This window comes from Paenibacillus sp. UASWS1643 (genome assembly GCF_008693195.1).
Classification (GTDB): Bacteria; Bacillota; Bacilli; order Paenibacillales; family Paenibacillaceae; genus Paenibacillus; species Paenibacillus amylolyticus_B.
This window is the reverse complement of the sequence record NZ_VXKZ01000101.1, coordinates 57672-115342: the sequence shown is the minus strand read 5'-3', so window position 1 is coordinate 115342 and position 57671 is coordinate 57672. Positions and strand designations below refer to the sequence as shown.

Sequence of the window (57671 nt, the reverse complement as noted above, 5' to 3'; positions counted from 1 at the left end):
GTAATGAATTGATCCACCTTCGCACGATCCGGCGACTGCCCACCATATGCAAGCCCAAGATAATGCGCACCAAGCGACCAATCCATCGGAGATACAATCAAAGGTGATTTTCCAGTAGCAGCGATCTTTTGGAACAGCTCATCAAGCTGTGCAGTGGTCTGTACAGACTTTGGATCGAATGTCCCACCTACCGCCTGATCCAAGACATTCTGGTTATAGATGAATCCATATCCTTCAATAGAGAACGGGAAGGCATAATTTTTGCCATCAAACGTTGTAGCCGCTGTGCTGTTCTCCACAGCGTCCTTCATCCAAGACTCGGATGTGAGATCCAGAACACGATCCTTGAATTTCTCGACATCCCCTGTATCCAGCATCATCATCGTTGTAGGGCCGCCGGAAGCATACAAAGCAGACGCTTTTTCAAACGGAGACTGTCCACTGCCTACAGGTACAATTTCAAGTGTGACATTTGGATTTTCGGCATGGAAGTCTTTAGCCGCTTGCTCCAGCTGACTGTTAATTTCCGACTTGGAATTGAGCAAGGTGATTTTGACACTCTCACTGCTGCTCTCCTCTGAGGAGGGTTTGGACTCCGTCGCTGCTTTACTTCCACATGCCGACAATACAAGCATCATAATCAAAGACAATACCGATAATTTCATCATCCATCTCTGTTCTCTTTTCATCTTGTTATGGCCCCCGATCAGTAGTTTAAAAGGAAACGCTTACAAATCGAATTATAATGTCAAAGGTTTGACATGTCAATCGTTTGACATATTATTTTAAAAAAATTTTGCGCCTTGTTTTTTTCGTGGCAAAAGGACAAACAGGAAAAAACGACCTGTATCAGGTCGTCTCTCTCTCCACTAAGGTAACTGGCAAAATATGCTCCATTCCGATCTTCTCTTCCGCGAGCTGGCGCCGAATCAGATCAATCGCCAGCTTAGCCATGGCCTCCACCGGCTGCCTGATCGTTGTTATGCCAGGTACCGTATACGCTGCCGCACGACTGTCATCATAACCTACAATAGCGATATCGTCAGGTACCCTGCGCCCCCCTAACATGATCTGCTTCAGCGCATGCACCGCCATCAGATCACTCGTTACAAAGAGCCCATCCACCTCCGGGTGTTGTGCAAGCAGCTTATCCACCAATTCCGTATACTGATGCTGATCAAACACATTCAGATCGGTTTCATGAATCATGACCGGCTTGACTCCATGAGCCTGCAATGTATCAACGAAACCTGTCGTCCGGCGATTGGACAGCATTTGCAATTCCAAATTACCGCAGATATGTGCCAGATTCCGTCTGTTCTTCGAGAGCAGCAATTCAGCAGCCATAACCCCTCCCTGATAGTTATCAGATGAGATAAACGGGATGTCTTCACCGATCTTACGATCAAAGGTCACGATTGGGGAATGCAGGTTCATATACTCATCGACTTCAAGTGTATGACTTCCCATAATAATGCCATCTACGCGATTACCCTTGAGCATTTCCACATATTCACGCTCTTTGGAAGGGTCCATGTGGGAATTGCATAACATAATTTTAAATCCATTCTGGTATGCATGGTACTCAACATAGTTAGCCAGTTCTCCAAAAAACGGATGGGATACATCGGGAATAATCAAGCCTATAACATTGGATTGTTTACGCAGAAGAGAACGGGCAATTTCGTTGGGTCGATAGTTCAGTTCGTCCATGGTTTGATACACTTTGTCCCGAGTCTTCTGACTGATATATCCCCGGTTGTTTAATACACGCGAGACGGTAGTTACAGAAACTCCTGCCCTGAGTGCAACATCATGAATTGTTGCCATAACAGCCTCTTTTCCTACAACATTCTTCATACAGATATTATTATAAACCTATTGCTAACCCTGAACCAATCCGCGGTATCTGCCCGCTCTTTCATTCCGCTACAATTCTCGATCTCGGCATGCTATGCATTGCTCCGTGCGTAACATGGACCTGTACCACATACGTACCTGGTTCTTCAAAGGTATGCTGGATTTCATACAGCCCTTCCTCTGTCTCATTGGCAGTAATAGCCCCCTGATTCTCCAGTTCTTCAGCTGTCATCATACCTTGCTCCGGAGATACAGAAGGCGGATCATCAAGCTCATTCCAGATCTGGAATTGCACATTGTCGGCATGACTTAACGGTGCATCTCCCTGTGTAAGCTTCACCTGCAACCGTGTTGGTTTATGAAGAGTAGCCTTCTCCGGAACGTCAAGTTTCACCCGGACCATCTCTGGCATCTCCCCGGAAGCAGACTGCTCCTCATAGGAGCAGCCAGCGACCAAAAACATGAGCACCAAAAAGGGCATGAACCAACGAGCTTGTCCGCTCATCACCATCTATCCTTTCTTATCAAGAAGATTTGGGTGTTTTGCCGATACCCCACAGCATCACAATGATGATAATAAAGGCGATCAGTGCCAGTAGTGGAATGGTGATGAAACCAAACCAGTTCAAATAGTCGGTATAACACGGAACCTTGCCACACGCTACGGCATTACCTGTAGCCGAAAAAATACGCTGGATCGTTACATGATATAGCGAAATGCTACCCCCGACAAAACTAAGTGGGAGTACGTATTTGGTGATGCCCACGTCATCCTTAAAGTAGGCAATGCCCAGCAAAATGGTTAGTGGATACATGAATATACGCTGGTACCAGCACAGATCACATGGTAGATATCCCTTGATCTCACTGAAATAGAGACTCCCCCCTGTTGCGATAACCGAAACGGCCCAAGCAACAAATAACCGGGTATCCACATTTCTCGCTGGGCGCTCCGATTTTGATGATGTACTCATTCCTCTGTCCCCCCTCTTCATTTTGCTTATACCAAATGATCATACATCATTATAGACTCCATCGGCTATTCAAGCTGTTATGTAGGTCATTACCCAATGATTATACCAAATATTTGAACTTATGGGTTCATTCATGGTCACATTGAATGTACTCATCCTTTTCCATTCCTTTTTTCCTTGCATACGTATTTCCCCAGTCGCACATCGTGTTCAATACCGGAACAAAAGATCGTCCAAGATCAGTTAAACTATATTCTACTTTTGGCGGGACCTCCTTGAATATTTCCCTGTGAACAAGTCCATCGCTCTCCAACTGTTTCAATTGGTCGGTTAAGACCTTTTGTGTGATTCCAGGTATCAATTCATAGAATTCCTTGGTTCGTACCGATTGTTGACTCAGAAAAAAAAGGATAAGACACTTCCACTTCCCTCCAGCGATATCCATGAAAATATTTATTCCAGTATTATATTTAACCAATGTCCCGTCACTCCCCAATAGATACTTTAAAGTGGTTATACCACCTTTTTGTGCGTTATTTTCGTATTTGTTATTGCCTACTATAATTCAAGGGAGCTCAAAATAACAACGATGGAGATGATTTTGTGAGTGTACAAACCATTTTGGAAAAACGACGTTCCGTTCGTCATTTTGATTCAAATTATACGATAAGCCCAGTGATTCTGACATCGCTCATTGAATCTGCAAGCAAGTCACCGAATGGGAATAATATTCAAGCCACCCGGTACCTAATTATTGATGATCCCGACTTGCGGAGCACATTGCTGCCTATAGCTTTTAATCAACAACAGGTGATGGATGCTTCAGCATTGATCGTCATGTTGGGGGATTATCAGGCATTTGAGCAAGATAACATCATCAACATTCACGAAGAAGGTTTTCAGTCGGGCTATTTTGATGCATCACTCCGAGATTATCTGGCGAATGCGGCAATACAATACTATGCCAACAAATCCGATGAAGAGCTGAAGTTGGAGTTAACCCGAGATGTAAGCCTGGCATCGATGTCATTCATTCTGCTCGCCAATGAAGCCGGTTTCGAAACCATAACTATGTCAGGTTATGATTCCGCTCAATTAAAAGCCAGCCTGAATATTTCCGATAGATACTTGGATGTCATGCTGATCGCTGTTGGCAAAGGTATTAAAAATGGACATCGAACGGTACGTCATCCTGTTCATCAAATTATGTATCGCAATACAATAACTTCCTTAGGATAACAAAAAGAAGCTGCCGTATGGGGCAGCTTCTTTTTAATTCATTCGTATTAAACTCTTCTTATTACATGGATTTGGTCAACGTAATGGAACCATCTTTTTGTGCCCATTTCACGTCCCAGTTCAGAAGTTCAGCAATGAAACGCAGAGGTACTTGCGTACGTCCATCTTTATTTACAAATACCGTTGCACCCACGTTTTTCTTCACGCCGTTCACTTCCATAACGTTGTTGTTCACCCAGAATTCAAGGGTATCATCGCCAGCCATTACCGTTACTTGTTGTGCTTTTTTGTCCCATTTCACCGTTGCACCGATACCTTCACTCAAGAAACGCAGTGGAATATAGGTTGTGTTTTTCCAAAGCACTGGTGTGGTGTCCATGTTGGTCGTTTTGTCGTTAATTTTCAGCATTTTGCTGTTCAGTTGCATCCACACCGTTGTCATTTCTGGCGCTGGTGCAGGTGTTGCTGGCTCTTGGAATTTGTCGTTAAATTGAGTCACGATGGCGTTACCCAAGGCTTGACCTACACCAAACATCACTTTGAAGCCTTCACGATTGGTTGTGTAGGAAGCATCATAGTTGCCTGCTGCATATTGATCCAATACGTTTTGCACTTGATTTTCATGTGTTGTCAGCGCATGTTGTCCTGCTGCTTTGGGCAGATTGCCAGCTGTTGCGGAATCCAGGAATGTAGCGAACTCTGTTGTAAAACCATCAATACGTTTCTCTACTGCTGCACGAGCGGTAGCATCGTTGTTTTTAACGGCTTTTACATAGTCGCTTTGCGCATTAACGTGATTCGTTACCCAAATTTTCTCGAAAGCATTTGCACCATCGTTACCGTAAACGGAAGCAATCGCTGCTTTGAAGTCAGCTGTGTTTCCAGCTTCAGCTGTAATCAGTGCGTTGGAAGCGGATGTACGACCATCATATTCCTCTTGCATTTGCAGAGCCGAAAGCGCAAAGTGCTCAGAAGCCAAATGGTTGAGTGCAGATCTCAGATCAGCTGCTTTTGTATCCGCTTTGGTATTTTCAAATTTCTCAGGCATTTGTGTAGTAATTGCTGTGGAAAGTGCCTTACTTACGTCGAACATTTCTTTGAACCCTTCACGGTAAGCCTTGTATGCATCAGCGTAATCTCCAGCTACATACTCATCAAATACTTTTTGTACGAGATCTTCATGTACTTGCAGCGCCTGTTTGGCTGCTGCTTTTGGCAATTTGCCTTCGGTAGCTGTGCTCAGGAACGTGGAGAACTCATCCACAAAACCGTTGATGTTGGCCTGTGCTTGTTTGATCCCAGCCTGGTTGCCCATTTTGGTTGCTTTCACCAGATCATCTGTGTATTTGTTATGAGCGCGGAAGATACGTTCGAATTCTTTGGCACCTGCCTCACCATATAGGGAAGCAATCGCTGGTTGCATATCCAGTGCATTCTGGTCGAGTGCTTTGTAGGCTGCATCTGCATCTTTTGCTCCGTCATATGCTTTTGCCATTGCCGTTACTGCGAGTGCAAAGTGCTCGGACAGCAGGTGGTCCAGGTTTGCTCTCAAGTCAGCCGCAGGTGTATTTACGGATGCTTTCATCATTGTCATTGGTGTCTGTGGGGCGGAAGCTGCTCCAGCGATTCCCGGCATCAACAGTGTCAAGCTAAGTACAGGTGCGATAAACTTCTTCATTTTCATTTTCATTACGTGTTCACTCCTCGATTATGTTTTGTGTATAATTTCTTTCCTTGTCGTCGTCTTCATAGGGTGTAACGCAGGGTTCTCTAATCTGGATCACTCTGTGGGCAAAAAAAATTACAGCCTTCAGTGAAGAAAGCTGCAAATGCCTGATGTATCAAGGTTTTTTTGAATTAAAAAAATTTAAAATTGTAGTGATCTTTCCGATCCAAGACTACCTACATACTGTAAGACAGATACTTCATTTACCTTATTTTCTCAACTAAAGCTTACATCAAAGGTTATCCTGAAGTACAATGAAGACATATCAACTTATTCGCGAAGGAGGTCCATTCATGACCTGGTTGCCTTATGTTTTAATTGTCGGTATCGCCTTGTTTGGAGGTATTGCTACCATGATTATCGGAAATTCCAAAGCCAATCAGACCAGCAACCCCGAATATGATCGCCGCACAAAGCAAAACCTCAGTAAACTTTCCTATGTATATGTTGGTGCGATTGTACTTGGCTTTGGCGGACTAGTCCTCTATCTCTTCAATTAAAGTTATTCAATTCGGCACGTTCGAACACGCCTAGCAGCTTCCGTTTTCATTCAACATTCTCCTGTATATACACACATGTTTACAAGTTGGAGATAATTCAGAATTATTCTGGATATGTTCGGGGTTTAATATAAAGCCATAAGGGACAGCGAGCCCATTAAACAAAACCAAACCCCAACTTGAAGGAGAGATATATGATGAAAAAAAACATGAAGAAATCCGTAGCAACGATGATGGTACTCGGCATGACATTAACAGGAGCAACGGGCGTATTTGCCGGAACGCAGCTGGAGAAAATCTCTGCATACCTTAACCATGGAATCAGCTTTAATGTTGATGGCGCGGCTTACTCACCAACCGATGGCAATGGCAAAAAACTGGCTCCAATTACCTATAACAACTCTACTTATCTGCCTGTACGTGCGCTTGCCGATGCCCTGCATGTACCTGTATCCTATGACAGCAAAAAAGGACAGGTCATTATTGGCCAAGCAACAACCAATCCATCAGCCCTGACGAATGTAACGTATAGCGCAGCACAAAAAGAGGCGATTCAAAAAGCTTTTGCACAATTCGATGGGTTTGAAACAGCTTATGCCCCTCAGCAGATGATCGCAGGTGACACGTTTAAAAGTGTAGGTGCAGGTGGCGACGGCGTCAGCTTTGTTTTCAACCATATGAAAGTGGATGTATCTCCAAGAGATTATTCGGACGGTTATACGAGCAAAGACGTTAAACTGTCCAATGGTGTTATCGCCAAGTGGTACACACCCGATCAAACGGGCATGCTCACCTTCCAACTGGATGATCGCTACGTTACCCTTAGCTCCCCGAATCATAAGCTGAGCCAAACTCAGTTGCAACAAGTCGCTGTCTCTGTTCAAAAGGCAACTGGCAGCAACGATCAAGGGACCACTGCATTCGCTGATGTGAACTATAGCAAACAACAATTGGATAACATGCGTAAGGCATTTGCGAAGTTTGACGGATTCACCACTGCTTATGCCCCACAACATATGGTTGCGGGAGATACGTTCAAAAGCGTAGGTGCAGGCGGCGATGGTGTAAACTTTGTTTTCAATCGTATGAATGTAACGGTATCCCCTAAAGACTACTCGTTCAGCTATGATGGCAAAACGGTAAAACTGCCTAATGGCGTATCAGCCAAATGGTACACACCAGACCAAACGGATATGCTCACGTTCAAGCTGGATGATCGTTATGTAACCCTCAGCTCACCGAATAACCAATTGACTCACACTCAACTGGAGCAAATGGCGGTATCCGTAAAAAAATTGAAATAAACAAAAATAAACACACATCATTTCGGTCCCGCTCTATGAGCTGGGGCTGATTTGGTGTGTGTTACGTATGCTCAAGCTCTGCTGCAAAGACCTCTTCCTGTTCGTCTGTCCCTAATCTGCAATTAACTCTCTGCCTTGTTCATGACCTGGCGAAGCCAGTAATACCGATGCAAGTCCATGATAAAATGGAACACCACAAAAGCCAGCATAATGTATACAGACATTAGCACAACAGCCACAGTCTGCTGTGTAACAAAGGCCAGTGAAATATTGGCCAGAAGATATGCTCCGCCCGTAATCATCGTTAATGTCGCAACAGGCACACCCGTGCTCTTATCCCCTTTTTTACGCTGAGGGGGGTGCTGCAGCTTACGCAAACGAAACTTCACGTACTGGAACAAGGCAAAACCATATACGGCAAATGATCCAATGGCGTACCAAGGTGTCGACAGACCAAGTGTCCCGTAGGCAAACTTCTGTATAATCACCATAAATCCCACAGAACAAACGATGCCAAATACGCCTCGGAACAATACATAATTCAGTTGGAGTCTGCGTGGGGCAGCAATCAGGGCAATCGCCCATATATTCATAAAGGCTAGCGGTGGCACGAGAATATACGCATACAACGATTGGAACGGGACACTGAACACGGGAATAAGCAGAAATACGTTAAGAAAAAACAGGACAAGTATGCCTGCACTCAGCCGAATACCATCTACCGCATAGATAACATAAGGTGAATCATCATACGGTTTTGAACGTTTATTGTTCGCCATTATAGATCTTCCTTGATAGATACGTTTCGTCATGACTACAATGCCAGTTCCGTTAAACGAACAACCCTGCGATAGACCATCGCATCCATCAAATCCTCCCAATCGAGTTCCCTGGCATTAACGTCTCGATAATAGACCGCAGCAGCAGGCAAGAAACCAACCAGCGGTCCTGTACCACCACATATCAGGCTACCGCCGTCCCCGCCTTTGGGCATCACATCCCCACCCGAATCGATCGTAAGCTCATACTTGTAGGGGTCTCCGGCAAATTTCGCTCCGAAGAAATTTGGAAGTTCCAGATCATAAGGACGATCATCCTTTTCTTCCACCCGTGAAGAGTCCGGTTCTGTCGATTCATCCATAAGCTCATCCACGCCTTCCAGACTGCCAAAGTGCTTCAATCTCATTGTATAGTCGAAGCTATCTCCCCAGGGAAATAATGTGCGACAACCGCCGCCATAGATGTACTCCCATTCGTCTTCGGTCAGCAAACCAAACCCCGCCGCAGCTTCCTCCCTCACAACGTCTTCCAACTCTATTCCTTCGTTGAACCACAGGATTCGGACTTCATTCTCACTGTGGCGAATCAGACGAAATTGTTGATGCAATTCATATTCACGTATTTCCGATTGCTTAAACTGCTCCAGTGCTGACGGGAAATCAGGATTTTCCTGTGCAAATGCTTCCTCCTCGGACACTTCAATCCAGCCAAGCGAGATCAGTTCGCATTCAACAAGCATCGGCGCAATAGTAACTTCTCTCACAGGTGACATTTGACTCGCCAGAAACGAATCCACGTCCTCCACACCATACTCACTGACCGTTTCATGCAGGTCGGATGAGGTCTCTTCGTTCATACCATGCTGCCAACGATCCCAGCCAAGCGTTACCTGATCCCCAGGCACAAACACAAATCTCAGCCCCTCCTCCGTAAATACACCTGTCTCCATCCGCTGACCGAATCGTTCAAATGTCTCGAGACCCTCATATACCATACCAACTGGTAACTGACGAACAAGCTTATGCATCCATGCCTCTTTGTCCTGAGTATTCAACTCCTGCCACATGTCTCTTCTCAATGTTTCCATAACTCCCCCCCCACCTTCCCTTATACACTTTCACTTCTCTAAAATGCTTTACTGGCTGGCACAGCACATTCTCACTTGTCTTGTTTACATTTTTATTTCCCTGCGGCCTGCAACAGTTCCAGCAATAATTCCTTCCGTCTTCCCTCCGCTTTGCGAGCGAGCGTTGAGAGCTTCTCCACCTTGCCAAAGATCGGATAGAGTACACGTTCCGCTTCATAATACTCAAGTTCTTGAATCTGTCTAACCAACAGTTCGAGTATTTCTTCATTCTCCAGCTCGGGCTGAATCTTCAGCTTCAGACTATCGGTCGAACGACGCAAGCTGGTGACTAACGCAGGTATGGATTGAGCCGTTACACCCTGTTTTTCCACAAATGCCGCAATAAACTTATCTTGAATTAACTGATGCTCATCATCCACTTCACCCATGTAATATTCAACCAGCGGGAAATACCGCTCATCCACGAGCCCCAGCCCAAAGGTTGCATAACTGCCTGGCATACAGCTTTTCTCTCCCTCGGTATCCTCATAAAACTCGAACTCCTGGATCGCCTCACGCGCATACTCTTCCAGAAGTGGATGCAACTCCGGGTACTCCAGTGCATTGGCAAAGAATCGGTGCGTATCCGACTTCGCGAGTCCCTTGATCGGCAAATACTGTTTTACGCTGGACTTGAGCTTGATCTTATAACTTTTCGGAAAGCCCTGTTTCAATAAATGAGTGATAAAGGTAAGTGCCTGCTGATAGGCGCCGGGCTCTTCCTTCCGAACGTGAATGGTCATTAGAGCAAATACATCATTTGCTTTGCATTCTACTTCTTCCGTCTTCACATAAATAACGTCCTTCGCATACGTACCGCTACCTTCTGTCATCATACGTACCGCACGTTTGCTACCAAGCTGCTTCGCGAGTTCCAGAAAGGTCACACCTTTGGGTTTGCTATAACTCGGCTCAAAACGTAGAATCATGACCGCCGCGTATAACAGCAGATCGATTGGTTGAGTCCCGGATGTTTGCTGCTCCCCATGCTCGTCCAAATGTTGACCTGTCTGTGTTTCAATATTCGATTGAAGCGTTACTCCGGGCTTAAGTGAATATTCATTGGTACGATAGGGCGAAGACTGTACATCATAATACTGTGGCAAAAACTGGTTCTCCGCCCATGACGTCACTGCACGAGTAATCTCACCACGATGTTCCGCAAGTGCATCCGGACGACCCTGATTCAACTCTTGAATCCGGTCATACTGCCTGATGGTCCATGCTACATCCAACTCCGGGAACAGCTTTGGATCGAGCAGATGACTCGTCAAAAAAAAGGATTCCAATGGCTTCGTTGGATATGTACTGTACTCCAGCTTCTTGTCTACATAGGTATGAATACACTCAAGGAGCAGCTGTCTTTTCTCTTCGTTTATCCATTCAAATAAAGTCAGTTGCAACTTGCCTTCGGTTGTTGGGAATTTCCCGCGGAAGGTAAAGCGGTAGTCAATCAAAGGGGAATTTGCCAGCTTGTCCACTCTTCCCTGCACTACCTCTGCAAGCTTAGGCCCGATCTCGTTCCGTACCTGTTCCTCGGTAAAGGCTCCTGCCCGCTTTGATTTCACATCATCATCCAAACCCAGATCCAGGCTGTCTATCGTGGTCCGTCCAGGTTTGTAATCCAGTACAATATCATTAAAAATACCCATTTGCAGTGTAGTTCGCTTCACAACACTTTCCAAGTCATCCCGTTTTTCCTGTTCATCAAACCATTCATGAATCGTCGTAATCATCTCTTCCATCGCCTGGTCATAAAGTGTGCTCATCTAATCTCCTGCCTTCCCATGCATCTTATGTGTTCATCAACCACACTTGAACCGACTTGAACCTCTATGAATCCCGGATCAATCCGGGACATCTATGTTATAAATACGTATTGATGTTCGTATATTACCTATTATTTTACTCTCTCAAGTACAATCGGAACAATAAGGCTTACGCACGGTTGTTCGATAGTAAGAGAGATCTACGGATTCCTTTTTTTTCACATCTATGTAGGCTCTCGGTATGCCCTCGCTATCATCATCCCCACGTTGTATAATCATTGTATTCCTTTTCAGGAGGTCAGACGAAATGAGCTACAGCAAATACTTCCCCTTGGAAAACTATTTGAATCAAGTTTCAATCACCCTTACATATGCAGAGCTTGAGGAGATTCTCGGATTTACATTACCCCCTACAGCGTATAATCGCGAACAATGGTGGGTGAATAATTCCATGAATCATACACAGGCACTATCCTGGTTAAATGCCGGATGGAAGGTGGAGAATGTGATTTTAGGTAAACAAGTAACTTTTGTGCGCTACGAGTCCTAATTGATTATGTATGATATAAATTGTTAGTTATAACTCCAAAGGCTCTATTGTTCCATAAATGTTATTCGAGACAAAAAAAGCAGGGTAGACTGATGATTTCATCAATTTACCCTGCTTTGATATTTTAATTAACTGTTTTATACCACTCGTTCACTTCGGCGGTAATATCATCCCCGCCCATGGATTTCCACTTCGTCACAAACGCATCAAATTCCTCAATGCCCACCTGACCATAGATGATCTTGCTGAACGTATCCTTCTCCAGCTTGTCGATTGCATCCTTCTTCATTTTCATCGTCTCGGTTGGTGCTCCCGTGAACTTGTTCTTGATCGCATTATCTTTATTCGCAACGACCACTTCAGCGGCTGCAAATACTTCGGGTTTGTTGGCAATTTTCGTATTTTTCTCAAAAGGCGTCTCCGGTTCTTTACCCTTCGCAAGTTCCGCCAACGTATCCATCATCAGATTCGGAATCCGTGCACCATCATACGTAATCGTATATTTGAGTGGTGATACGCCGTCCTTCACTTCAGCTTCACCAACAACTTTGCCATCCACGATGTCATAGTCATATCCTTGCGCAAATCCATGCTCGAACTCGCTGCCCACTTTCGGGTTGGCAAAATTGTCGAACAAATAATTCTGATATGTGAAGAAAATCTCCGGGTTCGCCATGTCTTTGTTAATCAGCACAACGCCGTTACTTGCACCAGATCCATGCTGGTGGCTCTCACCTGTTGGCCCTGTAAGGAGTGCAATGGCTTTGTACGTGGCACCATCCACATTTTTCTTCACATCATCAATCGGCCAGTTCGGCATCCAGTGTGGCCCCACGATAATGCCCGCTTTACCTGCGGTGAACAATTCTGCTGCTTTAATCTCGTCATAGACACCCGCTTCTTTGGGCAGGTAACCTTTGGACAACCAATCCTTCATTGTCGCGAGGCCTTCCTTCACGCCTGGCTGAATGGAGCCATATTGCAGTGTTCCGTCTCCAGCATCATTCCACTGTCCAGGCATCGTGTTGTACATGCCGAAGATCCAGCCGGATTCCGTCATCCAGGTATTGAGCGCATTTTTCATGCCCACGGTCAGACCATAGGTATCTTTCTTGCCGTTTCCATCCGGGTCCTGATTTGTAAAAGCATCCATGACCGTAACCAGCTCATCCATGGTTTTTGGTTCTTCCAGTCCCAGCTTCTTCAGCCAGTCTTCCCGAATGAACATGACCGAATCGCCGTTGTACGCATAATCGAAGATTGGAATGCCATAACGCTCGCCCTCATACATGTATGGATACCATTCTTCCGGTGCAGATTCGGATGCCTGTTTCCATGTGTCCGAAGCATACTTGTCAAATAGCTCGCCTGCATTCGCAAATTTGCCGGACTCAATTAATTCCCGGACCAGATTGTAGTCTCCCCGAATGGATACGATATCCGGCAGTTCTTCGTTAGCGGACAGCGACAAGCGCAATTTCGTGTAAAATGCATCATTCGTTACCGATACAGCCCACGGTGTGGTCAGATCGATGCCGAGTCGTTCCTTGGCCCATTTCGTATGCACATTGTTCTGTGCCGTTTCCCCATTCTTGAACTTCGTATCATCATTCCAGGCCCGCAGATAACTCATCTGTACCGCAGGTTCATACTTCCCGTCTTGCAGAGCAAGTGGTGCAGCGGCTTCCTTGGCCGGTTCTTCCTTGGCCCCCGAACTGCATGCTGTTACAGCAACCATCGTTATTGCAAGCAATGCCGTCATCATTTTTCTATACATGAACTAACCCCTCCTCAGGTAACTTGGATACCCTTATGTGCCAAATGCACCTTACATGAAAAGGATAGTGCAGCCGGGGAGGCAAACATATATCACAATTTCAATGTTCATATCGATTTGTTAACCGTTCCGAAAATCCTGCGGGGTCAGTCCATAATGTTTGCGGAACACTTGAATGAAATAAGGGGTGTTGTTGTACCCCACTTCCTGACCAACTTCATAGATCTTCATGGCTGTATGTTTGAGCAAATGAACCGCACGTTCCATTCTGGAACGGATAATGTAATCACTAATGCCTTCCCCTGTGGATTGTTTATACATTTTCGACAGATATACCGGGTGCAGATGCACCTCTCCGGCAATGACCTGCAACGATAAATCCTCCCCCAGATGATGGTCAATCCATTGCTGCACCTGCCTGATCAGCGTGGATCCGGCATCCTGTCCCGCATCGCTGGTGCTCTCGGCCCACTGCTGCATCACAGACCGAGTCCACGTTTCCAGACTACGCAGCGAGATGCCATAACCATCCTTGAGCAGCTGCTGGTACTGCTCGCCAAGCACTTCGGCTAACTGTCTTCCTTCCCGGTGAGCCATATAGGAGAATGCCGCCGCCAAATAATGAAAAGCCACATACACATGTTCGGGAAACACACTGTTCGAAAGTTCGGCAAAGATCTGATCAATCTTACGGTGTGCATCCTCCATGCGTCCGGCTTCCAGTAACGTCGTCAGACCCGGCGGTTCATACAGCGCTGCAAGAGACTTCAACGTGGCCCCATTGGTTCCTGCCGCCGCATTCAGATGTAATCCTTTGCCCGCATCGGCCTGCTTGCGAAGCGCACTGACGGCTTGATGATATAGCTGAGGCACCTGATCTGGGAAACGTCCCATACGACTAACGGACAGGGAAATGGTCGCGTTCAGATACTGCCTCACACTGTGAAGCAACCGTTCTCCAAGTCGGCCCATTAGCACTTCCGGTTCGGCTTGGGTTTGTTTGGGGCTGGCCATAAAGACCAGATCATCATAGGCGTCATCCGTATGGCAGAGATGATAGGTGCTGCCGTAGATCTCTTCCACCACATTGGAGATGGCGTACTTCATCAGTCGAAATGCTCTATGTGTGGGTTGATGGTCATCATAACGAATGAGCAGCAGTTGCATTTTATCCTGTGGGCGGAACCCGATCTCCAATTGCTCCAGCTTGCCTTCGAGTTCAGCATCCGCAAATTTATGTCCTAACAGTACATCCTTCATCAGCTCCGCACGCCTCTCGGGCAGATGTTCCCTTACCGAATACATGGCCCGCTGATGCAGCATTTGTTTCTCACCCTCCAGGCGAATCTGTACTGCGGCCTGCTGCACGGATTCGATCAGTTCCTCATCCCGGACCGGTTTGAGCAGATAACTGACTGTCCCATGTTTGAGCGCCTGCTTCGCATAATCGAAGGATGCATGCCCCGATAAAATAATACATTTGGTCTGTTCCCACTTTTGCCGAATGTGACTGACCAGATCCAGACCGGACAGACCCGGCATGCGGATATCCGTGATAATAATATGAATTGAATGTGTTGCCATATGTTCCAGTGCCTCTTTGACTGAATAAGCTTTGAATACCTGACCAATCCCGTGTTCTCTCCACGGTATCGAGACAGCGATCGACTCTACTGCCGAATGTTCATCATCCACGACCATCAGATTCATCATACATATGTTCCTCCTCAAACCATCGAATTTCTACACTAAGTCCACCATAGGGAATCGCTCCAAAATGAAGCCCGGACGACAGCCCATATCGCGTAACGAGACGCTGGTGCACATTCCACGTGCCTGTTCCAATTTCCTCACCCATCGGTTCATTGATCTCCCGTTCCAATTCGGCAATCTCTTCCGCTGTTAGCGTGACACCGTCATTGTCAACAAACAGGCTATATCTTGTATATTTGCGTCCCTCAATATGTTCGGGTACCGCCATCCCCGTTACGACGACATGCCCACTGCCTTCCATCGGTTCGATGCCGTGGATCACTGCATTCTCTACAATAGGCTGAATGAGCAGCCGCGGAATGTGGAGCTGCATCAGTTGCTGCGGTACGGCAATCTCGTAAGTCAGACGGTTGGTCCGCATCTGTTGAATGGACAGATAATGGTCCAGCAGCCGGATCTCTTCTTCAACTGTTGTCATGTCATTTTCGCCCCGCGTAATGTAGCGATAGTAGTCTCCCAGACTTAGCGACATGGCAATAACCGCTTCACGGTTGCCAAGCTGGGTCATATTTTTGATATAAAACAGGCAGTTGTACAGGAAATGCGGGTTGATCTGTGATTGCAGATGTTTCAATGTCGCTTCCCGTGAGCGAATACGTTCCTCGTATACCTTCTCGATCAATTCCTGAATCTGCTCCGCCATATGGTTGAAACTCTGGGTGAGATACGCGAATTCGTCACGGGAGTGATCGACTGGAATCCGTGTGGACAGCTGCCCTTTGCGAATCTGTTGCAACCCTCTCATCAAACGATGGATGGGCACCTGAACTTTTCGATACAAAAGCAGTGCGGCCCCGATACTGAGCACGAGCAGTAACAATATGGAGGTAATAAACATATTTCGGCTCTTGTCCATCGGGGTTAACAAATCATCCAATACCACCGGGTTCACGTATACTGCTTGCAGTTGTTTGGAGTGCACGTAACTGACCAGATACTGTTTACCGCCCACCTCCAGCTGATGATTGCCTTCCCTCTCCGGTCCGTTAAAGGGGATATCTCGCATGATCGCTTCGACCAGTTCGGGGTCCGCCGTACGGTTCAGCAACGGATCATTACCTGGTACGAGCAAGAAAGGATCTCCTCCCTGCGTTTCTTTGAAATCATCCAGCATGGCAACCACGTTCATCGGGTCAAAATTAATCTCCATCACCGTTCGCACGCCTGTGTTCACCGGCTTTTCATTCCACTCGTAGTTATCCGTGAAAAAGTAGGTGAAACTCCCCTGCTCCAGCTGCCATTGGCCAGGTTGCGGGAACGTCAACATCTTTTCATCATAGACCGTCCGGCTGGACATGGTGGATAACACAAGTTCCGCTTGTGGCAGCACAATGGTAATATCGTTCTTCCAGCGGCTGGTGGACTGGTACAATGATAATTTGTCGAGAATATCCAGATAGATGCTGTTTTTCTCATATTGGCTGGTTGAGTCCGTCATGTACCGGTAGTGCAGGATACTCGGATCTCGCAGCAATGTCAGGCCATACAGCGAGAGCTGCTCGATATTTTTATCCACCTGAGAACTGAAATAATTGAACTGGTTCAGACTCGACTGTTGTTTCTCTTCAACGACCATATCCACATTTGCCTGGTTCGCATACGTATAGAGCAGCAGAATGGGTACGAGCAGGCAGATTAAGAGAATGACCGTTTTCGCAAATACTGTGAATTTCATCGTTTCACCCTGTCCCTGAATTTGAAGTCGTTCTATACCGAAGTCCTATTTTATATTGAAAACCCTTACATTTCTAGTTGATTTTATATTCGCCCGCTTTCCTGCAACTTGTAATTCTATGTTTCCATCAACAAGTTAATATTTCAACATCCGCATTGAAATGTTGTTCTATAGTCCGCCCTTTTCCGTTGCTATAATTCAGTTGCTCCACTCTGTGCAGAGGCTTTCTCGCCTCATGTTGTCAGGGTTGGACGAGATAAAGGAGGGACCCTGATGGCTATCGAACAACCGTTAACAACCCATACGCCGGTGCGAAAAATGACACCCCATCCAAGCAAACGTACCCGCTGGAATTTCAAACGCACGTGGCCGCTGCATCTGATGCTGCTGCCTGCTGTACTGCTCACATTGCTGTTCGCCTATGTGCCCATGGGCGGCATTATTATTGCTTTTCAGGATTTCAAACCGTGGCTGGGGTTCACTGGCTCCAAATGGGTGGGCTGGGACAACTTCCGGTTCATGTTCGAATATCCCGACAGCGTTCAAGTCATCTGGAACACGGTACTGATCGCTTCAATGAAAATTGTGGCCGGACTTATCGCCCCTGTGGTGTTCGCCATTTTACTGAATGAGGTTCGGAACTCCACGTTCAAACGTTTCTCACAGACCTTGGTGTATCTGCCCCATTTCCTGTCCTGGGTTGTCCTGGGCGGCATTTTGCTCGATATGTTATCACCGGAAGGTGGGCTGGTAAACCAGGTGCTGGCGGCGGCTGGCGTTGAACCGATTTTCTTTCTGGGGGATGGCGACTGGTTCCGTGTAACGGTGGTTGTCAGTGATGTATGGAAGGAATTTGGATTCGGGACAATTGTATTTCTGGCAGCACTTGCGGGCATTAACCCGGCATTGTACGAGGCTTCGGAGGTAGATGGGGCAACACGACTTAGACAGACATTGCACATTACCCTGCCTGCCCTTGTGCCGATGATTATCGTGGTGGGTACGTTATCACTGGGCAATATCCTGAATGCAGGCTTTGACCAGATCTTTAACCTGTACAATCCGCTGGTATATGAGAAAGGCGATATTATCGATACCTTTGTCTACCGGATGGGGATTTTGAATGGCAAAATGAGCTTTGCGACCGCTGTTGGACTATTCAAATCATTTGTCGCGATGTTCCTGGTCATCTCTGCGTACCGGATGGCGTACAAAATCGCCAATTATCGTATTTTCTAAAAGGGTTAGCATAATGCATTAAGGAGGAATCAAGGTGTATCACAAAACAACCGGGTACCGTATATTCAATGGTTTCAACCTGATATTCATCGCGGCCGTCTCCATCCTGTGCATCCTGCCGCTGGTCCATATTCTGGCTGTTTCCTTCAGTGGTAAGGCGGCAACATCCGCCAATCTGGTGACACTTTGGCCGATTGATTTTACGGTGGACGCCTATACCAAAACATTTGGTAACAGTAACTTTCTCAGTGCACTCTGGATTTCAGTCCAGCGTACGGTTCTGGGCACACTGCTCAGTATGACACTTGTCTTCCTGACGGCTTATCCGTTATCCAAGGAAAGTCTGCACTTCAAGGGACGTTCATTATATGCGTGGTTTTTCATCTTCACGATGCTGTTTAGCGGGGGATTAATTCCGTCTTATATCTTGATCCAGAAGCTTGGACTGATTAATACAATGTGGGCTCTCATTTTGCCGGGGGCAGTGGCTGTCTGGAACCTGATTCTCATGATGAACTTTTTTCGCAACGTACCGAAAGAACTGGAAGAAGCTGCATTCATCGATGGAGCCAATCATATCACGACCCTGTTCAGAATTTATCTGCCTGTATCCATGCCCGCTATTGCGACGATTTCTTTATTCACGATGGTAGGTCAGTGGAATTCCTGGTTCGACGGGCTGATCTATATGAATGATGCTTCCAAATATCCACTCGCCACGTTAATGCAGACCATAATCGTACAGCAGGATTTCTCCAACATGAACGTGGACGCGACGCAGCTCCAGAACATGTCTCAACGTACGGTGAACGCGGCTCAGATCTTTATTGGCGCTCTGCCGATTCTGCTCGTGTATCCGTTCTTGCAACGTTTCTTCGTAAAGGGAATTGTGCTCGGGGCGGTAAAAGAGTAAGGCAAACACACGGAATCCCTTCTTGGAATTCTTTGTTCAGAAAGATCATGATTTCAGTTGTTTCGAGTTCGCTCTCCCGCGAGTTGCGTTGTTATATTCATTAATTAACTCATCCAGCACCATGGATTGGCGAATAACCTCTGGATGCCATAGTTCCGGGTATTGAGCTGCAATCTGGTAGAGCCTTTGCCGTGCATGTTCGATACATTCCTGAATGGTTTCCGGATTATGTACCATACTCCCGCCCCCTGTTGTCCTTGAATATCATCATCCAAAAATGACCATCTAATATAATATTCGGAACAAGAGGGGATTTGGATTACCCCAAAATTAAAATTTTGGTTATTTTTCTTGTAAAAGTTATTATTAGCGTGGATCACATGAGTTGATGTGCATATATGTTCAATACAAATAAACCGGATCGGCTGTAGCCTGTCCGGTTATATTTCTGCTGAGTTTTTCAATTTTCTCTATCATGCTCCATTCATCTTAATCCAACATCCTTAAAACGATTGCCTATCGTCTCTGGAAAGGCACGTTTAATGGCATTAATGGCACGTTGTTCCGTCGCCCCTGCCTTTCGGATAAGCTTAATCACGTTTTGCACACAGTCTGGTTCTCTCGAATCCCAAGAGATGGAGTCATCTATCACCTCAACGATCATTGCATACAGGTTTGCGAGCAGCTCATACTCGTTTATTACCTGATCCATTTGAATGGACAGATGCTTAAGTCCTGCAACATAAGAGGCAATATCCAATCTTGATTTGGCATAATAGCGAAGTACAGCTGCCGCTTGTTCTGTGTCATAGGTTTCTGTCTGCAAAACAAAAGCAATAGCGGCATACGCAGCCGCCCCACAGGCGTAATCTTGGGGTGGCAGCATATAGTCATGGGTTTCCCATTTGTACACGGCCTGGATTAACGATTCCTTGCAGACTTCCCATTGATCTATCGGTGCACAAGCTTCCAGCACCTGATAGTACCAGTAGGGTGTACTGTTTCTCCCCAACGAATCATAGGGCAGACGAATGACTTCATTCCCCTTACTTTCACAGATGAATAGCACCCGCTCCACATCATCATATCCAGTAACAATGACAAATTGATCGTGCCAGAGAATTGCACCTATGCCTCGGTCAATGGAAGCTTTAATATCCAGCAGAGCCTGCTTCTGATATAGGGGGAAGGTTGGTTCGAACGAAAAGCCAGCTGCCTGGCTCGCCGTCACACCAATGAAGTCAGCTGCGACAAAGTTCTCTGCCATCCAGTTGTAAGCCGAAATTGATTCTGACGTCAGACGCCGATTCACCACTAATCGGAAAGCACTTGCTGTCATACCTGCAATCATATATCGCGGGAAATCCGTCCACAGTTTATGTAATAAAATACGATACATCGCATCTGTATACGTGCTCACACCGCTCAATGACCTATATTCATCAGCAGAATTCACAGGCGGGGATTGAATCCAGTCCTGCAGTACTACTCTTGCGGCCATCCTCCTTCTCTCCCTTCCTCTCTCATTCTATCGCGCGGAATGTGCTCCCCACCGTGGTATCGTGGACCGTTTAAGGTCAGGATACTTTCTGGATATCATTCGAAAATAATCAATAGCCTGCTCTTCCAATGCTTTTGCCTTCACTAGTAACTGTACTAGATCTTCTGTAATGTCTGGTCGCAAGACACGTCTATTCTCCTGCTGAACCATGTATCCTTTCATTTGGTCAATTAACGTCCCAAGCTGTTCATAACAGGTACAAGCCTGGTCCAGTTCGTTCCATATCCCTCGAACATCCTGCAAATACATTCTAATTTCGGTTCGCGAATGGCAGAAGGATTCCAAAATATAACCCGCACCCGACTCATCAAAATCCCCACTCCGCAGGGCCAGTACCCAAACGTCATATGCCTTTCTACCTGAAGCAATATTCTGATCAGGTAACAGACGATAGGGAATATCCCAATCCTCAATCGCCAGTCGCAGGGATTCCAGCAGCATCTGTTGTTCCGGGATGCGGACCTGATCACCGAATACCTGACAATACCAAAATCCGGTAAAATTCAGGCCGAAATTGTCATACAACAAAATCTGCGGTTCCTTGCTCCATCCGTCCTGCACATAAAAGATACGGTCACTGTCATCATATCCATGAATAACACCGAACTCAGGAATCCAGTAAATCACACCAGCGCCTTCATCAATACTCCGTCTCACCCAATTCACTGCATCCTGCTGGTAATAACCAAACGTGGAATGACGTGTACGTCCCCCATCCCAGATCGTGAATATCCCCAAGTTATCAACTCCGGGACGATGCGCTTCCCCCCATTGTCCATACGCTGTAACCGACATGGGAAGTAGTCTGCGATGCACCGACAGCTTGAAAGCCATGCCCGTATATCCGGCAAGTACAACCTTGGAACCTTGAAACTGGCCTGTATGGGTTAGTATCGCATGCAGACTATCCACGTACGATTTGGACTCCCGCTTCATGATGAGGTTATCTAAAATATTCTCAGCCAAGGACGGATCTTCTCCTCTCTATGCTGCTTTATTCCACGTTTTGCTTACGTTGTATCGAGAGCCTGCCAATTAATCCTTCTGCGCTTTGCTGAAGCTTGCGTCTAAGCCACCCAGGAGATAAAAGTTCCTCCCATTCGCTAATAAACAAATGCTGCAAGAAAGCGTCCGTGTCATAAAATTCAATTGAATAAATCTGATCTCGCCTAGCCTGGATACGATACCCTTGCCAGAGGTCCATTTGCTGCAATTCCTTCAAGCGAATCTCAGCTACAAACGGTTTAGGCACAGGCAGTGGTTCTTCCCATCCACCTAGGAGGGCATCTGACCTGTACTCAAATCTCTCATCCAAAATCGATACATGAACAATGCCCTCCAAGCGAATCGCCACTTGCTGCACAGGATCTGCTTCATAACCCACCACGTAATCGGCATTGAACTGGGATATCATCTTTAATGGACACAAGGAAAACTGCCGTTCTCCATCATGATCCCTGTAATGAATATGTACTCTGCGCAAGTCAGTTATGGCATGGGACAATAGTTCAAAGGATTGCAGCTGCTTCGGTTGCGCCGAAAACACTGGAAGTTCATTACTTCCCATCTGTTGTTCCTCCAGCGTAAAACGCTCCAGTAAATGCGCTACACGTTTCACCGCGTCCGATTGATCATAATCGTAATGTCGATAGCGGTGTGCCAAATATTTCAGCACACGCTGCTCTTCTTCTGTCATATATAAATGGGGCAATCGAAAGGTCTGATCCTCGTAACAATAGCCCCGATATTTCGCCATATATACCAAGGGGGCGCGCAGGGAGTTTGCCATATATTCAATATCACGCTGAGCCTGACGACGAGAAATCTCAAATTCACGAGCAAGCCAGCTGCTGTTAGGAAAACGTCCACCCCGAATCTGTTCGTCAAACCAGTGAATCCGATGCATATTACTCATCTTCCCGCCCCCGATCTCTTCCGGTCCTAATTCACTTATTATATCAAAAGACATGGCCTGTTCCGAAGAACAGGCCTGATATGTCAGACGTGTGCCATATCCACTCTGGATTGCACAGCTTTGAAGCATTTCTTGCATACCTTCAAACTTGTACCGTCTGTTTTCGTTCGCGTATACAACAATTTAATTCGGGTACTGTTGCACACCGGGCATGTTCCCCGGCCCCTGGAAGGAAGACTCCACAAGATGCGTCCTCTTTTGGTTTTTGCCAATGGTAGTGAACCTCTTTTCGATATGGTTTGTGTGTTCACCGTTATTATATATGGCATGGTACGACACAGAATGTCGCATCAGTTTTAAAGATTGTTCAAAAAGTCCCCAATTGATCACGAAGTAGCCCAAGAAGCGAACTCGACATCGAACCTTGCGTTCACCTTCTCGATGCTGAATCGTTGATTTTTTGAACATGCCGTATTAGAAAATAAAAAATGTCCCCTCTTCGACCTGAAGAAAGGACAACATTTAGGAAAGATCTGTGCTCGACTGAGCTGCGGCCTGCAATAACGGTTGCAGGAGTCCTGGAAAGCGCGTTTCCAAATCATCGGATCGCAGGGTGAGAAAATGCTGTGTACCCTGCACTCTGACCCGAATAACTCCGGCTTCCCGCAGGGTTCGAATGTGGTGTGACATCGTTGACTTCACAACAGGTGCATGAAAATGACTGCACGGTTGCTCTCCGCTTCTGGCTGCTTCCGCAACAATCCCAAGGCGAGTCGGGTCACTCAGCGCATACAGTACGGAGGAAAGTTCAATATCTGACACCTGTGGATGATGTAAAATTTTCATACGGTAGTCTCCTTTTTTCAGACTATGCATTGTATTCTAACACAGATCCATGATATATTTCTAATGTTCGACACCAATCGAACTTTAATGATTTCGTTATGAAACCCCTGCTGTCAGGCACGGGATTGACATCATACTACATTTTGCAAATGTTACACACCGTTTCTGAAATGTTGCGAAATACACATCACTTTAGGAGGTTTTTATGAACAACACCGCAACCGCATCATCAGGGGAACGGACCGGAATACAGGAAGGATTAATTGTAAGCTTGCTTGGCTTCACGGTTGTACTCGTTGTTATGAATACAATGATGTTTAATCTGGCGCTGCCCAAAATTGCAGCCGAATTCATGCTTACTTCCGTCGCTTCCTCATGGATTGTTACAGGGTATTCCATTGTATTTGCCATCTCCTCGATTACGTTCTCACGTCTATCGGATTTCATACCTATTCGTACATTATTCACGACCGGGCTTACGTTACTTGGTGCGGCATCCGTTCTCGGGTTCTTCAGTAATCATTTCATCATTTTGCTCATTGCACGCCTGATTCAGGCTGCAGGTGCTGCTTCGGTTCCGGGGCTCGCCATTGTGCTAATTACCCGGTACATTCCAAATGATCGCCGGGGTAAATCGATGGCTGTCATCATGTCCGCGAGTTCACTGGGGCTTGGACTTGGTCCCGTCATCGGCGGAAGTATTACTCAGTTTCTGGGATGGCATGATCTGTTTATCGTTACGGGATTAACGTTATTCCTGATTCCTGTATTCTTCAAACTGCTTCCGCGAGAAACACCGCAAAAAGGTTCATTTGACCTGTTGGGTGCTGTGCTTCTTGCCATTGGTACTACGGGTGTACTGTTATTCCTGACTTCCCGTCAGTGGTTCACGCTTGTTATCGGTGCTGCGGCACTGCTTCTATTCTGGCTCCGAATTCGGCGCGCGGCAGATCCGTTTGTTCAACCTGCTTTGTTCAAAGACAAAAAATATATGATGCTCAGCTCGCTGGGGATTGTATCGTACATTAATAACTTCTCAACGTTGTTCCTGTTACCGCAAATTTTGGCACATCTGTATGGACTGACCCCTGCTCAATCAGGACTCGTCATCTTCCCGGGCGCAGTCGTGTCCATGCTGCTGTCCAACCGGATCGGCCGCATGATTGACCGACATGGCAATACGTTGCTGCTGAAGTTTGCACCATGGCTGCTACTGGCAGCTGCCGGGCTATTCGCCTTATTTGCAGACAATAACATCTACGCCATTATGGCTGTCTATGTCCTGCTCAGCGTTGGCTTCTCTTCCCTGACCACCAGCGTCTCCAACGAATTGTCTGGCAATCTGACCATGGATCAGGTGGGCGCAGGTATGGGACTGTTCCAACTTAGTCAGTTCTTCAGTGGTGCCTTCAGCGTTGCTGTTACTGGCGTAGCATTAACGGCGATGCAAAACATGCCGCTATCCTCAGCGTACACCAATATTTTCTGGGGCATGACTGTGGTCGCAGTCGCATCGGTTATTTTCTCTCAGGTGTATCTAAGAATGCAGTCACGGAAAGTCACGAAAACAAGTAAACGGATCTAACATTATATTTAACCAAAAGAAGTCAGGAAGGGACTCTCGGGTTCTGAAGCTGGCTTTTTTCAATCCCATTTTTTCTGTGCATGTGTCAGCTGCCCTATCCCACTAACACAAAACAGCCCCAAGGACGCGTTCATCACGCTCCTCGGGGCTATTATTTTACGGTTGATCAACTTCTATATTCTTCTACACTGATTATACTATTCAAACAGGTCCAAACGAAGACGTTTCAGACTTGTATGTTTGATGTACCACTTACCGTCGATTTTGACAAAAGTTTCGTGGTAGTGCCCAAATCCGTGGAAGGATTTGTTTTCATTGCCCTCCGGGAACGTTACCCAATCTTCCATTGGGGAGATGACCTTCGCTTCATTCTCAGATACAAATTCAACTTCGGCGCTATGAACATGATGTACGGTTACGGCAACATCCACTAGATCACGGAATACTTGTACGATGGTGTCACGGCCGGTTAGTACCGGAATTGGATTGCCTTCTGTGCTGAAATCGGCCACTGCATCGGGAGCAAACACATCACCCAAGGTGTCCCATTGTTTCGTATCAATATAGCGGCAATAACGCGCCTTAGTGTTCCGAATGTTTTCCAGCGCAAGCAATTGTTCCAGTCCTGTGATCGTTGATGTTGATTGGCTCATGTGTTGTCCCTCCAGAGATGTAAAATGTGATGTAAGATTGAATCAAGTATGTATGCACCTATACCTTCCTTATTGTACCATTCGACTTCTATTAGGCACAACGAAACAAAAAATCTTTCCTTACCTCTCGCGAGGTTGGGGAAAGATCTGGATATACCTATGGTAGACGAGTTAATCCCATCAATTCAAGCCTCACTTCTAGCCCCAAGCTACTGCTGTGCACTCCAACTCTTCATCTGGGAAGCCAGTTCTGACATTTTTTTATTGTTCAAAAAACTTTCCATCTCTTCTTCCGCCTGCACCATCACCTGCTGGATCAAACAGCCTGCGTTATGATTCTGGGAACATTCGAACAAGGATGCCTGACCTTCAATCGCATGAATGATCTCCAAGAAGGAAGGATCCGGATTTTTACGACTAAGCCGGTAGCCACCATTGGCGCCAGAAGTCGATTCGATCATGCCCGCCTTAACCAATTTGGTCAATATTTTGGACAGATAGGTTGGTGATACCTTCTGCAATTCTGCAAGTTGGTGGACACTAACCAGCTGTTCGGGGGCAGTACTTACAAGATGAAGCATGGTATGCAAAGCATAATTTGTTGCTTTTGAATATTTCATGAGGGCACCTCATTATACACGGATTTAATTTATCCATAATAGACTTGATTGAGCTCTCTGTCAAACCACTATGCCTAAAGCGCTGGCCACATTGAAAGGATACGGGTTAATTGTGATACAATCCGCGGTAATCCGTAGGTGTCATCCCCTCATGGGCCATGAACTGGCGGTTAAAATAACTGGCATTGGGATACCCCGCTTCCTCCGCGATTTGTCCAATGTTGGCCGTAGGCCGTTCGAGTAACCATTGCTTCGCCATCTGTAGTCGTGAACGAGTGATAAATTCCATAGGCGTCATCTCCACAGCACTCTTGAACATTTTGCAAAAGTAATACGAACTCACACCTGCGAGATCCGCCCAGTCCTGTAACAGGAAAGGTTGACAGGCCTCTTGCTGCATCTGTGGAAGAAGTGCAAGAACCCGACTCTCCGCCTTACTTGTGGTACGTGTGCTCTTTAAAGGTACTGCATGTTGCACGAACTCGGCGAGTACGGCATAGGTCAGTGTGGATAGCTGAGCCGGACGCAGCATTGTGTTCTGTTCCGCTTCAGTGAGCAAGGCCAGATGAGCCTCTTCCCAAGAGTTGCGTTGCCGCAGTGTCCACAATAGATTGCGGTGTAACCCCCGCTCGATCATATAATCATGCAGACGTTCACCGTAAAAATGAACCCATCGTACATCCCATGGATCATCTTCACTACTATAATAATGCTGTCGCTGCTGCGGGAAATAGAGTACAGCCTGACCTGCGCGAAGCTCATGCACCACCCCGTCCACTTCCACATATCCCTTGCCCGCAGCGACATAGTGAATATTAAAGTTGTTCAGTGCGCCAGCCTCACGCAACACGGAATGCTGGACGTGGTCCATATAATGTCCAACGGACTCGGGATAACAAAAATATGGAATATCCTGCAGAGTAAGCAATACGGTTTGTCTCATCATAGCCGGTTCTCCTTGATCAACAATAATGTGTTAACTAACCTCAATATATTATCATTTTAATTCATTGGTCTATTCTTTATAATCACAATATACATTCATCCACAGGAGGATACAACACATGAATTCAGTTCAAAAATTGCGTTGGGGCATTCTTGGTAGCGCTAGCATTGCTGTGGAATCCGTCATTCCAGGCCTGCAGCAATCCGAGTTGAATGAAGTAACCGCGATTGCCAGTCGAGACGAAGATAAAGCCAAACAGACGGCCGAACAACTTGGGATCGACAAGGCTTATGGCAGTTATGAAGCTTTGCTCGCTGATGATTCCATTGATGCCGTATATATCCCACTGCCGAATCATCTGCATCGGGAATGGACGATCCGGGCTGCTGAAGCAGGCAAACATATTTTATGCGAAAAACCACTGGCTCTGACAGAACAGGAAGCTCAGGAGATGGTTCAAGCTTGTGCAGATGCAGGTGTGCATCTCGCGGAAGCATTCATGTACCGTCATCATCCACGTTATGAGCAGATCAGGGATATCATCGCCAGCGGTGAGATCGGTGAGATCCGTGGTATGCACAGCACATTTTCATTTAATAACTCCAATGCATCCGGCAATGTCCGCTTTCGGAAGGAGTGGGGTGGAGGTGCACTGTATGATATCGGATGTTATTCCATCAGCGTAGCACGTCTGCTACTTGGTCAGGAACCAAGTGCAGTTACCGTTATTGGCATGTTCTCCCCACAGCATGATCAGGTCGATATGATGGCTTCCGGACTGCTGGAATTCGACAATCACGTTGGCGTGACGTTTGACAGCAGCATGTGGGCATCCTTCCGCAACACGCTCGAAGTTCTAGGTTCTGATGGCATCATTGAGGTGCCGTCGGCCTTTATCGGTCGTCAGGACCGCAGTTCCAACTTCTATGTAACGGCTGGCGGTGAACGCAAAGAGATTGAAGTTCCGCAAGTGAACCACTACGCTCTACAGGGAGATGACATAGCACGTGCCGTACTTCAGGGCAAGGACCTGCGGTTCGCCCCTTCCGATGCAGTAGCTAATATGAAAGTGCTGGAAGCTTGCCTTCGTTCAGCGGAAGAACGTACACGAATTACACTATAATTGAGAGGATGAACTGACTTATGGAATATATCGAAATTGCTGGTGCAGGCAAACGCGTCTCCCGATTGATTAAAGGAACCGATTATTTCGTGCATAGTGCTTACGATAAAGCAGCTACGAACATGGATGCTTTTCTATCGATTGGCGGTAACACTGTAGATACAGCACATATCTATTGTGGTGGACAGAGTGAAGAAGTCCTTGGTCGTTACATGAAGGAACGTGGTAACCGCGACCAGATCGTCATTCTCACCAAAGGCGCGCATCATGACCAGAATGGACCACGTGTGAACGCTGATGCCATCCGCAGTGACCTGACGGAAAGTCTGGAGCGTCTTCAGACAGATCACGTAGAGATGTATGCCTTGCACCGGGATGATCCTAATACCCCTGTCAGTGTCATTCTTGAAGCACTGAACGAACATATTGAATCCGGTAAAATCGGCGCAATTGGCGCCTCCAACTGGACTTGGCAGCGGCTCGAGGAAGCCAATGCGTACGCTGCGGCAAATGGCCTGAAAGGCTTCACCTTCAGTAGTCCAAATCTCAGTCTCGCCAAAGCAAACGAACCGTTCTGGGAAGGCTGTGTGTCAGCAGATGCAGAGACACTGGCATGGCATGAGCAAACCAAGCTGCCATTGCTATCCTGGTCCTCCCAAGCGCGCGGTTTCTTCACGGGAAGATTCACACCTGAAGTTCGCGATAACGAAGATCTGGTGCGTGTATTCTACAGTGATGGCAACTGGGAACGGTTACGCCGGGCTGAACAATTGGCTAATTCGAAGAAAACATCACCTATTCAGATTGCACTCGCTTATGTATTGAATCAGGCGTTTCCAACCTGTGCCCTGATCGGTGCTCAGAATCAGGCGGAACTGCTGTCCTGTGACGAAGGGTCCCGCATCACGCTGACTCCTGCTGAAATCGCATGGCTGGATCTGGGCAGTGATGTACCTGCTGGCATCTAAAGAAAGTTAATCATTCTATCATTTAAAAATAATGACTCTAAAGGGCTGATTATCCGCGATAGCGCGGAATATCAGCCTTTCTGCTGTGTAAAAGCGATCCAATACTGTAAACCCTATTGCACAATTAATGTATCATTGTTCTCTTTCCCCCACTCGGTCGGTTGGAGACAAATATAGAAGGACTTACCCCAGAACAGATCTCTGAAGGTAAGTCCCTTATATCATGGATTAAGACATATAGAATGTTAGAAATTGCACTGTCATTCGTATGGATTACAGTTTAACGATCTGACCTGTTTTCTCGGATTCGAATGCTGCCAGGATCACTTGCAGGGAACGTAAGCCCTCTTCCCCGGAAATCGCTGGAGGTGTTTGCGTTACAATGGACTCTACAAATGCGTCAATTACACCACTCGGCACTTGTTTCTCGTTGGTAGCCATGGCACCAACTTTGTACGTCTCAACTGTACCATTGGTCAGCTCAACGATCACTTCATCGCCTTCCACTGTTCCGATCTTCATAACACCATTCTCGCACCACAGCACTGTACTGTTGTCTCCAGCTCTGTATTGTGTCCAGCTCGCTACGAGCGTTCCGATCGCTCCGCTCTTCATACGCAGCAAACAAGTTGCGTTATCGTCAACTTTAGTACCTTCCTTGTGCAGTGTGCTGATGAAACCAGCCACTTCAGATACTTCATCATTCAGCAGATAACGGATGAAGTCGGATTTGTGCACGCCCAGGTCGCCCATTGCGCCCATAATCGCTTCTTCTTTACGGAAGAACCAGCTTTCAGCTCCGTCCACACTCCATCCTTCCGGACCCGGGTGACCAAATGATGTACGGAAATTAAGGACTTTACCGAGTTTGCCGGAGTCGAGAATTTCTTTTGCTTTTACGTGAGGAGGCATCAGACGCTGGTTGTGTCCAACCATCAGATACACGCCATTTTTCTTGGCAGCTTCGATCATTTGCTCGCCTTCTTCAGTGGATACTGCCATTGGTTTCTCAACCAACACATGCTTGCCTGCATTTGCAGCAGCAATCGCCATTGGCGCATGCAGATAGTTTGGTGTACACACACTAACGGCATCCACCGTTTCGTTTGCAAGCAATTCTTCGTAACTGGAATACGCTTTACCGCCGTAAGTCTCGGCCATCTTCTCCGCACGCTCCACAATCGGATCGGCAAAAGCGACAAGTTCTACGTTCTCATTGGCAGCGTACTCTGGAATATGTCTGCGCTCGGCAATGGCTCCACAGCCGAATACAGCAACTTTAATTTTACTCATGTACATAAGTCTCCTTTGACAAATAGATTAGCATTTTTCATGGTTCGATGGTCCATTAGAATTGATTCAGGTAGTTTTCTTTCAACCAGTTATAGCTGTTGGATACGCTCTCAAGCGGAGGGTTCTGACATACGTCTTGTTCCACGATCAGCCATTCCACGCCTGCATTCGTAGCGCCTTCAATAACAGCTGGCAGGTCAACTGAACCTTGTCCCAATTCCAGTGTTTTCATCTGGCCCTGTTCGTCTTTGCTGAAGTCCTTCAGATGAAGCAGCGGCAAGCGACCCGCATATTTATTAATATACTCGATCGGATTTTGTCCCGCAAATTGTACCCAACATACGTCCATTTCCACTTTTACCGCTTCCGGTGATGTTTGAGCGAACATGGCATCAAAGGCATTGGCATCGCCAACCTGGCCGTGGAATTCAAAGTCATGATTATGGTAACCGAAGATCAATCCTTGTTTCGCTGCTTCAGCTCCATATTGTTGTAACTCAGCGAATAGCTTGGTCCAACCTTCTGCATTCTCAGGACGATCTTCTGGCATCAGGTAAGGGCAAATGATATATTGTGCACCAATTGTTTTCAGGTAATCGATTTGTTTTTGTAAGTCTTCGCGCATCGCATGTAGTGAAACGTGGCTGCTGAAACCTTTCAGTCCAAGTTCATCTAGTAGCGCTTTCATTTCCTCAGCTGGAATATCGCCATATCCGGCAAACTCCACACCTTCATATCCAAGGGCCGCTACCTTACGCAACGTACCACGAAAATCTGCTGCAGTTTCATCACGGAGTGTAAACAATTGCAAACCAATATTAAGTTTTTTCATGTAGGATACACCTCTGTTCTCAAATTTGCTTTCATTGCTCTATCTGGTATCATCCTAACGCAAAACAGGCTAGAATGAACATATACAATATAGTCAGAACATGAACTATCTGATCAAATTTTATTTCCATCATTTTGCATCAATTGAATGTAGCCCATTTCAACTGAAGATATTTACACTGGCACTCCGATGACAGAGCAACCTTCCGATCGCTGTTATCCCCAGATTTTTTTGATTTCCTTTTCAAAAGGATAAAATCCGGAGATAAAGGCGAGTTTATGCTTCCGATGCAGCTTTCTTTCAGAAAGCTTTTAACTTCGTTTCTTCAGGTTCTTTCTGTCCTCTCCGTTTTCGTGTAAATGTTAAGTTAAACTTATGATGTAAAAGGATGTACATATTGGGGGATTTTATCTTTGGATACATTAGAGACATCTGTACTGATCTGTGACTACTCATACCACTATAAGGCGTTCACACATAATATGAGGGGTGAGCTGCAAACCTATCTGTTCCGTCTGCAGACAGAAGGTTCGTGCAAAGTGTATGTACAGGATGAAGAGTTCAGGATGACTAGCGGGGATTTGCTGCTGCTCAAACCTGGCGACGACTATCATCTCGTGGTGGATGAACCACATAAGGAAGGACGCTTGTCCAGCGGAGATTATTATCTGTTCTGCGAGGGCAGTTGGATCGAGAAATGGTGGAAAAGGCAGCAACGTTCTACCGTGAGCCGGATTGGACTTGATGATAAACTCATCAGCCTGTGGAGAAATATGTTACTTGAGAAACGTCGCGGACCTCTTGAGGAAAATGCAGAGCTAAAGGATGCGTTACTGCGCGGATTATGTCTGTATATCGACCGGGCAATTAAAGAGAATATTCAGACCGATCGGGCAGTTTCCTCTGCGCTGAAGTTAAAACGTTTTATTGAGGAGCATGCCACGGTTACGTTCAAGCTTGATGAAGCGGCTCGTTATGCGGGCCTCAGCCTGTCACGTGCCGTCCGTTTATTTAAGGAGCACTACAATCAGACCATGATTCAATATGCGATTGAGATCCGTCTGAATGCGGCGCTGGAACGAATGAAATACAGTGAAATGACACTGGAGCATATTGCGGAATCCTGTGGTTTTGCGAGCTACTCCTATTTCCACCGGGTATTCCGGGCGCACTTCGGTGTGTCTCCGGCGGAGTATCTCAAATCCAGACAGCATGAGCCTATCGATGATCTGGAGCATGTATGATGTTCAGTATCAGAAACCCATGACCTTAAAGAGGTCCATGGGTTATTTTGATACATTGAACTGTGACCAGCTCTCAGGACGACTGGAAGTCAGAACGTTTTTTATATGAATGAAGTTCACTTCAATATTTTTTCATGTGACTCCCACAGAACAAGACTGTACAATTATAAAGACTGTCATCTTACCCATTCACATCTATCATAATGGAGCGATACATATGCTAAACCACCAGCGCAAAGTCCTCATCATCGAGGATGAATCAGATATTTCGCGCATTCTGCGAGATTATTTAACCAAAAATCAATATGAAGCCGCCGTGGCAGCCACTGGACAAGATGGACTTCAGATTATGGAGCTTATTCAACCAGACTACATCATTCTGGATATTATGCTTCCGGACATGGACGGGATCGAGGTCTGTCGAGAGATCCGAAGGCGCAATAATATCCCCATCCTCATTCTAAGTGCCAGAGGCAGTGATACCGACAAGGTACTTGGACTTGGCTTTGGAGCAGACGACTATATGACCAAGCCCTTCTCACTGAGCGAACTGTTAGCACGGATTAATGCCCACTTCAGGCGTTATGACAGCATGACTTCCGTTGGAGATAGAACAGAACTACTGCATCTTGGAAACCTGGTGATTGATAAAAAAGCCTATAAAATTACATTAAACGGATCGGAAGTTTCTCTGTCTGCCAAGGAATTTGAACTACTTCATTACTTGGCAAGCCACAAGAATCAGGTATTCTCCAAAGCCCAGTTGCTCGACGCCATCTGGGGATATGCAACCTATGGCGATGAAAATACCGTAACCGTATACATTCGCAGACTGCGTGAAAAAATTGAGGCAGATGCCTCGCATCCGACCGTTCTGAAGACGGTATGGGGTGTCGGTTACAAATTCAATTACGAATAAGTGAGATTGGAGGCACCCACATGTCATTGAACAGGTGGTCCAAACGCTGGTTGTTAACAACACTTGGGCTTCTCATTATTATCGTTTCAAGTATCCTTGCACTGTCGATGATGCTGTTACAAGATCGAAATTCAGGCGAATCCAATCTGTCCCTGAATCAGGTTCGACTCAAGGTCAATCCGATCTTACTCGCTTTGGAGCAAAATCATCAGCATCTTAATGAACAAAATATTCGTGAAGTCATGCGTTCCACCGCCAGAGAGACCGGGGTTCTGCTTACCTATCTAAACTTGGATGGAAAAGTCATTCTGTCCTCCGACCCCACCTCTGAAGGGACGCAAGTTAATCTGCGTTCAGCTCTCCATTATGATCTGCATCATGCCACGCAGGCCGCGGACGGTAACGATACGCTTGATATTGCGTTTCCCGTGATGGACGGACCGATGGGAAGTCAGATCGGCAATGCCATCTTTTCCATCCCCCAAGCGATGGTTACGATTCAGCAACCGATGACTTTTCCGGTTATATTGATTAGCGCACTCATGCTCCTGTCACTGATTCTGAGCTTATTTCTATTCTGGATGAAACGAAAACTGGACAAACATCTGCTCTCTCCCATCCATCAATTGAAGCAACATGCGGAATCCATGCTTAAAGGCAATTATGAAGAAAAAATCCAGTACAACCGGAACGATGAATTGCTCGAAGTATATGCCATGTTTGATCTAATGCGCACGGAGATTAAACATATGAGCGAGCAGCGTATTCAGCAGGAACAAGCACAAAAAGAACTCATCACCAATATATCTCATGATATTAAAACACCAATTACCACGATAAAAGCATACATAGAAGCTATTGAGGAAGGACTATGCAACGATCAGGAGACGCTGATGGAATATATGGGAGTCATGCGGACCCATACGGATAAAACGGCACGCCTTGTGGAGGATCTGCTGGTTCATGCACTTCAGGAATTGGGGCAAATTTCGGTGGAAACCCGTGAAATGTACAGTGGGCCTATACTCGATGCCATGTTGAACCGATTGAACATGTAATACTTACAAGAGGTCTCGTCTATGACGGGCCCAAGTCCAACCACATTCCCAATGCGTTAATCGCTATCGACCCTATCCGAATTGAACAGGTGATCTCCAATCTTGTCGCCAATGCTCTCAAGCATACGGCTCCGGGAGACACGATACGTATAGCCACGGAACTGGAATCCGGGCACTTGAAAGTGACCATCGCCGATTCGGGTCAGGGCATACGTGTGCAGGATATGCCGTTTGTTTTCCAGCGTTATTTTAGAGGCCAGGTTAGTCAGGCAGACCAACGTGTGCAGGAGGGTACTGGACTGGGGCTTTCCATCTGCCAAAGCATTATTGAAGCACATGGAGGCCGTATTTCCTTCACTAGCAAAGAAGGACAAGGTACGAACTTCCAATTCTATCTGCCTATCTGCTGACCCATTTTGGCCTGGTTAATTCACCAAACGCCTTTAACTCCAGCTTCACCCCATTTGGCTGTAATACTTTATTCATAATTTGATAAGGCTTCCTCAACATCCCTCCTCTAGAATGAATCCTATACTGCACTCGGGAGTGATTCGACTTGTCTAAGAAAGTGATTATCCGTGCACAGAATCTGTGCAAGACGTACAACAGCGGAAGTGAGCAACATCATGCCATCCGTAATGTCGATCTCGAAATCTATGAAGGGGAATTCACGGTCATCATGGGTAACTCTGGCTCTGGCAAATCAACCCTCTTATATCTGCTTAGTGGACTGGATCAGATTACAGCTGGTGAGGTTTATTTTCGTGACCAGCGGATCGACGCTTATGGTGAACGAGAAATGTCCGACTTCCGCACGCGCCGAATCGGTTATATCTATCAAAGTATAAATTTGGTCCCGGACCTTTCCATCAAAGAGAACATTGCTTTACCGGGATATATCGCTGGAAACAAAAAGAAAGACATCCAATCCAGGGCTACTGAGCTGATGAATGACATGGATATTGATGGACAGCGTAACCGCCTCCCCTCCCAGACGTCTGGAGGACAGCAGCAACGAGCAGCCATTGCACGAGCTTTGATCAATTCGCCGGATATCATTTTTGCGGATGAACCGACCGGAAGTTTGAACCTGGAACACGGCACCGCAGTTCTGGATATCCTCACGGAAATCCATCGCGAGGGACAGTCTGTTGTTATGGTCACACATGATATTAAGGCAGCCTGCCGGGCAGATCGTCTGATCTATATTCAGGACGGCAAGATAGGCGGAATCCTTGAGTTTGACACTTATGACCAACATCAAATTCAGGATCGTGAAGCGATCATCTTCGCTTTGGTTACGGGGAAGGAGTAACCTATGGCAGTCATGTTTAAACTTAGTTTGTCGTATCTGAGTAAAAATAAAATACAAAATACGTTAATTGCGCTGCTCCTGCTACTCTCGACACTTCTTGTATCTACAGCTATTGTCATACTGGCCAATACGGGTAACCAGTTCAAGGAAATGCATAGTCGGACCAACGGGTCCCATCAGATCTTGACGTTCGACAAAGGACTGAACGATCCCCAAGCTGTGCATGACTGGTGGGCTGCCCAGAACGGTGTTCAAGTCTCACCTTTGCTAACTTACCGCATCTTGTCGGGCATCACCTTTGGCGGCGCTGACATTCCTAACCTGTATCTGTACATGATGAATACCCCGCCTCCGCCATGGAGTGTAGATGAACTTGTATTTGCAAGTGGTACACAGCATTCGGCTCCTGAACAAGGAAGCGTATGGATCCCAACATCCATGGCAAATGCCTATCATATTTCAGTAGGTGATACCGTTGGCTTCAAAACCGGCTCAAGCACACTCGAATTGAATGTTTCGGGCATTGTCATCGATGTACCATACGGGGCACCTTTCTCCAATACAGCACGGGTCTGGATGAATCCTACTGATTATCAACATGATCTCGCGACACTTGCTGGCAACGAGAATCGTATGATGGGCATCCATTTTAACGATTACAGCATGAATTCGGTGTATTGGGAACGATACAATCGTGAGACAGGTATTCCGTTTCTGGAATCCAAAATGGAGTTCGAGGCCATTGCCTCTTTCTATCTGATCATCAATCAGGTTATTGGATTTATCATGATATTCATGGGTGTTGTCATGCTCTCTATCGCCCTGATGACCATCGGGTTTACGATTGCGGATGCCATCTTGGCCAATTACAGAACGATAGGAATCCTCAAATCACTAGGTCTGACTTCCCAAAAAACGATAGGCACCTATGTTATTCAGTATGCATTGTTATCCATCGTAGCCATTATCCCAGGACTTGCACTCAGTATATGGATATCCAAATGGATCATTGATATTTCTGTATCCTCTCTTCGAGTGGGGAATCAGAACATTCCAGTCCAAGGATTGGATGCGGCTATACTGGCCGGCGTACTTCTATTTGCTCTAGTGATTCTGTTCACTGTGCTATATGCCAAAAAGGCACGCAGCATACAGCCCGTGCAGGCTATTCGTTATGGTATGTCGGAGACAGATTATAGCCGGATGGCTGGCAGAATGAATTCGCCATTGGCGCACTGGATCGGGTTCACACGACTGCCTGTGACCGCTGTGCTTGGATTCCGACATGTGTTCAAAAACATCAAAAGTTCTGTTCTAACACTCCTGCTAACCACCATGGCTTCCTCCGTACTTGTTCTGGGTTATGTTCTGTTGACCAGTATAACCGGAATTGAACAGACAGCAGCCAAATGGGGGTATGACAATGCCAATATTGCAGCAGTAGTCGTGAACAAAGGTAACTTTCCAAAGACTGAATTAAAACAAACGTTAGAAGAGGATTCAAGGATTAGCAATGCAGGCTGGCAAGGGAACACAACGGGTGTAATTAGTCCGGAGTCTTCTGCAACAGTGAAGGGCCAATCCATCAGTCTCAACTTGAGTGTACTGGACGGGAGTTATCAGGAACTTGGATTCGAAACGTTAAAAGGGGTTAACCCACAACATGCAAATGAAATTGCCATTGGTGTAAGTGTAGCCAAAACATCAAATAAAGATCTCGGTGATCTTATCGATATCTATATTGAAGGAGAAAAGCGTACATTCCTCATTACAGGCATCTATCAGGCGATCGCCAACATGTCTGTTTCAGGCAGAATCACCATTGATGCCATGAGAAGTGTGAACCCCGGTTATAGTGAATTTGATGTTATATTCATCAATGTGAACGATATGGCACAAGCGGGTAAGGTTGCCTCGGAATTAAATGAGCAATTTAAAGATTTTGCTTCGGTAGTTACTCAGAAGACATTGCTTGATTCGGTTTACGCAGAAGCCGCTAATATCCTGATCTATCCGATGAGTCTGATTGGATTACTGTTTATCATTGTGACGTTCATCATTATTTTCAGTACCTGTAGAATCAATATTCGTAAAGAAAGCAGAACGTACGGGATATACAAATCGCTGGGAATGACATCCCGCCAAATCCGGTTGTCGCTCACCATGGGAATGTTCATACTGTCCTCCATGGGAGCCATACTGGGTATTTTCGCCGGCGTATATCTGCTGCCTATTCTACTCGAAATGGTCCTTTCCGGTTATGGTATCGTACAACTTCCACTGATCCTGCATTGGGGTGGAATGGTACTGTTCACCTGTCTAAGCATCATTGCAGCCAGTCTTGGCTCATGGTTCTCTTCGCGAATCATTCGGGAAGCATCGCCACGTATGCTGGTTATCGAATAGTGCAATAAGGATGCCTTAACACAATAAAACAAGCCCTTCCATACCCCTATAGGATGTGGAAGGGCTTCTTATCATGATATGGACTATTTCCGCCACTTCTTCGCAAGTTCCTCAATCTGATGCGGTGTTGTACGGCAACAGCCGCCAATAATCCGTGCGCCCGCAGCAACCCACTGTTCCGAAGCATCACGCATACTGCCACATGTACCCTGTCCACTCCACGTCTTCGTTGCTGCATCGTATACTTCTCCCGAGTTCGGATACACAATAACAGGTTTATCGCTGGTACGGCTCAAAATACCCACTGCTTCCGTCACCACTTCCATCGGAGCACAGTTCAGGCCAATCGCCGCAATCTGCGGCTCGAAGCCAAACGTCTGTGCACATACCTCAAGCGGTGTGCCCTCGCTGATACTTGTCCCGTCTTTTAAAGAAAAAGATAACCAGGCATACGCATGAGGAAACTCCTTCAGTAAATCAACCAGCACCTGTGCTTCCTGCAAGGAAGGAATCGTCTCAAACGCCAGAATATCAGCACCCGCTTCAATCAGCGCCGCCATACGCGGACGGTGAAATGCGGCAAGCGTCTCATCCGACACGCCGTAATGACCGACATACTCTGAACCGTCCGCCAGATAAGCGCCGTACGGACCAACGGACCCGGCAATAATTGGACGTGGACGAAGACAATTTCCTTCGCGCTCCCCTGTACGATCTGTTATATACTCCTCATTCTCCACCGTCTCAGCACGTACCGAAGAAGCTTCTACAAGCTGACTTGTCGAGCTTTCTCTCCCTACTAGTCTACTCTGCACTTCTGCCCACACGTCATCTCTCGCCTGTGCAGCCAGTTCCACCGTCTTGCGGATCAGCTCCAGTGCTTCCTGTTCATCGATCCCTCTCTTGCGGAAACCATCCACCGTCGCCTGATAACTGGATGTAATCGCACAGTCGGCTCTTGCTCGAAAATAATCTGCATGGACCTGAACGATAACATCCGGATTCTCAAGTAACACACGAGCAGACCATAGTGGATCATCGAGATCACATCCATGCTGTTCGAGTTCCGTTGCCAGCGCTCCATCCAGAATCATGACCGGATGTTCACGCAGGATCCGTTCTAAGGGGTTAGTCTGTTGTGCTTGCGTCATGTACTTGTCCTCTTTTCTTATTCACACGTTCTGTCAGATAATAAGCTGCGTAACACAATGCGATAAATGGAACCCCACAATACAGCGCAATTCGCTGTGTAGGATCAAACGCAATACCTATGCATGAAGCCAGGCATAATATAAATGAAATAATCGGTACCACCGGGTACAGTGGTGTGCGGTAGACCAGATCTTTGACCGCATGGCCTTCCCGGATATATTGTCTGCGGAACATGTACTGGGAAGCACTGATGCTCATCCATACCACAACAACAGCCAGACCCGAAATGGAAACCAGTGTTATATACACGGTACCTGGAGCAATGATACTGGACAGTAGGGCCAGCGCACCACCAACCATACTGATCAGAAGTGCATTCAATGGCACCCCGTGTTTGGTCAATTTGGCAAACCACGGTGAGATCGTTCTTTTATCAGCCAGAGACCAGAGCATCCGTGAAGATGCATACAGGCCTGAATTGGCAGCAGAAAGAATCGCCGTCAGAATAACAAAGTTCATAATGTCTGCTGCATAGGGTACACCAACCCGTTCCATTACCGCTACAAACGGACTTTCCAGTACACTGGCATCCGACATGGGCAACAAGGCCGACAAGATAATAATCGTTCCGATGAAGAAAATAACCAGGCGCCACAGTGTCGTATGAATAGCCTTCGGTATCGTCTTTTCCGGATTCTCCGTCTCACCGGCGGCAATACCGATTAACTCCGTGCCTGAGAAGGCAAAGTTTACAGCAAGCATGGTCATCAATATCGCTGTAGCCCCATGAGGGAACCACCCGGATGCGGTAATATTCGATAGAAATGGAGCCGGTTCAGAATCCGCCATGGGAATGAACCCAAACATGGCTGCGCCACCGATAATAATGAAGATTACGATAGTCACTACTTTTACAGATGAGAACCAGAACTCGGATTCCGCAAATAATTTCACCGTTAATGCATTAAACAGAAAGATCATCAGTGCAAAGAGCGCACTCCATATCCATACGTTCACCGATGGGAACCAGCGCTGCATCAGCAATCCGGCGGCTGTGAATTCGGAGCCAAGCGCAACAGTCCAGGTTAACCAGTATAACCAAGCCACCGTGTAGCCTGTTGCCGGTCCGATATATTTGGCTGCATAACTATGAAATGCTCCCGTCTCTGGCATATGAACAGACAGTTCACCAAGACAGAGCATCACCAGATATACAACGATGGCTCCGATCAGATAGGACAGAATGGTTCCCAGTGGTCCCGCCTGCTGAATGGTGTAACCTGAGCTGAGGAATAATCCCGTTCCAATGACTCCTCCGAGAGAGAGCATGACCACATGCCGTGCCTGCATTTTCCGCTGAAAATGCCCTTTGTCGTTGTTGTTCTCCATACCTGCTGCTCCCCTAATTCTTCATCCAGAAAAAACAAAAAAGACCCACTCTGCCTAAAGAGTGCGCCGTTACTGACAAATAAAAACAAACGCTCCTATCTATCAGGCTTTCACCCGCTGGAATTAGCACAGTATCCTTCAGATCTGTTGCTGAGGTTTCTAAGGGCCAGTCCCTCCACCTCTCTGGATAAGAAAATGATTTTTTACTAATATAGCGATCTATCATGAATGTGTCAACATTAAAATAATAAATGGCACACCTCGCTATTCGGTGGAAGACCCCGGATTGGTGATGGTAATCTTCACATCGTACGTAATTGGCACGGTACTAAAAATGTTGTCCCAATCATCTTTGACTTTCTTCCATGTTTTGGGCTCTTTAATACGCAAGCTGTCCCGAAAATCCGCAACATCAACTTTGTAAGTATGCTGTAGCTTGTATAACACCTGACGAATCTGTTGTTCCGCCAGATCTGAGAATTCTTTTTCCAGTTCCCTGCGATAAGCCCCTTTTTCCTCTCGTTCGGGAGCACGCCAATCCTCCATTAACCAGCCTTCGGATTCGGTCTTTACATGGAATGAAATATCATTGCCAACAACCTTGGGAATTATTTTTGTTTTCTTCTTTTTCATTTCATATACAACAGTAAATCCCTCTTTGTTGTAAGTCTTCAAGACGCCTCCTCTTTCCTTAGGCTTCAGCCACGATAAACCTTCCAGATCCGTTTGACTTAGTTCTCCAATAAACTTAGTTGTTTTCCCATCGAATATGCTGCCACCTGAGAACTTGCCCTCTCCATTGGAGTACAGTACATTCTGGAGCAAGAAACTGGAACCAGATTGCATTTGGGCATCTAATTTGGAGAGCAAAACAGGGTCCAGGATTTTGTTGGACAAGTACGAATTACCGGTAATTCCTGTTAGATAAAATGCTGGAATCCGGGAGGGATCATCCGAAGTCAGGACATCCACGGCACGATGATGACTTATCAGCACCAGACAATTTGGACGAATATCGTTATCCCGAAGTACAAAATCCAGTAGCTGGTCCAGACCATACTTTTTGGCAATATCCTTGGAGACAACGATAACCTTCAGATGATGTCCGATAAGTGGACGATCTCGCCTTAGTGCAAACTGACGAAAGATTTGCAGCAAGGAATCTCCAGTAAGCTGTTCATTGGAATAGGACGTCTTTCCCGAAGCAGGTGAACCGGATTGTCCGCTCTGTTTACTGTTGGAACCGCCCGTGCCAGGAGCAATCTGCACAGTAGCCGTTATATAATTATTCTTTGGATACCTTCCTCCCTGAGCAGCGATGTCCTTCTCAAATTCTGTTTCTTTAGCGATATCGATCCCGAGACCAACATAGACACTTAGTTCCTCGATCTCTCTACTGCTCCAGCATCCGGATATCACCAGAAGGACGGACAAAGCAAAGGCTACACGTAAAAGCATAAAAAAACGAATCATGCATGTTTGCCTCCCTTTTTGCGAATCAGACTTATTATCAGCAGTAACAGAGGTAAAATGGCAAATAGAAGCACGGATAGATTGCCCAACATATCACCCAGAGCAAAAGTTTCATCCACGGTTTTCGGCATTAATGCTGTTAGATATATTACTGGCAGAAGGGCGTACATAATGACCTTGATCTTCTTCGTACGAAATAAATCCCGAATCCCTACCGAAGCACAATAGTGTGTGATCGTGAAACTCGAGAAGATCTGCATAATCCAGATGACCAGTAGCAAGGATTCAAACCGTTCAAAGATCAAACCTTGAATCTCGAAGCTTCTTACGAGATCCAGCGTGGGCCAAGTACGTGTTTTGATGCCGTCGAGTGACAGACTGCCTACAACCATCACTACAGTAATCAGATAAATCATAGTCGATATGATGATGCCCCAACTCATGGCTACATTGCTCTTTTTGGGGTTTTTCATATAAGCAGTCATGACAAACATGACTTCGTACCCCGTGTAAGCCAGCAGCGAAGGTTTCAACCCTTTGAGGACTGGCATGATACCCTCGCCGAGTACCGGTCTCAGATTGCCGATCTCAAACAACTGATTACTAAGCAAGATCTCAATCACAAATATAATCAGTGTAATCGGCAAAATAATCTCAAATACGCGCACAATGACAGCAAGTCCGCCAGAGATCAAATATATGCCAATCCACATAAACACCATCACGATAGCCCATTTTGGTGTGCGCTCGAGCAAGTACATTCCTGTCACATCAGCCATGACCTTAATTTCGAATGCGGCAATCACCATAAAATACATAATCATGGCGAATCCCAATATGTAAGCAATCCAGCTCCCCGTAATCTCACGAGTGAACTGGAACACTGTTTTCTCAGGAAATCTGCGACACAGGGTAACCAGAATAATTCCGACACCCGTGATAATCAGTCCAGACAGAATGATGGAGATCCAGACATCCGGCGTTCCGACAGCTTTACTCGTCGTTCGAGGGAGTGTTAGGATCCCAGCGCCAAGCATGTAATTAACAATAACTACGACGGCCTGCCTTGTGCTAATATTTCCTTCGGAACCGTTCACTTCATCCCACCTCATACCTCGTGATTTACTTCATTTATTTTTTTCGGTCTTTATCTATTGGACTAGACATCTCCGGACGCTTCCTCATCATATTTAGCGGAGCACGAATAATGAAATCCTTCCATTCCCCAAATTGATAAGGGACAGCCGGTGCAACATAAGACACGCCAAAGCTTGAGAGTCGTGCCAGATGCGTACACACAAGCAGAAAGAACATAACCACGCCAAACAATCCGAGTACGGCTGCGCTGAACATAGCGGCAAATCGCAGAATCCGTAGTGTTAATCCCGCACTATAGACTGGAATCGTAAAGGAAGAAATAGCCGTAACTGCTACGACAATGACCAGAAATTGGCTTATAATTCCCGCCTGCACTGCTGCTTGGCCAATAATCAGACCTCCTACGATACCCATCGCTGGCGCAATTGGTTTAGGCAGCCGTATCCCTGCCTCCCTCAGAATTTCAATCGAAAGTTCCATGATCAGTACTTCAATGATCGAAGGAAACGGCACGCCTGTCCGCGTTTCAATAATCGTCAGTACCAGCTTCGTTGGAATAAGACCCGGATGGAAGGAGATAAACGAGATATAGAGCGCAGGTGCCAGCAGTGCCAGCATGGCAGCCATAAAGCGCAGCATTCGCAGGAATGTTCCAGGAATCCAGCGTTCATAATAATCCTCGGGAGATTGGAGCAACATGCTAAAAGTCACTGGCACAATTAAGACAAATGGCGTCCCATCCAATAAAATAGCCACTCGCCCTTCCAGCAAAGCACCCATCACCCGGTCTGGCCTTTCCGTATTTAACACTTGTTGAAACGGACTAAGCGTATTGTCTTCGATAAGCTGTTCAACATACCCTGATTCCAACATGGAATCCATATCCATCTCTTCAATTCGCTTTTGGACTTCCGCCACGAGATTAGGGTCAGCAATATCCTGAATATAGGCAACAGCCAACTCTTTCTTGATCCGTGAACCTACTTCAAACTTCTGAATAAAGAGGCTCTGATCACTTCCATATCGACGTAAAATACCTGTGTTATCACTTAACTGTTCTGTAAAACCAATTCGGGGGCCACGAAGCAATCCCTCAGACAATGGTTCATTTACACCACGTGTTTTGATCTTATGAGCTCCAATTAATAGAGCTCCCGGCAATCCATCGACCAACAGTGCATTCTTGCCAAAAAGCACGCCAACTGAGACCTTTTGTAGGGACTGGGTCTCCTCAATCAGACTGACAGGTAGTAGCTGATCTTGCAGGTAGGCCGACAGTAAATGTGCATTATCCGGATGGAGGAAACCCTCCCGCTTAAGCTCTGGAACGCCCTCCAACATTAATGGTGTAATCAGGTGATCATCGATTAAATCTTGATCTACCAGGCCTTCGGTATATATGACGGCTGCCCGTGTATTCGTTCCCCTAATCGTAAATTCCCGAATATGCACGTCAGCATTTTGACCAAAGCTTTCTCTTACACTGGTCAGATCCGTAGTGTACTTGCCGGTTAATTTAATATTCGCATATTGGCCTGTTTCGGTCCCTTCACCCTGCCCTTTGGCTGCTGGTGAGATATCCTTCGAGGATACGGACGATCGCTTCGAACGAGAGAAGCTTCCGCGCTTAATGGCAGCATTGATCCAGCGCGTGCTCAATGTAATACCAATTGGAATGATGAAGACCAAGAATGCCTGGATCCATATGGACCAATCCGGCACGTAGGATACAATTGTTGACCACATGTTCCCACCCCAACATTTCTCTGCATGACAAAGCTGCAGGTATTCCCAAGTATTGTGTCCCCGTTTGATCACAATAATTCCCGTTTTTTGTGTACTGAACGACAAAAAAAGCGGTTCCTGTATTAGGAACCACTATTCGCTCTATATTATACGATTCTGGTCACATGCTCCGCTTTGGCATCCAACAAGTGAGCTGAAGCAGCAATTGCTGTAAAATCATTCAGTGCAATCTCAATCTGCTTCTGGCTCTGCTCCACATATTCTTCTACCTTTTTGGTACCGCCTGTGATATTACCAATCTCCTTCGTTATTCCGGTAACGCTATCACGAATCTCATTAATCGAACTCTCCACCATTGCGGATAGTTTCTTAACTTCCTTGGCCACGATATCGAATCCTCGTCCAAATTCTCCTGCATGTGCAGCCTCAATGGCAGCATTCAACGCGAGCAGTTGCGTCTGAGACGAAATCTCACGTATCGTTCGTACCACGCCCTGAATTGATCCGGCTTGTTCCTGCAAATGAGTCAACGTTGCACGGTTAGTAGCCGACACCTCTGAGATATAGGAGATACTGGACATTAATTCCTGGCTCCGTTCAATGCCTACATCTGCCTGCCCATTCAGTTCATGGGACATCGTTTTCAGCTCGTTCACTACGACCGAAATGTTGTTCTGACGGTTGGTAATGTTGGTGGCGATTTTGGAGACACCCAGTATCTTCTGATTCGTCTCATCGTACACCGGCATATATGTCGCCTCAAGCCATACGGAATTCCCCTTTGCATCCTTGCGTTCAACCTTGTCCTGGAAGCTGACACCATTAAATATGCTGTTCCAAAAAGCATCATAGTCCGGGGTGTTTGCAAATTGACCAAAGCATAGTTGCTGATGTTTCATGCCATACATCTCATCTACCGTATATCCCATCGTCTGGGCAAAGACTTCATTCACGTAGGTTACCCGGCGATCCAGATTGAATCGAATGATAGCAAGATTTTTCTCCATCGCCTTGATGACCATTGCATCGGTGACAACATCTTTCTTTTCCATATCTAATATAGACACTTGATAACCCCCACAATTCATTCCATAATAGACAGCCTTTACTAGCAAAAAACGATCATAACAACATATGTAATCATCAGGTTCTAGATGGCTCTACTATTGATACCCGATTTGCAGCATTTTGGATCATCTGTTGTCATTTATTTTTTTATTTCATTTCATTAGTGAATGCGTGTACATTTTTAGTAACTCAATGAACTTTAAGCTGTCCCCAACATCGTCCAGAATGATCAGAATTTAATTGAAGCCGTCGCATTCATCATCGTGCTCTCGGAGCATGTTCGCCTTCCAGAAAAGAGATGCAATAGCTTATCCCCACAGTAAAATCGTCTCTCTATCTACTTGTACGTATCGTAACACAAAGCAAAGAAACACACACTTATACATGACTCGCATTTCGTCTGTTTCTAGTCACCAGCTGTCCTCTGTGACACAAGAAAACAGGCCGATTCGTCATGATCATCGCCCTGTTTCTTTTTCGACATCTATTAATCGTTCTAGCTTTTCTACAGTCTTCCCATTCATCAGCCTCGCGGCAGCTTGTCTCCATATCGACTGCGAAGTTCAGCAAGCCGCTCCAACTTGGACAGCGCACGCTCTTTCTGCTTTAATCCCACAGCCAGCACCATCTGCTCCATTAACAGAAGTGGAGTCACCATGGAATGAAATTCTCCCAGTTCTCCTCTGCTGACGTAAAAAGACAACTCCGTTGCCAGTCCATATAACAAGTCTTCCCGATCTGTTACAAGTATGGCTTTGCTTCCCGTATCACGGGCATAATCTAGAATGACCTCTGCTTCAGGCAACAAGCGGGTGAAACACATGAGCATGACCATATCCTCTTGCTGCATATGCATCAGCGATTCCAACAACTCATGTCCACCTCCTGCAAGGTGAATAACGGTCAATCCAAATCTGGACAAGCGAAATGATAACAGCTCAGCCAGACCTGCAGATGGTCCAGGTGCATAGATGTATACTCTTCGCGCTTCAGCTAGGATGGCTGCTGCCTGCTCCAGATCCCCTTGCTTCATATGAGATAACGTCTCCTGCAAATGGCTGACGGAGGCTTCCAATAATTGAATGGGCAAGCTCGCCGTATCCATTCGGGACATGGTTTTATTTAACTTCAACGCGGGTGTTGTGTCTTCAGACGTGCGGAGCCGGATTTTGAATGCCTTGGCATTGTCATATCCAACTGCACGCCAGAAACGGGATACCGTCGCAATGCTGACCCCCAGCCTGTCGGCGATCTCCTGTTCCGTCAGGAATAAAACCTCTTCGGGATTACGTTCAACAAAGTCGGCAATTTTCAGATGGCCTGGCGATAGCTGTTCTTTTTGCGTAAACAAATTCATTCAGGACACACTCCCTTTCTCGCTCTCCAATTAGTATATCAGTGGACTGGGAAAGAAGGGGGTTATCTATGTAACAATTTTTTCATTAAAATAAATTTATGTAATAAAAATTACAATTGATTTACAAATGTCTTCTTTCCCGTTAATACTCTGCCCCTAGACTGTGGCTATGATCACCAACTTTCAGGGAGGTATGTATCGATGAAGAAGATGACTGAGCGTTATACGCTGACGTCTTCACAGAAAATGATGGTTTTTGTGCTTTCCATGTCACTGTATGGCTTGTCCAACATGTTCACAGAGCTTATTCCCAAGCTACAGCTTGGACCCATTGAATTGTCCGTTGAATATTTTGCTTTTATTCCGCTGACCCTCTGTATTCTGTTTCATCCCATGATTGCCGCGCTTGGTGCTGCCCTTGGCGAAGTCATTTTCGGTGAGTTGATGCTGGGGCAATTTGGCGGACTTGGCGAGCTGGAGAAATTCATTACTTTTTCCTTCGGCATGTACGTCGCCGGGCGTATGGTACGTGATCCCCGCAATCGCCGGCAGGTCGGTATTGCAGCCATGACCGGAGTCATTATTCATCAATTTCTCAGTTCGCTGGTCGATATCGGCAAAGTATGGATCGGTGTGGAACAGCTTGAAGCAGTTCCGGGACTCGCTGAAAGTGTAGTTCTGATCGAAGGGGTTGGTTTCCTTAATGACGTACTGTTCTCGGGCATCCTCTTCGCTCTACTGCCAACGATGTATCTGGTTCCCCTGCTCTATGGCAAAATTGAACCACTGCTCGGAATCAAACCTCGCAATCCTGGCATGAAGTATGAAGGCGTTGGCTTCTTCCGTCCAAAGCTCATCCTGATCGGTGTGTTACTGCTCGCGTTGGCTTTCAGCGCCGAATCCCTCTCCGAGCTGGACATTAACTTCGCGGTGTGGGAGACGGATTATGCGGATCAATACGGTTCTGCCTCCATCTGGATCAGTATTGGTACTGCGGCATTCATCGCTGTGGTGACACTGATCTTCATGCGGGTCAGACGTAACAAGAACAACTCCATTGCAGATTCGGAGAGCGGTCCTTATGCATAATGCGATGTCCCAACCTGTTTCTATTTCCACACCGGAGTCCGCTATCTCCATTCAAAATGTGACCTTTACCTATCCCGGCTCGGAGGAGCCTGTTCTGAACGGGGCTTCACTTGAACTTCCACAGGGCAGTTTCACTGCAATCATCGGGAGCAACGGTTGTGGCAAATCAACGATGTGCAAATTGTTCAATGGTCTCATCCCCCAATTCTACACGGGAGACTTCTCTGGTGAAGTCCATGTACTTGGTGTACCTGCCAAGGGCCGAAGTGTTGCAGAACTGTCCAAAAAAATCGGTTATGTATACCAGGACTTTGATAATCAACTGGTCCGTCCAACTGTTCTCGATGAAGCCTGCTTTGCACCTCTGAACTATGGGTTACCCAACTATCGGGAGCTGGGTGAACAGGCGCTTGCCATGTGCGGACTGGATACCATTCACAACCGATACATCTGGGAATTGAGTGGTGGGCAGAAACATCTGCTCGCTCTTGCCGGTGCGCTGTCACTCGACCCGGATATTCTGATCGTCGACGAGCCGGTTTCCCAGCTCGATCCGCAGCATGCGAGACTGATCTACGAATGTCTGTCCCGATTAAATACGGAATATGGCAAGACGATTATCGTCATTGAGCACCATACCGAATTTATCGCCGACTTCTGCGAAGACGTGGTGCTGATGGATAAAGGTCGTGTGCTCTGGAATCTTCCCGTCAAGGAAGGCTTGAATCGAATTGCCGATCTGGAGCGGCTTGGCATTCAACCACCCGAGGTGACTCGTGCAGCTATTCAAGCGGTTGAGCATTACAGGGAAGATGAATTACCCAGCAATACCCAGGATTCTGCTACTCGATATTGGTTCCCCATTACGGTGGAGGAAGCCGTGGTTTACTTTGTACAACGACACTACCAGCAGGACTTACATGCTTCAGACAAACCGAGGGATGCTGCAGAACATGCGTTGCAGATGAAAACTAAGAATACGATCCAGTCTGCCATGGAGCAGAACGATTCAGCCGTTTCGCGGATATCGAGGGGCATACTGACAGATTCTACTGCGCAGCCTGTTCCCATTGTCGAATTCAGAAATACGCGGTTACGGTACAGAGGACTGGGCAAAAAAGAGCATGAGGTTATTCGTGGCATTAACTTTTCACTGCATGAAGGAGAACGGATTGCCTTGGTGGGCAACAACGGAGCCGGCAAGTCTTCACTGCTCAGACTCATGGCTGGAATCAGCTTGCCTCAGGAAGGCAGCGTCAGCGTTTTAGGCGAAGTGACCCATCGGTCTTCATTGGAACAGCTTGCGGGCAGAGTCGCGTATATTTTTCAGAACTCCTCCGAGATGTTCATCGAAGACAGTGTACGCAAAGAAGTGGCGTACTTCCTGAAAACCCGTCGCATTCAGGACGCTGACAATCAGGTCGCTCATGTGCTGGATCGCTTCCGGCTGACGCCGCTACAAGAGCGGGATGCCCGACTCCTGAGCGGTGGACAACAACGGAGGGTTACCCTCGCTATCGGTGCAGCGATGAAGCCTTCTCTCATGTTGCTCGATGAACCTACTGCCAATCTGGATCTTGCTACAAGGGAAGAGTTGATTGGTGTACTGGATGAGCTGGATCAGTATGTGCGAACAACTGTCATTGCTACGCATGATATGCAACTGGTTACCCAGTGGGCCAGTCGGGTCATCGTACTCCACAATGGTCGGGTAGAAGCCGACGGCACGCCTGCCGAGGTATTCGCCGACGAACCCCTTCTGCGCCGATCAGGACTTGCCCTTACGCAGATCATGGAGCTCTCGCACCGTATCGGATTAAATGCACTCTGCCCTACAACCGATGACTTTGTTGCAGGTCTGTTGAAGCAATCATTCACCAAGGAGGATGCCCGTCATGCAGCTTGTCCGCAACTGGTTTGACAAACTTTCGATTGAACGCATACAGCTGGAGCTAATGAATACCGTTTATGGCAGTGGTCATGCCAGCCTGTCACGGATTGACCCGCGTGCAATGCTGATTTGGTATCTCTTTTTTGCCATTGTACCCTGGTTTATTCATAACGGTACCGTGTTGCTTGGCATGTTCCTGCTCATGGTCACCACCACAATTTTATCTCGGGCTGCTCCGTTTATTATCATCATTCTCTGCATGGGGTTAATCGGTCAAGTAGGCTGGATGTTTATCATCTCGCTGTTCTTCGGGGGCAATTGGGAATCTGCATTCCCCCTGTTGCTGCTTACCCTGAAGCTGTCCATCGTTTCGCTGGCGAGTATCAGCGTTTTCTCGGGTATGGACCCGGAACGGATTGGCGATGGATTACTAGCACTCGGTATGCCTGCAACATTCTCGTTCAGCCTCTCTTACGCTTATCGGATCTTGCCAGTGCTGTTCGGTGAATTCCGGAATATCATGTTGTCCTACCGACTTCGGGGTCTTCTTCCTTCCCGGCATGGATGGCTCTATTGGCGGCTTGTCGTTTATTATATGAAACTGTTCATTGTGTCCTTCTTCCCGCTCATGCTGGCTACAGCCAAACGCTCACGCACAACCGTGGAAGCACTTGAGACGCGAGGTTTCTCTTACGGCATGAAACATCCAGAATCCAAACGTCTGAAGCTGGCTCATCTAAGAATCACCTCACGTGACATCGGATTTCTCGCCGGATCGGCAATCTATGTTGCGCTGCTATTCTGGTTCGGTGCACATTTTGAAATTTTATAATTCATATACTTAACCATTCATGGAATAAAAGGAGTGTCATTATGCGTATTGATCTTCATACTCACGGCAAATTATCCAAAAACTCTGATTTCTCAATCGATTACTTCACCGAAATGGTCACGGAAGCGAAAGCCAGCGGGCTGGATGCCCTCGCACTTACAGAGCACTTTAACACCCGTCACTTTTACGATGTCTATGAGACGCTCGATCGTCTTTACCCCTATAATGGAGAGTACTACGATGCAGACGGACTTCGCATTTTCCCCGGGATGGAAGTGGATATTCGAGAAACAGGGCATATTTTGCTGATTGGTCAAAAAGAACATATCCTCGCCGTCCGTGCCGGCCTGGAAAATTATACAGCCAAGGGGTCTTTCATTCCCTTTGCCGACCTGCTGGATCTGGCCGAAGCATGGCCTTTACTCAAAATCGGTGCACACCCTTACCGCGACTCCACTCCGCTGCATCAGTTGGACCGCAACCTGCTTGGGCGTCTGGATGCATTCGACCTGAACGCCAAGGACATGTACAAAGTCGGTATCCAGACCTGCCGCAGTCAGGTCGAACCATTTGCCCAATCTCTTGGCAAGCCGGTTACCGCCGGAAGTGATACACACCAATGTCTGCAATACGGCAGTGTATGCAACGTGTTGGATCGTCCATGTGCATCGGTCGCTGATCTCAAAGAGCAGATTCTCACCGGAGCGTACACCATCGAAATCTCTGCCGATCTTCCCTTACGCGTCAAAGCCTCAGTAATGCTCAAGAAAGTAATGAAACGTCTTGCCAAGCTGGAGGCCACTAGTCTGCAGGAGGTTTAGAACGAGGAGCCACATTCAGAATCACCAAATGCCTGAATGAAAGTTGTCATGCACAAAGACATGCTCACCAAGAGCATGTCTCTTTTGTATTCCAACGTCATTCGTAGCCTTGTGATTATTCACTCCTATTTCAACCCTGCACATTAGCGACGGGTTTATCCCTTGTATTGCATACTCTATCAGACTACTGAAGTGGGCTTTAGTGACGAATATTCACTTGAGGCATGAAGAAATGATTGGGCCCCTCACCTCGATTAAAAATCGTGCACAGTGACACACAGCTGAATCGCAATACCGAATGGATCCCGCACAATGCCATAACCCGGGCTGAATTCATTTTGCTCGTAAGCTACCAGTACCTTCACGCCCTCATGTTGCATCAGAGAATGATACAGTTGATCAATTGTATGTTTATCCTTGGATTGAATGCATAGTGACATGCTGTTCCCCAGCTGCCATGCTCTCTCCGTGTCCATTGCTTCTTCCGCAATCATGACTTTGTTAACCCCAATCTCCAGCACCGAATGTGTAATATACTCATCTTGACCGGCAGGGTACTCAAAACCCGGGTTCATCTCCTTCATCTCTTTATAACTTTTCTTGAATATCACCTTGGCGCCCAGAAACTCCTCATAAAAAGCAATGGCTGCCGCCGCATCCCCGTTCATCGACAAAAATGGTATCACTTCAAAATTCATTATATTGCCTCCTTGTTCCTATTGGATTACACTTATCACTGTAACAAAGAAAGGTGCCAATCCATGGCACCATTAAGAGGGTTTGATATGAAAAAATCAGAACGTATGAATCAGATGTTACGCTTCATTAATCAAAAACAACGGTTCACCCTGCAAGATCTCATGCAGGAGTTCCAGATCTCCAAACGAACCGCGTTAAGAGATATCACCTCATTGGAAGAGTTAGGTGCGCCCATCTATGTCGAATATGGACGCTACGGCGGATATCGACTGCTCCAACAGATGCAACTGCCTCCCATTTCGTTTAATACGGGTGAGCTTCATGCCCTTTATTTTGCGATGCAGGCTCTCCGCAGCTTCTCCAGCTTACCCTTTCATGTCTCTTTCCGTACCATTCATGAGAAATTTATGAGCGCGTTATCCGACAAGCAACGACAGGATATTGAGAACATGCAACACCGGGTTTCCTTCCGACATACGGAGCAGATCCGCGATAGTGCACATTTGGAATTTCTGTTGATGGCTGCTGTGCAGAATATAGTGATTCAGCTTACGTACGCTAATCAACGTAGATCCTCTGATCAAAAGCCATCTTCTGCAAACACCAATATCCGCATCATTCAACCCATCACGCTTTATGCCTGGAAAGGCTATTGGTATTGCCAGGCCTATGATCTGCATAAACAAGCGTATCGTGTATTCCGCTGCGACCGTATCACTTCAGCCGAAGTGTCCGACATTGAACCTTTGGCTCATGTTATTGAACTTCATGCACAGGATACCCATTCATTATGGAAACCATCACCAGATGCTATTCCATTTCAATGTCGGATTGATGAAGCCGGGATGGAGCTATTCCAGCAAGAACATTTCCCATCTATGCAGATCATCGAGAAGCTGGGATACATGTATCTTGTCGGTTCGTATGAACCTCACGAGCTTGATTTCATAGTGAGATATCTTGCGGGCTATGGTAAATCGATTAAGATTATAGAGCCCGTCATCTTACAGAAAGCATTAAGGCAGTACTATCTGGACTTGTTGGATCATGTATAAAGATCATATTTCTATATCCATTTTACTTCACATGCCTTTTAGCTCTGCTCCTGGCTAACTTTTAACCTTTTTTTATTGCCAATAGCCAATTGAACGATAATCTGCAACACGATGATGATAGCCAAGCCATAAAATGCTTGCACGAAGCTGCCTGTTAGATCGCGGAGCCAACCAATCGCCAGCGGCCCAAGTGCTCCCAGAATGTAGCCACCAGATTGAGTCATCGCCGACCAGCTGCTAGCTTCCTGAGCATTGTTTGTCTCATCAATCGGCAACATGAGTGCAATCGGGAACAGTCCGCCTGCACCAATACCGAGCGGGATTGCCGCGAGCCACGGACTGACAGAGAGATTCAGCATCAGGACACCTGTTAACTCCAACATCGCACATCCAACAAGCCAGAAGACACGTCTTTGGTATCGGTGTACAAGCATGGGTATGAATAACGTTGAGGGCAGTGATATCAATGTAAATAACGTTTGGATGTTGCCAGCAGTCTCTTGGCTATATCCATGGCTTTGAATGGCTGGCGCAAGCCAAGCGGTTAATGAATAGAAGATCGCGGCCATCAGTCCGAAGAACAGTGTCAGCACCCATGCACGCCTGTTCTTCACCGGAAGTGGTGCATGAATGGCAGCCGAGGTTTGTCCGGATTGTCGCTCTGTACGCGCAGACCAAGCTAATTTAAACCAGATCGGTAATGCAATGGCAGCAAGTAATGCCCATGTAGCCAAAGGACCTCTCCAAGATCCCCCCAACGTATGCTGAAATGGAACCGATAATCCCACACTAATGCTGGCCCCCATCACCATTGCTGTAGAGTAGATGCCGACCATGGCTGCCACTCGGTTAGGGAAATACTGCTTAATGAAGCTGGACAACAGCGGCCCTGCCAATGCAATCCCTACACCTGACAGAAAAGAAGTGAACATCATCAACGGAGTTGCGATTACGAACAATCGTAATCCCGTACCTATCCCAATAAGGATTAAAGCCAGCACAATGGCACCTTCGTTCCCCCACCTTCTACTTAGTCTTACAGAGAATGGAGCGAATATGCCCATACATAATACCGGTAGTGTAGTTAACAGACTGGCGGTCATGCCGCTCAAACCCAGATCATTCTGTATGGTACTCATCAGAGGTGAAATGGAAGTAATCGGTGGTCTTAAGTTCAGTGAAGCCAGAATAAGCGCCAATACAATATAAAAAAATTTCATTATGGATCACCTCATGGTAGTAGTATCGTTGCCTTCACCAAAGATCCCATTTGTTAATGACAAGATCTTCGGGTGGTGCACGATTAAGTATAGAATCATTAGAATGATTGAACAATACTATCATTTCTATTAAAATGATTACTAAAACCAATGATTAGAGGTGAACTCATGGAGATTCGTCAAATGGAAAACTTTATTACAGTGTGCGAGGAGCTTCATTTTACGCGGGCAGCTGAGAAACTTGGCATATCTCAACCTACGTTGAGTCAACAGATACGTGGATTGGAGGATGAACTTGGTGTTCCTTTGTTTGACCGTGTCGGCAAAAAGATTGTGATGACCCAGGCAGGCACTCTGTTTCTGGAGCACTGTGTACAGATGATCCGGCATTTACAGAATACCCAAGATGCGTTGGCTGAATTTCGGAATGATCAGCGGGGACGATTGGTTATTGGTGTTCTTCCATCCGATTTGGATTACCGTATCACTCCGCTGCTCGTTGATTTTCATGCCCGATTTCCCAAGGTGCAATTGAAGGTTATCTCTTCGATCTATGTCGTAAATCAAGTGTTGGAGAATGAAGTCGACATCGGTATAGAGATTACATCTGCCCCTGATGATCTGCTTGTTCGCATTCCTTTGTGCAGTGAAGAATACGTACTTGTCGTTTCCGAGAATCATGATTGGGCTGAACGAAGCACGATTGAAATTCAGGAGTTACGTGATATTCAAACGGTGATGTTCCCCGAAGGATTTACGGGCAGAGAATTGGTCGATGGCTATTGCCGTAAATATGGATTCACCTTAAATACCATCATGGAGACCAGTTCTGCAACCTCCATCATTAGCCTGGTCAAAGCCAACGTCGGAGGAACACTGCTGCCTTATCCTCTGATCAAAGCCATGAATGAGCCTACACTACGTTGCATCCGAATTACAGACGATCCGCCATACCGGCACTTTGAGATCATCCATCGGTCCGACCGTTACCTGACGCAATCCGCCAAGGCATTTATTGAGAAAACAATCGAGTATTTCAATCAAAGGTGAGATGAAAAGGAGGATTTTGAAATGAAAATAAGAGAAGTTGGTTTGTCGACACATCAGGTCGAGGCCATAAAAGGGTTTTACGGTACACTACTGGGATGCAACAGCCTTCTATTTTTATGATCCAAGCGGCAACTTGATGGAATTTATCGCTCACCATTCACTTGATAATGCAGTTGATGAAGCTTTTGAAGCGAAGCATCTGTTATGTATTAGTGAAATCGGTCTGCCTGTCGATGATGTCCCTGAGACGACAAACACATTGAATAATAATTATCAACTTGAACCATTTGCCGGAGACGGAAAACAATTCTCCCCCACGGGTGATGCAGAAGGCATGTTTATTGTCATTGATAAACAGAAGCCCTGGTTCCCAGACGGACGTATGCCTGGTGTATTTGCCACGGAGGTAAAAGTTGAAACTGGGCTGCCCGGTAGTCTGCGTATACAGGACGATATGTACTCGATTGAATCGATATGATGTAAGAACGTACTGAATGAAAACCTCAAGAGGGACTTCCGGCTTAATACTTACCAAAACCATCCTCACACGTGATATCCGATTTAAGAATTTCGTACAGATTTTGTTTGGAATTCTCTAATTTATTTTGTGTTTCTTCAATTTCTGATATTTTCGCTTGGATAATGCTTGCTTGATCATTACTTGAAAATCCATGTTTAGAGATCATAGATTGGATCTCATGGATCGTAAAACCAACAGCTAAACATTGCTTGACCACTTCCAGATGCTGAATAATGCTCTGCGCATATATTCGATAGTTATTATGATCTCTCAGCATATGTTCATCCGGGATAATACCTATTTTCTCGTAGTAACGAATCGTGGATATCGGAAGGTTTACATGGTTCGCTACTTCACTAATCTTCATATGGATTTCCCCCGTTTCCTCTTCTTGCTATAAAGTATACTTCATAGTTTACAATCCTCATAGTGAGACAGATGGAGATATAACCTATACCCACTCTCACCAATATAGATATGAGGAGAGAAATCGATATGAATACAATTACCGGCCAATTCAACAAAACAAATGATTTTGATACCATCGTCTTGGAGCGCCATTCCGTTAAAGTCTACGACCCTGAAGTGAAAATCAGTCGCGAGGAGCTGACCGAAATACTGGCGAAAGCTTCACGTGCCCCTTCGGCCATTAACATGCAACCTTGGCGTTTTCTTGTTATCGACAGTCCTGAAGGAAAAGAGAAACTTGCACCACTGGCCTC

Annotated in this window: 56 protein-coding genes and 1 riboswitch (2 of these 57 cut by a window edge); of the genes, 23 read left to right on the top strand and 33 right to left on the bottom strand. The window is 46.4% G+C overall.

Translation table 11 applies throughout. The features are described from left to right. From FE296_RS08745 to FE296_RS08725, 5 genes are all read right to left on the bottom strand, one after another. Positions 1-689, bottom strand: partial view of an ABC transporter substrate-binding protein gene (locus FE296_RS08745; protein ID WP_150364765.1) — the 5' portion only. The gene continues 640 nt to the left of window position 1, outside the view; only the first 689 of its 1329 coding nucleotides appear in the window; it begins with the start codon at positions 687-689; the stop codon falls past the left edge of the window. A 160-nt stretch (positions 690-849) separates the two neighbouring features. Further along, the gene (locus FE296_RS08740) at positions 850-1830 is read right to left on the bottom strand and encodes a LacI family DNA-binding transcriptional regulator (RefSeq protein ID WP_150364764.1); all 981 of its coding nucleotides are present in this window, start codon (positions 1828-1830) and stop codon (positions 850-852) included. Between the two features lie 91 nt (positions 1831-1921). Further along, positions 1922-2365, bottom strand: coding sequence for a FixH family protein (locus tag FE296_RS08735; protein WP_190945093.1), 444 nt, complete (start codon positions 2363-2365; stop codon positions 1922-1924). A gap of 19 nt (positions 2366-2384) precedes the next feature. Continuing rightward, entirely contained in the window at positions 2385-2834 is a 450-nt protein-coding gene (locus FE296_RS08730) for a disulfide oxidoreductase (RefSeq protein ID WP_150364762.1), read from the bottom strand. Between the two features lie 127 nt (positions 2835-2961). Beyond that, positions 2962-3279, bottom strand: a complete 318-nt coding sequence (locus tag FE296_RS08725; RefSeq protein ID WP_190945103.1) for a winged helix-turn-helix transcriptional regulator — start codon at positions 3277-3279, stop codon at positions 2962-2964. A gap of 176 nt (positions 3280-3455) precedes the next feature. Here FE296_RS08725 and FE296_RS08720 point away from each other — a divergent pair, with 176 nt between their 5' ends. After that, entirely contained in the window at positions 3456-4073 is a 618-nt protein-coding gene (locus FE296_RS08720; RefSeq protein ID WP_223868822.1) for a nitroreductase family protein, read from the top strand. 61 nt (positions 4074-4134) lie between these two features. On the opposite strand, the gene FE296_RS08715 is transcribed toward FE296_RS08720, so the two are convergent. Beyond that, positions 4135-5757, bottom strand: a complete 1623-nt coding sequence (locus FE296_RS08715) for a copper amine oxidase N-terminal domain-containing protein (RefSeq protein WP_150364791.1) — start codon at positions 5755-5757, stop codon at positions 4135-4137. A gap of 335 nt (positions 5758-6092) precedes the next feature. On the opposite strand from FE296_RS08715, the gene FE296_RS08710 reads away from it, so the two are divergent. Beyond that, on the top strand, positions 6093-6299 hold the full coding sequence (locus tag FE296_RS08710; protein WP_124118176.1) for a hypothetical protein: 207 nt from the start codon (positions 6093-6095) through the stop codon (positions 6297-6299). Positions 6300-6496: 197 nt separating this feature from the next. After that, entirely contained in the window at positions 6497-7603 is a 1107-nt protein-coding gene (locus tag FE296_RS08705) for a stalk domain-containing protein (protein WP_150364790.1), read from the top strand. 122 nt (positions 7604-7725) lie between these two features. Here FE296_RS08705 and FE296_RS08700 read toward each other — a convergent pair whose 3' ends face one another. The 3 genes from FE296_RS08700 to FE296_RS08690 all read right to left on the bottom strand — a co-directional run bounded on the left by FE296_RS08700 (position 7726) and on the right by FE296_RS08690 (position 11278). Further along, positions 7726-8382: a hypothetical protein gene (locus FE296_RS08700; RefSeq protein WP_150364759.1), complete on the bottom strand. Its 657-nt coding sequence runs from the start codon at positions 8380-8382 to the stop codon at positions 7726-7728. Positions 8383-8417: 35 nt separating this feature from the next. Next, the gene (locus FE296_RS08695; protein ID WP_150364758.1) at positions 8418-9470 is read right to left on the bottom strand and encodes a hypothetical protein; all 1053 of its coding nucleotides are present in this window, start codon (positions 9468-9470) and stop codon (positions 8418-8420) included. 92 nt (positions 9471-9562) lie between these two features. Then, positions 9563-11278, bottom strand: a complete 1716-nt coding sequence (locus FE296_RS08690; RefSeq protein ID WP_150364757.1) for a DUF6138 family protein — start codon at positions 11276-11278, stop codon at positions 9563-9565. Positions 11279-11585: 307 nt separating this feature from the next. Here FE296_RS08690 and FE296_RS08685 point away from each other — a divergent pair, with 307 nt between their 5' ends. Next, positions 11586-11828, top strand: coding sequence for a DUF7662 domain-containing protein (locus FE296_RS08685; RefSeq protein ID WP_150364756.1), 243 nt, complete (start codon positions 11586-11588; stop codon positions 11826-11828). A gap of 124 nt (positions 11829-11952) precedes the next feature. On the opposite strand, the gene FE296_RS08680 is transcribed toward FE296_RS08685, so the two are convergent. From FE296_RS08680 to FE296_RS08670, 3 genes are all read right to left on the bottom strand, one after another. Beyond that, the gene (locus FE296_RS08680; RefSeq protein WP_150364755.1) at positions 11953-13605 is read right to left on the bottom strand and encodes an extracellular solute-binding protein; all 1653 of its coding nucleotides are present in this window, start codon (positions 13603-13605) and stop codon (positions 11953-11955) included. Positions 13606-13725: 120 nt separating this feature from the next. Then, complete coding sequence (locus FE296_RS08675; RefSeq protein ID WP_150364754.1) at positions 13726-15318, bottom strand: response regulator transcription factor; 1593 nt, start codon at positions 15316-15318, stop codon at positions 13726-13728. Then, positions 15293-17053 (bottom strand): sensor histidine kinase, encoded by a 1761-nt coding sequence (locus FE296_RS08670; RefSeq protein WP_124118184.1) that lies wholly within the window; start codon positions 17051-17053, stop codon positions 15293-15295. The genes FE296_RS08675 and FE296_RS08670 overlap by 26 nt, the downstream gene beginning before the upstream one ends. A gap of 318 nt (positions 17054-17371) precedes the next feature. On the opposite strand from FE296_RS08670, the gene FE296_RS08665 reads away from it, so the two are divergent. Beyond that, a complete protein-coding gene (locus FE296_RS08665; protein WP_150364789.1) occupies positions 17372-18292 on the top strand; it encodes an ABC transporter permease in 921 nt (306 codons plus the stop codon). A 34-nt stretch (positions 18293-18326) separates the two neighbouring features. Continuing rightward, the gene (locus tag FE296_RS08660; protein ID WP_150364753.1) at positions 18327-19205 is read left to right on the top strand and encodes a carbohydrate ABC transporter permease; all 879 of its coding nucleotides are present in this window, start codon (positions 18327-18329) and stop codon (positions 19203-19205) included. A gap of 45 nt (positions 19206-19250) precedes the next feature. Here the strand turns inward: FE296_RS08660 and FE296_RS08655 are convergent, their stop codons facing one another. From FE296_RS08655 to FE296_RS08630, 6 genes are all read right to left on the bottom strand, one after another. Then, the gene (locus tag FE296_RS08655; protein WP_124118185.1) at positions 19251-19442 is read right to left on the bottom strand and encodes an aspartyl-phosphate phosphatase Spo0E family protein; all 192 of its coding nucleotides are present in this window, start codon (positions 19440-19442) and stop codon (positions 19251-19253) included. A 247-nt stretch (positions 19443-19689) separates the two neighbouring features. Continuing rightward, positions 19690-20706, bottom strand: coding sequence for a hypothetical protein (locus tag FE296_RS08650; protein ID WP_150364752.1), 1017 nt, complete (start codon positions 20704-20706; stop codon positions 19690-19692). A 27-nt stretch (positions 20707-20733) separates the two neighbouring features. After that, a complete protein-coding gene (locus FE296_RS08645) occupies positions 20734-21732 on the bottom strand; it encodes a cysteine peptidase family C39 domain-containing protein (RefSeq protein WP_223868821.1) in 999 nt (332 codons plus the stop codon). Positions 21733-21760: 28 nt separating this feature from the next. Further along, positions 21761-22810, bottom strand: a complete 1050-nt coding sequence (locus FE296_RS08640; RefSeq protein ID WP_223868820.1) for a helix-turn-helix transcriptional regulator — start codon at positions 22808-22810, stop codon at positions 21761-21763. Continuing rightward, the gene (locus FE296_RS33235) at positions 22765-22953 is read right to left on the bottom strand and encodes a hypothetical protein (RefSeq protein WP_124118189.1); all 189 of its coding nucleotides are present in this window, start codon (positions 22951-22953) and stop codon (positions 22765-22767) included. The genes FE296_RS08640 and FE296_RS33235 overlap by 46 nt, the downstream gene beginning before the upstream one ends. Before the next feature lie 250 nt (positions 22954-23203). Further along, complete coding sequence (locus FE296_RS08630) at positions 23204-23527, bottom strand: ArsR/SmtB family transcription factor (RefSeq protein WP_105601952.1); 324 nt, start codon at positions 23525-23527, stop codon at positions 23204-23206. Positions 23528-23732: 205 nt separating this feature from the next. Here FE296_RS08630 and FE296_RS08625 point away from each other — a divergent pair, with 205 nt between their 5' ends. Then, positions 23733-25112, top strand: a complete 1380-nt coding sequence (locus FE296_RS08625) for an MFS transporter (RefSeq protein ID WP_150364751.1) — start codon at positions 23733-23735, stop codon at positions 25110-25112. A gap of 197 nt (positions 25113-25309) precedes the next feature. On the opposite strand, the gene FE296_RS08620 is transcribed toward FE296_RS08625, so the two are convergent. The 3 genes from FE296_RS08620 to FE296_RS08610 form a co-directional block, all read right to left on the bottom strand. Next, on the bottom strand, positions 25310-25765 hold the full coding sequence (locus tag FE296_RS08620; RefSeq protein ID WP_150364750.1) for a nuclear transport factor 2 family protein: 456 nt from the start codon (positions 25763-25765) through the stop codon (positions 25310-25312). A 209-nt stretch (positions 25766-25974) separates the two neighbouring features. Beyond that, positions 25975-26385: an RrF2 family transcriptional regulator gene (locus FE296_RS08615; RefSeq protein WP_091019160.1), complete on the bottom strand. Its 411-nt coding sequence runs from the start codon at positions 26383-26385 to the stop codon at positions 25975-25977. A 106-nt stretch (positions 26386-26491) separates the two neighbouring features. Further along, the gene (locus FE296_RS08610; RefSeq protein WP_124118192.1) at positions 26492-27331 is read right to left on the bottom strand and encodes an AraC family transcriptional regulator; all 840 of its coding nucleotides are present in this window, start codon (positions 27329-27331) and stop codon (positions 26492-26494) included. Positions 27332-27449: 118 nt separating this feature from the next. Between FE296_RS08610 and FE296_RS08605 the strand changes: the two genes are divergently transcribed. After that, positions 27450-28454, top strand: a complete 1005-nt coding sequence (locus FE296_RS08605) for a Gfo/Idh/MocA family protein (RefSeq protein ID WP_150364749.1) — start codon at positions 27450-27452, stop codon at positions 28452-28454. Between the two features lie 20 nt (positions 28455-28474). Next, complete coding sequence (locus FE296_RS08600; RefSeq protein ID WP_124118194.1) at positions 28475-29422, top strand: aldo/keto reductase; 948 nt, start codon at positions 28475-28477, stop codon at positions 29420-29422. A gap of 273 nt (positions 29423-29695) precedes the next feature. Here the strand turns inward: FE296_RS08600 and FE296_RS08595 are convergent, their stop codons facing one another. Both FE296_RS08595 and FE296_RS08590 read right to left on the bottom strand, forming a co-directional pair. Beyond that, on the bottom strand, positions 29696-30715 hold the full coding sequence (locus FE296_RS08595) for a Gfo/Idh/MocA family protein (RefSeq protein WP_124118195.1): 1020 nt from the start codon (positions 30713-30715) through the stop codon (positions 29696-29698). Positions 30716-30770: 55 nt separating this feature from the next. Then, a complete protein-coding gene (locus tag FE296_RS08590; protein ID WP_036606781.1) occupies positions 30771-31547 on the bottom strand; it encodes a sugar phosphate isomerase/epimerase family protein in 777 nt (258 codons plus the stop codon). Positions 31548-31960: 413 nt separating this feature from the next. On the opposite strand from FE296_RS08590, the gene FE296_RS08585 reads away from it, so the two are divergent. The 6 genes from FE296_RS08585 (at position 31961) to FE296_RS08565 (ending at position 38489) form a co-directional block, all read left to right on the top strand. Continuing rightward, positions 31961-32791, top strand: coding sequence for a helix-turn-helix domain-containing protein (locus FE296_RS08585; protein WP_150364748.1), 831 nt, complete (start codon positions 31961-31963; stop codon positions 32789-32791). A 217-nt stretch (positions 32792-33008) separates the two neighbouring features. Further along, a complete protein-coding gene (locus FE296_RS08580; RefSeq protein ID WP_150364747.1) occupies positions 33009-33710 on the top strand; it encodes a response regulator transcription factor in 702 nt (233 codons plus the stop codon). A 20-nt stretch (positions 33711-33730) separates the two neighbouring features. After that, positions 33731-34768, top strand: a complete 1038-nt coding sequence (locus FE296_RS08575) for a histidine kinase dimerization/phospho-acceptor domain-containing protein (protein WP_223868819.1) — start codon at positions 33731-33733, stop codon at positions 34766-34768. An 89-nt stretch (positions 34769-34857) separates the two neighbouring features. Beyond that, positions 34858-35178, top strand: coding sequence for a sensor histidine kinase (locus FE296_RS33230; protein ID WP_263364146.1), 321 nt, complete (start codon positions 34858-34860; stop codon positions 35176-35178). A 146-nt stretch (positions 35179-35324) separates the two neighbouring features. Continuing rightward, on the top strand, positions 35325-36083 hold the full coding sequence (locus FE296_RS08570; RefSeq protein ID WP_124118199.1) for an ABC transporter ATP-binding protein: 759 nt from the start codon (positions 35325-35327) through the stop codon (positions 36081-36083). Between the two features lie 3 nt (positions 36084-36086). After that, on the top strand, positions 36087-38489 hold the full coding sequence (locus FE296_RS08565; protein WP_150364746.1) for an ABC transporter permease: 2403 nt from the start codon (positions 36087-36089) through the stop codon (positions 38487-38489). 83 nt (positions 38490-38572) lie between these two features. Here the strand turns inward: FE296_RS08565 and mmuM are convergent, their stop codons facing one another. From mmuM to FE296_RS08530, 7 genes are all read right to left on the bottom strand, one after another. Next, positions 38573-39640 carry a homocysteine S-methyltransferase gene (mmuM, locus tag FE296_RS08560; protein ID WP_150364745.1) on the bottom strand — a complete coding sequence of 356 codons (1068 nt, stop codon included), beginning with the start codon at positions 39638-39640 and terminating at the stop codon, positions 38573-38575. Next, positions 39618-41030, bottom strand: a complete 1413-nt coding sequence (gene mmuP / locus FE296_RS08555; protein ID WP_150364744.1) for an S-methylmethionine permease — start codon at positions 41028-41030, stop codon at positions 39618-39620. Before mmuP ends, mmuM begins: the two co-directional genes overlap by 23 nt. 92 nt (positions 41031-41122) lie before the next feature. Next, a riboswitch (SAM riboswitch) is annotated at positions 41123-41224 on the bottom strand. A 70-nt stretch (positions 41225-41294) separates the two neighbouring features. Further along, positions 41295-42503 (bottom strand): Ger(x)C family spore germination protein, encoded by a 1209-nt coding sequence (locus FE296_RS08550; protein ID WP_124118203.1) that lies wholly within the window; start codon positions 42501-42503, stop codon positions 41295-41297. Then, a complete protein-coding gene (locus tag FE296_RS08545; protein ID WP_124118204.1) occupies positions 42500-43600 on the bottom strand; it encodes a GerAB/ArcD/ProY family transporter in 1101 nt (366 codons plus the stop codon). Before FE296_RS08545 ends, FE296_RS08550 begins: the two co-directional genes overlap by 4 nt. 34 nt (positions 43601-43634) lie before the next feature. Then, positions 43635-45347, bottom strand: a complete 1713-nt coding sequence (locus tag FE296_RS08540; protein WP_150364743.1) for a spore germination protein — start codon at positions 45345-45347, stop codon at positions 43635-43637. Positions 45348-45493: 146 nt separating this feature from the next. Next, positions 45494-46399: a methyl-accepting chemotaxis protein gene (locus tag FE296_RS08535; protein ID WP_167483815.1), complete on the bottom strand. Its 906-nt coding sequence runs from the start codon at positions 46397-46399 to the stop codon at positions 45494-45496. 539 nt (positions 46400-46938) lie between these two features. Further along, positions 46939-47772, bottom strand: coding sequence for a MurR/RpiR family transcriptional regulator (locus FE296_RS08530; protein ID WP_124118207.1), 834 nt, complete (start codon positions 47770-47772; stop codon positions 46939-46941). Positions 47773-47973: 201 nt separating this feature from the next. Between FE296_RS08530 and FE296_RS08525 the strand changes: the two genes are divergently transcribed. From FE296_RS08525 to FE296_RS08510, 4 genes are read left to right on the top strand one after another with little or no spacing between them, the layout of a single operon-like run. Continuing rightward, entirely contained in the window at positions 47974-48861 is an 888-nt protein-coding gene (locus FE296_RS08525) for a DUF8171 family membrane protein (RefSeq protein WP_150364742.1), read from the top strand. Beyond that, the gene (locus FE296_RS08520) at positions 48854-50782 is read left to right on the top strand and encodes an ABC transporter ATP-binding protein (protein ID WP_223868818.1); all 1929 of its coding nucleotides are present in this window, start codon (positions 48854-48856) and stop codon (positions 50780-50782) included. The genes FE296_RS08525 and FE296_RS08520 overlap by 8 nt, the downstream gene beginning before the upstream one ends. Further along, positions 50757-51584, top strand: coding sequence for an energy-coupling factor transporter transmembrane component T family protein (locus FE296_RS08515; protein ID WP_150364741.1), 828 nt, complete (start codon positions 50757-50759; stop codon positions 51582-51584). Before FE296_RS08520 ends, FE296_RS08515 begins: the two co-directional genes overlap by 26 nt. A 41-nt stretch (positions 51585-51625) precedes the next feature. Then, positions 51626-52405 (top strand): PHP domain-containing protein, encoded by a 780-nt coding sequence (locus FE296_RS08510; RefSeq protein WP_150364740.1) that lies wholly within the window; start codon positions 51626-51628, stop codon positions 52403-52405. Between the two features lie 254 nt (positions 52406-52659). Here the strand turns inward: FE296_RS08510 and FE296_RS08505 are convergent, their stop codons facing one another. Then, a complete protein-coding gene (locus tag FE296_RS08505; protein WP_124118211.1) occupies positions 52660-53103 on the bottom strand; it encodes a VOC family protein in 444 nt (147 codons plus the stop codon). Positions 53104-53190: 87 nt separating this feature from the next. On the opposite strand from FE296_RS08505, the gene FE296_RS08500 reads away from it, so the two are divergent. After that, a complete protein-coding gene (locus FE296_RS08500; RefSeq protein WP_150364739.1) occupies positions 53191-54159 on the top strand; it encodes a helix-turn-helix transcriptional regulator in 969 nt (322 codons plus the stop codon). A 38-nt stretch (positions 54160-54197) separates the two neighbouring features. Here FE296_RS08500 and FE296_RS08495 read toward each other — a convergent pair whose 3' ends face one another. After that, positions 54198-55379, bottom strand: coding sequence for an MFS transporter (locus FE296_RS08495; protein ID WP_150364738.1), 1182 nt, complete (start codon positions 55377-55379; stop codon positions 54198-54200). 168 nt (positions 55380-55547) lie between these two features. Between FE296_RS08495 and FE296_RS08490 the strand changes: the two genes are divergently transcribed. Beyond that, entirely contained in the window at positions 55548-56429 is an 882-nt protein-coding gene (locus tag FE296_RS08490; protein ID WP_150364737.1) for a LysR family transcriptional regulator, read from the top strand. 136 nt (positions 56430-56565) lie between these two features. Continuing rightward, positions 56566-56907: a hypothetical protein gene (locus tag FE296_RS08485; protein WP_150364736.1), complete on the top strand. Its 342-nt coding sequence runs from the start codon at positions 56566-56568 to the stop codon at positions 56905-56907. 43 nt (positions 56908-56950) lie between these two features. Here the strand turns inward: FE296_RS08485 and FE296_RS08480 are convergent, their stop codons facing one another. Then, the gene (locus FE296_RS08480) at positions 56951-57316 is read right to left on the bottom strand and encodes a MerR family transcriptional regulator (RefSeq protein WP_167483811.1); all 366 of its coding nucleotides are present in this window, start codon (positions 57314-57316) and stop codon (positions 56951-56953) included. A 128-nt stretch (positions 57317-57444) separates the two neighbouring features. Between FE296_RS08480 and FE296_RS08475 the strand changes: the two genes are divergently transcribed. Further along, a protein-coding gene (locus tag FE296_RS08475; protein WP_124118217.1) for a nitroreductase family protein crosses the window boundary here: on the top strand, positions 57445-57671 show its 5' portion. It continues 424 nt past the right edge of the window; 227 of the gene's 651 nt are visible here — the first part of the coding sequence; it begins with the start codon at positions 57445-57447; the stop codon falls past the right edge of the window.

Coding starts and splice junctions, on each gene's coding strand:
- FE296_RS08740 (WP_150364764.1), bottom strand. CDS start 1,830: ATGGCAACAATTCATGATGTTGCACTCAGGGCAGGAGTTTCTGTAACT.
- FE296_RS08735 (WP_190945093.1), bottom strand. CDS start 2,365: ATGAGCGGACAAGCTCGTTGGTTCATGCCCTTTTTGGTGCTCATGTTT.
- FE296_RS08730 (WP_150364762.1), bottom strand. CDS start 2,834: ATGAGTACATCATCAAAATCGGAGCGCCCAGCGAGAAATGTGGATACC.
- FE296_RS08725 (WP_190945103.1), bottom strand. CDS start 3,279: ATGGATATCGCTGGAGGGAAGTGGAAGTGTCTTATCCTTTTTTTTCTG.
- FE296_RS08715 (WP_150364791.1), bottom strand. CDS start 5,757: ATGAAAATGAAGAAGTTTATCGCACCTGTACTTAGCTTGACACTGTTG.
- FE296_RS08710 (WP_124118176.1), top strand. CDS start 6,093: ATGACCTGGTTGCCTTATGTTTTAATTGTCGGTATCGCCTTGTTTGGA.
- FE296_RS08705 (WP_150364790.1), top strand. CDS start 6,497: ATGAAAAAAAACATGAAGAAATCCGTAGCAACGATGATGGTACTCGGC.
- FE296_RS08700 (WP_150364759.1), bottom strand. CDS start 8,382: ATGGCGAACAATAAACGTTCAAAACCGTATGATGATTCACCTTATGTT.
- FE296_RS08695 (WP_150364758.1), bottom strand. CDS start 9,470: ATGGAAACATTGAGAAGAGACATGTGGCAGGAGTTGAATACTCAGGAC.
- FE296_RS08690 (WP_150364757.1), bottom strand. CDS start 11,278: ATGAGCACACTTTATGACCAGGCGATGGAAGAGATGATTACGACGATT.
- FE296_RS08685 (WP_150364756.1), top strand. CDS start 11,586: ATGAGCTACAGCAAATACTTCCCCTTGGAAAACTATTTGAATCAAGTT.
- FE296_RS08680 (WP_150364755.1), bottom strand. CDS start 13,605: ATGTATAGAAAAATGATGACGGCATTGCTTGCAATAACGATGGTTGCT.
- FE296_RS08675 (WP_150364754.1), bottom strand. CDS start 15,318: ATGATGAATCTGATGGTCGTGGATGATGAACATTCGGCAGTAGAGTCG.
- FE296_RS08670 (WP_124118184.1), bottom strand. CDS start 17,053: ATGAAATTCACAGTATTTGCGAAAACGGTCATTCTCTTAATCTGCCTG.
- FE296_RS08665 (WP_150364789.1), top strand. CDS start 17,372: ATGACACCCCATCCAAGCAAACGTACCCGCTGGAATTTCAAACGCACG.
- FE296_RS08655 (WP_124118185.1), bottom strand. CDS start 19,442: ATGGTACATAATCCGGAAACCATTCAGGAATGTATCGAACATGCACGG.
- FE296_RS08650 (WP_150364752.1), bottom strand. CDS start 20,706: ATGGCCGCAAGAGTAGTACTGCAGGACTGGATTCAATCCCCGCCTGTG.
- FE296_RS08640 (WP_223868820.1), bottom strand. CDS start 22,810: ATGCTTCAAAGCTGTGCAATCCAGAGTGGATATGGCACACGTCTGACA.
- FE296_RS08630 (WP_105601952.1), bottom strand. CDS start 23,527: ATGAAAATTTTACATCATCCACAGGTGTCAGATATTGAACTTTCCTCC.
- FE296_RS08625 (WP_150364751.1), top strand. CDS start 23,733: ATGAACAACACCGCAACCGCATCATCAGGGGAACGGACCGGAATACAG.
- FE296_RS08620 (WP_150364750.1), bottom strand. CDS start 25,765: ATGAGCCAATCAACATCAACGATCACAGGACTGGAACAATTGCTTGCG.
- FE296_RS08615 (WP_091019160.1), bottom strand. CDS start 26,385: ATGAAATATTCAAAAGCAACAAATTATGCTTTGCATACCATGCTTCAT.
- FE296_RS08610 (WP_124118192.1), bottom strand. CDS start 27,331: ATGATGAGACAAACCGTATTGCTTACTCTGCAGGATATTCCATATTTT.
- FE296_RS08605 (WP_150364749.1), top strand. CDS start 27,450: ATGAATTCAGTTCAAAAATTGCGTTGGGGCATTCTTGGTAGCGCTAGC.
- FE296_RS08600 (WP_124118194.1), top strand. CDS start 28,475: ATGGAATATATCGAAATTGCTGGTGCAGGCAAACGCGTCTCCCGATTG.
- FE296_RS08595 (WP_124118195.1), bottom strand. CDS start 30,715: ATGAGTAAAATTAAAGTTGCTGTATTCGGCTGTGGAGCCATTGCCGAG.
- FE296_RS08590 (WP_036606781.1), bottom strand. CDS start 31,547: ATGAAAAAACTTAATATTGGTTTGCAATTGTTTACACTCCGTGATGAA.
- FE296_RS08580 (WP_150364747.1), top strand. CDS start 33,009: ATGCTAAACCACCAGCGCAAAGTCCTCATCATCGAGGATGAATCAGAT.
- FE296_RS08575 (WP_223868819.1), top strand. CDS start 33,731: ATGTCATTGAACAGGTGGTCCAAACGCTGGTTGTTAACAACACTTGGG.
- FE296_RS08565 (WP_150364746.1), top strand. CDS start 36,087: ATGGCAGTCATGTTTAAACTTAGTTTGTCGTATCTGAGTAAAAATAAA.
- mmuM (WP_150364745.1), bottom strand. CDS start 39,640: ATGACGCAAGCACAACAGACTAACCCCTTAGAACGGATCCTGCGTGAA.
- mmuP (WP_150364744.1), bottom strand. CDS start 41,030: ATGGAGAACAACAACGACAAAGGGCATTTTCAGCGGAAAATGCAGGCA.
- FE296_RS08550 (WP_124118203.1), bottom strand. CDS start 42,503: ATGATTCGTTTTTTTATGCTTTTACGTGTAGCCTTTGCTTTGTCCGTC.
- FE296_RS08540 (WP_150364743.1), bottom strand. CDS start 45,347: ATGTGGTCAACAATTGTATCCTACGTGCCGGATTGGTCCATATGGATC.
- FE296_RS08535 (WP_167483815.1), bottom strand. CDS start 46,399: ATGGAAAAGAAAGATGTTGTCACCGATGCAATGGTCATCAAGGCGATG.
- FE296_RS08530 (WP_124118207.1), bottom strand. CDS start 47,772: ATGAATTTGTTTACGCAAAAAGAACAGCTATCGCCAGGCCATCTGAAA.
- FE296_RS08525 (WP_150364742.1), top strand. CDS start 47,974: ATGAAGAAGATGACTGAGCGTTATACGCTGACGTCTTCACAGAAAATG.
- FE296_RS08520 (WP_223868818.1), top strand. CDS start 48,854: ATGCATAATGCGATGTCCCAACCTGTTTCTATTTCCACACCGGAGTCC.
- FE296_RS08515 (WP_150364741.1), top strand. CDS start 50,757: ATGCAGCTTGTCCGCAACTGGTTTGACAAACTTTCGATTGAACGCATA.
- FE296_RS08510 (WP_150364740.1), top strand. CDS start 51,626: ATGCGTATTGATCTTCATACTCACGGCAAATTATCCAAAAACTCTGAT.
- FE296_RS08505 (WP_124118211.1), bottom strand. CDS start 53,103: ATGAATTTTGAAGTGATACCATTTTTGTCGATGAACGGGGATGCGGCG.
- FE296_RS08500 (WP_150364739.1), top strand. CDS start 53,191: ATGAAAAAATCAGAACGTATGAATCAGATGTTACGCTTCATTAATCAA.
- FE296_RS08495 (WP_150364738.1), bottom strand. CDS start 55,379: ATGAAATTTTTTTATATTGTATTGGCGCTTATTCTGGCTTCACTGAAC.
- FE296_RS08490 (WP_150364737.1), top strand. CDS start 55,548: ATGGAGATTCGTCAAATGGAAAACTTTATTACAGTGTGCGAGGAGCTT.
- FE296_RS08485 (WP_150364736.1), top strand. CDS start 56,566: ATGGAATTTATCGCTCACCATTCACTTGATAATGCAGTTGATGAAGCT.
- FE296_RS08480 (WP_167483811.1), bottom strand. CDS start 57,316: ATGAAGATTAGTGAAGTAGCGAACCATGTAAACCTTCCGATATCCACG.